Annotated in this window: 57 protein-coding genes and 1 pseudogene (2 of these 58 only partly in view); 30 read left to right on the top strand and 28 right to left on the bottom strand. The window is 58.0% G+C overall.

Annotated features, from left to right (window positions below):
* Positions 1 to 647 carry the 3' portion of an esterase/lipase family protein gene (locus ACVW0B_RS02295; RefSeq protein ID WP_011432154.1) on the top strand. Its footprint begins 58 nt before the window's first position, so 647 of the gene's 705 nt are visible here — the last part of the coding sequence; its start codon lies beyond the left edge, outside the window; the stop codon is at positions 645 to 647.
* A 9-nt stretch (positions 648 to 656) separates the two neighbouring features.
* Here ACVW0B_RS02295 and psb29 read toward each other — a convergent pair whose 3' ends face one another.
* Together psb29 and ACVW0B_RS02285 are read right to left on the bottom strand one after the other, a co-directional pair.
* Positions 657 to 1,376 carry a photosystem II biogenesis protein Psp29 gene (psb29, locus tag ACVW0B_RS02290; RefSeq protein ID WP_041436186.1) on the bottom strand — a complete coding sequence of 240 codons (720 nt, stop codon included), beginning with the start codon at positions 1,374 to 1,376 and terminating at the stop codon, positions 657 to 659.
* A gap of 120 nt (positions 1,377 to 1,496) precedes the next feature.
* A pseudogene (locus tag ACVW0B_RS02285) lies at positions 1,497 to 1,748 on the bottom strand (RNA-guided endonuclease InsQ/TnpB family protein); the annotation flags it as partial.
* 124 nt (positions 1,749 to 1,872) lie between these two features.
* On the opposite strand from ACVW0B_RS02285, the gene proB reads away from it, so the two are divergent.
* Positions 1,873 to 2,988 (top strand): glutamate 5-kinase, encoded by a 1,116-nt coding sequence (proB, locus tag ACVW0B_RS02280; protein ID WP_041436197.1) that lies wholly within the window; start codon positions 1,873 to 1,875, stop codon positions 2,986 to 2,988.
* Between the two features lie 86 nt (positions 2,989 to 3,074).
* Here proB and raf1 read toward each other — a convergent pair whose 3' ends face one another.
* The 4 genes from raf1 to infC form a co-directional block, all read right to left on the bottom strand.
* Complete coding sequence (gene raf1, locus ACVW0B_RS02275) at positions 3,075 to 4,178, bottom strand: RuBisCO accumulation factor 1 (protein WP_457490842.1); 1,104 nt, start codon at positions 4,176 to 4,178, stop codon at positions 3,075 to 3,077.
* Positions 4,179 to 4,342: 164 nt separating this feature from the next.
* Positions 4,343 to 6,289 (bottom strand): serine/threonine-protein kinase, encoded by a 1,947-nt coding sequence (locus ACVW0B_RS02270; protein ID WP_457490841.1) that lies wholly within the window; start codon positions 6,287 to 6,289, stop codon positions 4,343 to 4,345.
* 126 nt (positions 6,290 to 6,415) lie between these two features.
* Entirely contained in the window at positions 6,416 to 6,880 is a 465-nt protein-coding gene (bcp, locus tag ACVW0B_RS02265; RefSeq protein ID WP_011432174.1) for a thioredoxin-dependent thiol peroxidase, read from the bottom strand.
* Between the two features lie 15 nt (positions 6,881 to 6,895).
* On the bottom strand, positions 6,896 to 7,426 hold the full coding sequence (infC, locus tag ACVW0B_RS02260) for a translation initiation factor IF-3 (RefSeq protein ID WP_457490859.1): 531 nt from the start codon (positions 7,424 to 7,426) through the stop codon (positions 6,896 to 6,898).
* A gap of 323 nt (positions 7,427 to 7,749) precedes the next feature.
* Here infC and ACVW0B_RS02255 point away from each other — a divergent pair, with 323 nt between their 5' ends.
* From ACVW0B_RS02255 to ACVW0B_RS02240, 4 genes are all read left to right on the top strand, one after another.
* The gene (locus ACVW0B_RS02255) at positions 7,750 to 8,016 is read left to right on the top strand and encodes a hypothetical protein (protein ID WP_011430957.1); all 267 of its coding nucleotides are present in this window, start codon (positions 7,750 to 7,752) and stop codon (positions 8,014 to 8,016) included.
* A 9-nt stretch (positions 8,017 to 8,025) separates the two neighbouring features.
* Positions 8,026 to 9,438 carry an aspartate ammonia-lyase gene (locus tag ACVW0B_RS02250; protein ID WP_457490840.1) on the top strand — a complete coding sequence of 471 codons (1,413 nt, stop codon included), beginning with the start codon at positions 8,026 to 8,028 and terminating at the stop codon, positions 9,436 to 9,438.
* A gap of 40 nt (positions 9,439 to 9,478) precedes the next feature.
* A complete protein-coding gene (locus ACVW0B_RS02245) occupies positions 9,479 to 10,219 on the top strand; it encodes a Uma2 family endonuclease (protein WP_457394530.1) in 741 nt (246 codons plus the stop codon).
* Positions 10,220 to 10,298: 79 nt separating this feature from the next.
* Positions 10,299 to 11,687 carry an MFS transporter gene (locus ACVW0B_RS02240; protein ID WP_457490858.1) on the top strand — a complete coding sequence of 463 codons (1,389 nt, stop codon included), beginning with the start codon at positions 10,299 to 10,301 and terminating at the stop codon, positions 11,685 to 11,687.
* A gap of 653 nt (positions 11,688 to 12,340) precedes the next feature.
* Here ACVW0B_RS02240 and ACVW0B_RS02235 read toward each other — a convergent pair.
* The 4 genes from ACVW0B_RS02235 to trpE form a co-directional block, all read right to left on the bottom strand.
* Positions 12,341 to 12,802 (bottom strand): hypothetical protein, encoded by a 462-nt coding sequence (locus ACVW0B_RS02235; protein WP_457490839.1) that lies wholly within the window; start codon positions 12,800 to 12,802, stop codon positions 12,341 to 12,343.
* A 173-nt stretch (positions 12,803 to 12,975) separates the two neighbouring features.
* On the bottom strand, positions 12,976 to 14,079 hold the full coding sequence (gene chlG, locus ACVW0B_RS02230; protein WP_414374945.1) for a chlorophyll synthase ChlG: 1,104 nt from the start codon (positions 14,077 to 14,079) through the stop codon (positions 12,976 to 12,978).
* 605 nt (positions 14,080 to 14,684) lie between these two features.
* Complete coding sequence (locus ACVW0B_RS02225) at positions 14,685 to 15,515, bottom strand: phytanoyl-CoA dioxygenase family protein (protein WP_457490838.1); 831 nt, start codon at positions 15,513 to 15,515, stop codon at positions 14,685 to 14,687.
* A 3-nt stretch (positions 15,516 to 15,518) separates the two neighbouring features.
* Positions 15,519 to 17,039: an anthranilate synthase component I gene (gene trpE, locus ACVW0B_RS02220; RefSeq protein WP_457490837.1), complete on the bottom strand. Its 1,521-nt coding sequence runs from the start codon at positions 17,037 to 17,039 to the stop codon at positions 15,519 to 15,521.
* 140 nt (positions 17,040 to 17,179) lie between these two features.
* Between trpE and ACVW0B_RS02215 the strand changes: the two genes are divergently transcribed.
* Both ACVW0B_RS02215 and ACVW0B_RS02210 read left to right on the top strand, forming a co-directional pair.
* A complete protein-coding gene (locus ACVW0B_RS02215) occupies positions 17,180 to 17,728 on the top strand; it encodes an NUDIX hydrolase (RefSeq protein WP_011432186.1) in 549 nt (182 codons plus the stop codon).
* A 306-nt stretch (positions 17,729 to 18,034) separates the two neighbouring features.
* A complete protein-coding gene (locus tag ACVW0B_RS02210; RefSeq protein ID WP_414374941.1) occupies positions 18,035 to 18,652 on the top strand; it encodes a hypothetical protein in 618 nt (205 codons plus the stop codon).
* An 89-nt stretch (positions 18,653 to 18,741) separates the two neighbouring features.
* Here ACVW0B_RS02210 and ACVW0B_RS02205 read toward each other — a convergent pair whose 3' ends face one another.
* Entirely contained in the window at positions 18,742 to 19,653 is a 912-nt protein-coding gene (locus ACVW0B_RS02205) for a M23 family metallopeptidase (RefSeq protein ID WP_457490836.1), read from the bottom strand.
* Between the two features lie 205 nt (positions 19,654 to 19,858).
* Between ACVW0B_RS02205 and cruF the strand changes: the two genes are divergently transcribed.
* On the top strand, positions 19,859 to 20,929 hold the full coding sequence (cruF, locus tag ACVW0B_RS02200) for a gamma-carotene 1'-hydroxylase CruF (RefSeq protein WP_457490835.1): 1,071 nt from the start codon (positions 19,859 to 19,861) through the stop codon (positions 20,927 to 20,929).
* Between the two features lie 47 nt (positions 20,930 to 20,976).
* Positions 20,977 to 22,014, top strand: coding sequence for a threonine aldolase family protein (locus ACVW0B_RS02195; RefSeq protein WP_457490834.1), 1,038 nt, complete (start codon positions 20,977 to 20,979; stop codon positions 22,012 to 22,014).
* An 89-nt stretch (positions 22,015 to 22,103) separates the two neighbouring features.
* On the opposite strand, the gene lspA is transcribed toward ACVW0B_RS02195, so the two are convergent.
* The 3 genes from lspA to ACVW0B_RS02180 form a co-directional block, all read right to left on the bottom strand.
* On the bottom strand, positions 22,104 to 22,628 hold the full coding sequence (lspA, locus tag ACVW0B_RS02190; RefSeq protein ID WP_457490833.1) for a signal peptidase II: 525 nt from the start codon (positions 22,626 to 22,628) through the stop codon (positions 22,104 to 22,106).
* Positions 22,629 to 22,895: 267 nt separating this feature from the next.
* Positions 22,896 to 23,120 carry a hypothetical protein gene (locus ACVW0B_RS02185; protein ID WP_148202686.1) on the bottom strand — a complete coding sequence of 75 codons (225 nt, stop codon included), beginning with the start codon at positions 23,118 to 23,120 and terminating at the stop codon, positions 22,896 to 22,898.
* Positions 23,121 to 23,276: 156 nt separating this feature from the next.
* On the bottom strand, positions 23,277 to 24,029 hold the full coding sequence (locus ACVW0B_RS02180) for an ABC transporter permease (RefSeq protein WP_457490857.1): 753 nt from the start codon (positions 24,027 to 24,029) through the stop codon (positions 23,277 to 23,279).
* A gap of 217 nt (positions 24,030 to 24,246) precedes the next feature.
* Between ACVW0B_RS02180 and ruvA the strand changes: the two genes are divergently transcribed.
* The 3 genes from ruvA (at position 24,247) to ACVW0B_RS02165 (ending at position 26,768) form a co-directional block, all read left to right on the top strand.
* Entirely contained in the window at positions 24,247 to 24,861 is a 615-nt protein-coding gene (ruvA, locus tag ACVW0B_RS02175) for a Holliday junction branch migration protein RuvA (protein ID WP_414332040.1), read from the top strand.
* Positions 24,858 to 25,466 carry a nicotinate-nucleotide adenylyltransferase gene (nadD, locus tag ACVW0B_RS02170; protein WP_457490832.1) on the top strand — a complete coding sequence of 203 codons (609 nt, stop codon included), beginning with the start codon at positions 24,858 to 24,860 and terminating at the stop codon, positions 25,464 to 25,466. Before ruvA ends, nadD begins: the two co-directional genes overlap by 4 nt.
* Positions 25,467 to 25,613: 147 nt before the next feature.
* Positions 25,614 to 26,768 carry an RNA-guided endonuclease InsQ/TnpB family protein gene (locus ACVW0B_RS02165; protein WP_457490831.1) on the top strand — a complete coding sequence of 385 codons (1,155 nt, stop codon included), beginning with the start codon at positions 25,614 to 25,616 and terminating at the stop codon, positions 26,766 to 26,768.
* Positions 26,769 to 26,939: 171 nt separating this feature from the next.
* Here the strand turns inward: ACVW0B_RS02165 and psaC are convergent, their stop codons facing one another.
* The gene (gene psaC, locus ACVW0B_RS02160) at positions 26,940 to 27,188 is read right to left on the bottom strand and encodes a photosystem I iron-sulfur center protein PsaC (protein WP_011432199.1); all 249 of its coding nucleotides are present in this window, start codon (positions 27,186 to 27,188) and stop codon (positions 26,940 to 26,942) included.
* 200 nt (positions 27,189 to 27,388) lie between these two features.
* Here psaC and ACVW0B_RS02155 point away from each other — a divergent pair, with 200 nt between their 5' ends.
* Entirely contained in the window at positions 27,389 to 27,781 is a 393-nt protein-coding gene (locus ACVW0B_RS02155) for a hypothetical protein (protein WP_414407368.1), read from the top strand.
* Positions 27,782 to 27,807: 26 nt separating this feature from the next.
* Here ACVW0B_RS02155 and ACVW0B_RS02150 read toward each other — a convergent pair whose 3' ends face one another.
* The 6 genes from ACVW0B_RS02150 to ACVW0B_RS02125 all read right to left on the bottom strand — a co-directional run bounded on the left by ACVW0B_RS02150 (position 27,808) and on the right by ACVW0B_RS02125 (position 33,637).
* Positions 27,808 to 28,170 (bottom strand): DUF3493 domain-containing protein, encoded by a 363-nt coding sequence (locus ACVW0B_RS02150; RefSeq protein ID WP_011432201.1) that lies wholly within the window; start codon positions 28,168 to 28,170, stop codon positions 27,808 to 27,810.
* A gap of 3 nt (positions 28,171 to 28,173) precedes the next feature.
* Entirely contained in the window at positions 28,174 to 28,815 is a 642-nt protein-coding gene (locus ACVW0B_RS02145) for a hypothetical protein (RefSeq protein ID WP_011432202.1), read from the bottom strand.
* A 135-nt stretch (positions 28,816 to 28,950) separates the two neighbouring features.
* The gene (locus tag ACVW0B_RS02140) at positions 28,951 to 30,252 is read right to left on the bottom strand and encodes a gamma-glutamyl phosphate reductase (RefSeq protein ID WP_457490830.1); all 1,302 of its coding nucleotides are present in this window, start codon (positions 30,250 to 30,252) and stop codon (positions 28,951 to 28,953) included.
* Positions 30,253 to 30,389: 137 nt separating this feature from the next.
* Positions 30,390 to 30,842, bottom strand: a complete 453-nt coding sequence (locus ACVW0B_RS02135) for a hypothetical protein (RefSeq protein ID WP_414374957.1) — start codon at positions 30,840 to 30,842, stop codon at positions 30,390 to 30,392.
* Positions 30,843 to 30,899: 57 nt separating this feature from the next.
* A complete protein-coding gene (locus tag ACVW0B_RS02130) occupies positions 30,900 to 32,201 on the bottom strand; it encodes a hypothetical protein (RefSeq protein WP_457490829.1) in 1,302 nt (433 codons plus the stop codon).
* Complete coding sequence (locus tag ACVW0B_RS02125) at positions 32,198 to 33,637, bottom strand: NAD(P)/FAD-dependent oxidoreductase (protein WP_457490828.1); 1,440 nt, start codon at positions 33,635 to 33,637, stop codon at positions 32,198 to 32,200. Before ACVW0B_RS02125 ends, ACVW0B_RS02130 begins: the two co-directional genes overlap by 4 nt.
* Positions 33,638 to 33,778: 141 nt before the next feature.
* On the opposite strand from ACVW0B_RS02125, the gene gshA reads away from it, so the two are divergent.
* Positions 33,779 to 34,933 (top strand): glutamate--cysteine ligase, encoded by a 1,155-nt coding sequence (gene gshA, locus ACVW0B_RS02120; protein WP_414374961.1) that lies wholly within the window; start codon positions 33,779 to 33,781, stop codon positions 34,931 to 34,933.
* A gap of 473 nt (positions 34,934 to 35,406) precedes the next feature.
* Here gshA and ACVW0B_RS02115 read toward each other — a convergent pair whose 3' ends face one another.
* Together ACVW0B_RS02115 and ACVW0B_RS02110 are read right to left on the bottom strand one after the other, a co-directional pair.
* Complete coding sequence (locus ACVW0B_RS02115) at positions 35,407 to 36,153, bottom strand: TVP38/TMEM64 family protein (RefSeq protein ID WP_457490827.1); 747 nt, start codon at positions 36,151 to 36,153, stop codon at positions 35,407 to 35,409.
* A gap of 80 nt (positions 36,154 to 36,233) precedes the next feature.
* A complete protein-coding gene (locus ACVW0B_RS02110) occupies positions 36,234 to 36,584 on the bottom strand; it encodes a phenylpyruvate tautomerase MIF-related protein (RefSeq protein WP_414357213.1) in 351 nt (116 codons plus the stop codon).
* 183 nt (positions 36,585 to 36,767) lie between these two features.
* Between ACVW0B_RS02110 and ACVW0B_RS02105 the strand changes: the two genes are divergently transcribed.
* On the top strand, positions 36,768 to 37,151 hold the full coding sequence (locus ACVW0B_RS02105) for a RidA family protein (protein ID WP_011432209.1): 384 nt from the start codon (positions 36,768 to 36,770) through the stop codon (positions 37,149 to 37,151).
* Between the two features lie 17 nt (positions 37,152 to 37,168).
* Here ACVW0B_RS02105 and yidD read toward each other — a convergent pair whose 3' ends face one another.
* Entirely contained in the window at positions 37,169 to 37,438 is a 270-nt protein-coding gene (gene yidD, locus ACVW0B_RS02100; RefSeq protein ID WP_414344078.1) for a membrane protein insertion efficiency factor YidD, read from the bottom strand.
* A gap of 231 nt (positions 37,439 to 37,669) precedes the next feature.
* On the opposite strand from yidD, the gene ACVW0B_RS02095 reads away from it, so the two are divergent.
* The 13 genes from ACVW0B_RS02095 (at position 37,670) to ACVW0B_RS02035 (ending at position 51,406) form a co-directional block, all read left to right on the top strand.
* The gene (locus tag ACVW0B_RS02095; RefSeq protein ID WP_457490826.1) at positions 37,670 to 38,971 is read left to right on the top strand and encodes an MFS transporter; all 1,302 of its coding nucleotides are present in this window, start codon (positions 37,670 to 37,672) and stop codon (positions 38,969 to 38,971) included.
* 130 nt (positions 38,972 to 39,101) lie between these two features.
* A complete protein-coding gene (locus tag ACVW0B_RS02090; protein WP_457490542.1) occupies positions 39,102 to 39,968 on the top strand; it encodes a SpoIID/LytB domain-containing protein in 867 nt (288 codons plus the stop codon).
* A 373-nt stretch (positions 39,969 to 40,341) separates the two neighbouring features.
* Positions 40,342 to 40,590 carry a CRISPR-associated endonuclease Cas1 gene (locus tag ACVW0B_RS02085; RefSeq protein WP_457490825.1) on the top strand — a complete coding sequence of 83 codons (249 nt, stop codon included), beginning with the start codon at positions 40,342 to 40,344 and terminating at the stop codon, positions 40,588 to 40,590.
* 70 nt (positions 40,591 to 40,660) lie between these two features.
* Entirely contained in the window at positions 40,661 to 40,939 is a 279-nt protein-coding gene (cas2, locus tag ACVW0B_RS02080) for a CRISPR-associated endonuclease Cas2 (protein WP_414421458.1), read from the top strand.
* Between the two features lie 96 nt (positions 40,940 to 41,035).
* Positions 41,036 to 41,764: a hypothetical protein gene (locus ACVW0B_RS02075; protein WP_457490824.1), complete on the top strand. Its 729-nt coding sequence runs from the start codon at positions 41,036 to 41,038 to the stop codon at positions 41,762 to 41,764.
* Positions 41,697 to 44,180 carry a type III-B CRISPR-associated protein Cas10/Cmr2 gene (gene cas10 / locus ACVW0B_RS02070; RefSeq protein ID WP_457490823.1) on the top strand — a complete coding sequence of 828 codons (2,484 nt, stop codon included), beginning with the start codon at positions 41,697 to 41,699 and terminating at the stop codon, positions 44,178 to 44,180. The genes ACVW0B_RS02075 and cas10 overlap by 68 nt, the downstream gene beginning before the upstream one ends.
* Before the next feature lie 5 nt (positions 44,181 to 44,185).
* Positions 44,186 to 45,301, top strand: coding sequence for a type III-B CRISPR module-associated Cmr3 family protein (locus ACVW0B_RS02065; RefSeq protein ID WP_457490822.1), 1,116 nt, complete (start codon positions 44,186 to 44,188; stop codon positions 45,299 to 45,301).
* A complete protein-coding gene (locus ACVW0B_RS02060; protein ID WP_457490821.1) occupies positions 45,235 to 46,194 on the top strand; it encodes an RAMP superfamily CRISPR-associated protein in 960 nt (319 codons plus the stop codon). Before ACVW0B_RS02065 ends, ACVW0B_RS02060 begins: the two co-directional genes overlap by 67 nt.
* 405 nt (positions 46,195 to 46,599) lie before the next feature.
* The gene (locus ACVW0B_RS02055; RefSeq protein ID WP_457490820.1) at positions 46,600 to 47,085 is read left to right on the top strand and encodes a hypothetical protein; all 486 of its coding nucleotides are present in this window, start codon (positions 46,600 to 46,602) and stop codon (positions 47,083 to 47,085) included.
* Between the two features lie 43 nt (positions 47,086 to 47,128).
* Positions 47,129 to 48,100, top strand: coding sequence for a DUF3685 domain-containing protein (locus ACVW0B_RS02050; RefSeq protein ID WP_414421451.1), 972 nt, complete (start codon positions 47,129 to 47,131; stop codon positions 48,098 to 48,100).
* Positions 48,101 to 48,395: 295 nt separating this feature from the next.
* Positions 48,396 to 48,890, top strand: coding sequence for a ferrous iron transport protein A (locus ACVW0B_RS02045; RefSeq protein WP_457490819.1), 495 nt, complete (start codon positions 48,396 to 48,398; stop codon positions 48,888 to 48,890).
* On the top strand, positions 48,887 to 51,178 hold the full coding sequence (gene feoB, locus ACVW0B_RS02040) for a Fe(2+) transporter permease subunit FeoB (protein ID WP_457490818.1): 2,292 nt from the start codon (positions 48,887 to 48,889) through the stop codon (positions 51,176 to 51,178). The genes ACVW0B_RS02045 and feoB overlap by 4 nt, the downstream gene beginning before the upstream one ends.
* A gap of 3 nt (positions 51,179 to 51,181) precedes the next feature.
* Complete coding sequence (locus tag ACVW0B_RS02035) at positions 51,182 to 51,406, top strand: FeoC-like transcriptional regulator (RefSeq protein ID WP_099812439.1); 225 nt, start codon at positions 51,182 to 51,184, stop codon at positions 51,404 to 51,406.
* Between the two features lie 111 nt (positions 51,407 to 51,517).
* On the opposite strand, the gene ACVW0B_RS02030 is transcribed toward ACVW0B_RS02035, so the two are convergent.
* From ACVW0B_RS02030 to cobA, 3 genes are all read right to left on the bottom strand, one after another.
* Positions 51,518 to 52,207 carry a DUF1614 domain-containing protein gene (locus ACVW0B_RS02030; RefSeq protein ID WP_457482422.1) on the bottom strand — a complete coding sequence of 230 codons (690 nt, stop codon included), beginning with the start codon at positions 52,205 to 52,207 and terminating at the stop codon, positions 51,518 to 51,520.
* A gap of 91 nt (positions 52,208 to 52,298) precedes the next feature.
* Positions 52,299 to 53,123: a 1,4-dihydroxy-2-naphthoyl-CoA synthase gene (gene menB, locus ACVW0B_RS02025; protein ID WP_011432215.1), complete on the bottom strand. Its 825-nt coding sequence runs from the start codon at positions 53,121 to 53,123 to the stop codon at positions 52,299 to 52,301.
* Between the two features lie 117 nt (positions 53,124 to 53,240).
* Positions 53,241 to 54,743, bottom strand: coding sequence for a uroporphyrinogen-III C-methyltransferase (cobA, locus tag ACVW0B_RS02020; protein WP_457490817.1), 1,503 nt, complete (start codon positions 54,741 to 54,743; stop codon positions 53,241 to 53,243).
* Positions 54,744 to 54,918: 175 nt separating this feature from the next.
* Between cobA and ACVW0B_RS02015 the strand changes: the two genes are divergently transcribed.
* Entirely contained in the window at positions 54,919 to 55,929 is a 1,011-nt protein-coding gene (locus ACVW0B_RS02015) for an ABC transporter substrate-binding protein (protein ID WP_414344061.1), read from the top strand.
* On the opposite strand, the gene ACVW0B_RS02010 is transcribed toward ACVW0B_RS02015, so the two are convergent.
* Positions 55,926 to 56,152 carry the 3' end of a phycobilisome rod-core linker polypeptide gene (locus ACVW0B_RS02010; RefSeq protein ID WP_457490816.1) on the bottom strand. It continues 307 nt past the right edge of the window, so only the last 227 of its 534 coding nucleotides appear in the window; the start codon falls outside the window, past its right edge — the gene reads right to left on this strand; the stop codon is at positions 55,926 to 55,928. The two genes, ACVW0B_RS02015 and ACVW0B_RS02010, sit on opposite strands and share 4 nt — an antisense overlap.

Below are 56,152 nucleotides of genomic sequence, written 5' to 3'. Positions count from 1 at the left end.
TGCGCCAAGAGCTGGAAGCCCGCGGCTATGCGGCACGGGTGGTGCCGTTGCAGGTGCGCAGTTGGTTTCCCACGCTGGGGGGAAGGCCTGTCACTCCCATCCTGTGGGCCCTTCGAGAGACCATCCAAAAGACCTGCGCTGAGTTTGGGGTTGACCGAGTTAACCTGGTGGCCCACTCCGCCGGCGGCTGGATTGCCCGCATCTACCTGGGATCCGTGCCCTATGGGGGACAGGTGTGGCAGGGGCGGGAGCAGGTCGCTGCGCTGATTAGCTTGGGATCCCCCCACACCAGCCGGGAGCGCTGGACGAAGCGCAATTTGGACTTTGTCAACACCCACTATCCGGGGGCCTTTTGGCCCGAGGTCAAATATGTGTGCGTGGCGGGCAGGGTCATCCAGGGGCAGAGGTTGAGTCTGGGATCCCTGTGGCGACAGGAGCATTATCTGGCTTGGCTGGCCTACAACAGCTATTGGCTCACGGCTGGACAGGGGGAATTGTGGGGCGATGGCATTACCCCCATCGAGGCTGCCCACCTGCAGGGGGCTGTTAACCTCACTCTGCCCAACTGCTACCATTCCGGTCGGGGTGGACGGCGCTGGTATGGATCCCCCGAGGTGGTGGAAACTTGGGCTCAGTATCTGGCTTAGGGCCGGGGTTTAGCTGCCAGGCTTGCTTGGGTCGCCGAGGGAAGTCTCGGGCAAAGAGGCGGCCGATTGGCGGCGTTCCTGCTGACGCCGGGCGGCTTTTACCATCTCCTCGACCACAGCCCGCGCCTGCTTCATGCGATCCAAACTGCTGCGATAGAGCTCCAGATCTTTTCTCACCCGCTCTGTTGAAAAGGGCAGCTTGCTCACCACATTCTCCAAAAAGCGGCGGGTGCGTTCTTCTGGTTCTTCGTAAAGGGACTTGGCCACAACTTCATAGGCTGTGTAAAGGCCAACAGCTAAGACCCGGCTGTAGGCGTAGGGCGGCTGAGTCATGCGCTCCAAAATGGCTTTCAACCCACCCACATCTTCCGCCTCTGGCTTGAGACAGAGGAGATCAAGTCTTTGACGGGGATCCCCGCTTCCCATCAACTCCAGCAGATCGCGGGCATTCTTGCGCAACACCTCCGGCTTGAGGTGCAGAGCCTTACAGAGGGCGTTGAAAATGGCTTCTCGCTGCTCAGGGGGGTGATAGGCTTCCATCAGCCCGTCGTAGAGGGTGACCAGCCCCAAGGCAAAAAACGGATCGTAGACGAAGGTGCTGTTGACGGTGGTCAGGTGCAGCTCCACCAACAACTCCTCCACCACCCGGCGATAGACGGCGTTGATCGGGCGAGGGTAGGCGCTGAAAAAGGCCGCTTTGGTGGCGGAGAGGGTGCGAACAGGATTCACAGGCAGACAAAAATGAGCTTGAGGATGGCTTCTCTGTTTTTTTATTCTCACCTGTGCTGACCCTGAGGGCAAGCTGTGTTGACATCCTCCCCGGCCTGAAGGCCGGAGATTCCTACCACGCTACGCATGGATGGCTCCTTGCGCAGTCGTCTCGGCGGGTTCCTGCTTCCGACCGCCCGTGCAGTTCGATCCACAGGCCATCCGGGCTGACACGGGTGGTTCACCCACCCGCATCCCGACCGCAGCGTCGGCCGTGTCCTGCCCTTCGTCTCGCAACAGCTGTATCCCGCGAGCAAGGATGTTGATGGCACCGACCAGAAAGGCCTCCGGCCCGCTGCCGCGAAAGGCCTCCGGCCCGCTGCCGCGATCGGCGCTATCCTTCCCCGCCCTGAAGGACGGGGCTTGCCGCGCCTTTTGGTCAATACAGCTGCGTCTTGACTCCGCTATGGTGGCGCTATGGTGAATAGAGGGGTGGGAGGATGGGTTGAGAGCGGCGATGGCAACAACAGACGTGACGGTGGTGGTGAAGATCGGCACCTCCAGCCTGACAGATACTCAGACCGGCTTGTTGCGTCTTTCGGTGTTGGGGCCGCTGGTGGAGGTGCTGACCCACCTGCGCAGGCAGGGGTATGCGGTGATCTTGGTCTCCTCTGGGGCGGTGGGGGTGGGCTGTGCTCGCCTTGGCTGGCGGCAACGACCGACGGCTATTGCCGAGAAGCAGGCGGTGGCTGCGGTGGGACAGGGGCGGTTGATCCGCCTTTACGATGACCTCTTCTCGGCTCTGAACCAGCCAATTGCCCAAGTGCTGCTCACCCGCGGCGATCTGGTGGAGCGCAGCCGCTACGTGAACGCCAATCGCACTTTTGCCCAACTGCTGCAGATGGGGGTTATTCCCATCGTCAATGAAAACGACACGGTGGCAGTGGAGGAGCTGAAATTCGGCGATAACGACTCGCTTTCGGCGTTAGTGGCCAGCATGGTGCAGGCCAAGTGGCTTATCCTGCTCACCGATGTGGACAAGCTCTATTCGGCTGACCCCAACCGAGATCCCTCTGCCCAGCCCATTGAGCGGGTGTTGCCCGGGATCCCGCTACAGGTGAAGGCCGAAGCCCAGGGGAAAAGCGGCTGGGGCACCGGCGGCATGGCCACCAAACTGACCGCTGCTCAAATTGCTACAGCTGCAGGGGTAACGGTGGTGATCACCAATGGCAAACGGCCTGAGCAGATCCCGGCAATTCTGGCCGGCGAGGCCATCGGCACCCGCTTTGATCCGGCTCCTCAGCCCGCCAGCGCCCGCAAGCGATGGATTGCCTACGGCCTCATCCCCGAGGGATCTTTGACTTTGGATGAGGGGGCGGTACGAGCGGTGTGCGAGCAAGGGCGCTCGCTGTTGCCGGCAGGGATCACAGCCATTTCTGGGGAGTTTGAGGCGGGGGCTGCCGTGCGCCTGTGCGATCCCAGCGGCCAGGAGGTGGCGCGGGGCCTGGTGAACTACAGCGCCGAGGAGCTGCGGCAGATTAAGGGCAAAAAAACCGCCGAGATTCCCCGCATCCTGGGCTACGAAGGGGTTGATACTGCCGTCCACCGGGATAACTTGGCCTTGCTCAATTGAGGCCATGGGTGAGGCCATGGGGGCGAGTCCAGGCGCGGTGCTCTGCACCACTAGCACGAATGGCTACAACGGCGGGATCCCAACGCCTATTCTTCCAACTGCCAGGGATCCTGAGCCAGCACCTCATCGAAAACCCGCGGGGGACGCACGGCCATCAGCACCTGGCCCAACAGGGGAGAGGAGGGCGAGTCTTCTATCCACTCCACCGCCAGGGATCCGGCCCGATCCACCAGGAAAAATCCCGCCATCTGAGCTCCCTCCCAAACCCGAGCGGCGCGATCGACCACCAGCAAAACCGGATCCTGCTCTTCGCCGGTGGGCACCGGCAAGCCCAACAGGGATCCCAAAAGCCGGTTTTCCACCTGAAGGATCACCGGATCCCCGGCCTTTTGAATCACCGGCCAAGCAGGCAAGGCCATCCAAGTCTGCTCCGCCGGGCTGTTGACCCAGCCAAAGGGCCCTTGCGGCTCGCTGGGGGGGATCCCTTCCCAGGCGGCAGTTGCAAGAGGCAGGGATCCGGCCACCGGCAGCAGTCGCGGCAGATCTTCTTCCAAGCGAAACACGGACAGCTTGGGCAAAACGCTGCGTTGGGGGCGGGAGCTGGTGGCAATCGTGGACAAGAGCTGCTCCACCTGTCGGCGGGCTGTATCACTGTGGACATACTGAAACGCTCGACCGATAGCCCGAGTTCGCTCCTGCAGATCGCGGGTTTGCTGGGCCGTTCTCCAGGCTTGATAGGCTACCGCATCGCCGGGGTGATCCGTAAACCCTTCCGGAAGCTGTTGGAGCTGGGCATAATTTTTCACGGCGCGGGCGATCTCATGAGCATCAGCGGCATTCAAATGGCGACTGAAGATAAATTCCGCCACCCGAACCCGATCCTGTGGAGAGAGAATGCGCAACTCGTAGAGGATATCGCTGCCTTTATGGGCAAAATGCCCCAGAACTTCTGGGCTGGCTCCTGCTTTGGCCATCCCTTCGTAAACCTGGGCCGCAACAAGGATCTGGTTTTGGTGAATGGGCTCAAACCCGGTTGCCTCGAAGATGGCCTGCGGGGTCATTTTCTGTTGTTGCAAAGCTTGACAGGCCTTGGCCCAATCCAGCCACCGGCCCTCTTTGCGGCGCAGCCGCTCTACCAACAAGCTGGGATCCTCCTCCACAGCAGCAGGTTCCGGCAGATACTGACTCATGCTTGTTCTCCAACAGGCTGGACAGATCACCACTCCCCTGGTCCACAGCCCAGCAGATCTGGCCGGGCATCTGGCCAAACTTGATCTTCAAACTTGATCTTAGGGCTGATAGCGGTTCTGGCCGAGTCCGGTCGCGACAGCGGGACGGAGTCCTTGGCGAAACTCTAGATCGCTGGATTGCACAGCATCACCTGGGAAGGCTGTCCGCTCACCGGCAAGCGGTTCAGATCCAATTGCCAAAGCTGGAACTGGGGGGGCTTTTCTGCTTTGGGCACTTGCAGCCAAACCTTGCCTCTTTGGCCCACCTGCAACACCTGTGAGCCGTTAGGCACAGCTACTTGGGCCAAGGGATCCCCTTTTTCACTGTACAGCCAGAGGGAAGTGGATTGCTCGCCCTCTCGACACAGCAGCAGCACGCCCCAAGGGGCCTTGGCCATCTGGACAGGTTGCCCTTTCAAGAACCAGCGGCGCACCCGCAGCGGATTCACCTGCACCGAGTGGAGATAGGGGCAGCAACCTTGCTGGCCTTCCCTTCCCTCATCTGTTGCCGCAAAGAGCAACCGTTCTCCCAAGCTGATCACCCCCCCTTGGGGATCCAAGGGCAGGCGATAGCGAATGGGCTGGGATCCCGTCTGCAGAGACCAACCGGTCGCGACAGTGGGATGGTGTCCCTTGGGATAGGGCAAGAGGCTCATCTCCACCCACTGCTGCCCCACACCTGTCAACAAAACCAGATGCTCCGAGAAGGCCAGCAAGCGGGACAGGGATCCCTGCCAAGGCCAACGAAAATAGCAGCGGGAATCGGGGAAAGGCTGTGTTCCTGTCGACGTGGCCGGCTGCCATTGTACGGCCCCCAACTCTTGGGCGGTGGCCCAGACCAGCTCCTGTCGCTCTGCCAGCCAGGTGGCCTGCCAATCCTCCTCAAAGCTGAGCAAGGTGCGGATGCGGCTGGGGCTGAGGTGCAAAAGGCTGCTTCGGGAGAAGGCCAGGGCTTCCGGGAAGGTGTTCAAGGGCAGCACCGCCCGAATTGGCTCGTCCAGGGAAAAACGGGCCAAAGCAGGGGATCCCAGGGCAAGGTTCTGGAGCTCCAGCCATTCCAGCCTCTGGGGGGTCACCCGCAACAGCAGCGGGGATCTGGAGCCGCTGGGATCCTCGCAGATGCAGAACTTTTGCTCGGCCAGGAACTCCATCCCGCCAGTGTCAACAGAGCCCAGATCCGGCAGATCCCAAACCTGTACCCCAGGGGGCGGCCATCTGGGCAGGCGAGGGCCAACCCAACAACTGGCCGGCTCTTGCCACTCTTGGGCAACCACCGCCAAAGCCGACCGCATTTGGGCAGCAGTGCGGAACCGCCGCAAGGGCAACTTGCGTAGGGCTATCTCCAGCACCTCCCGCAGCGGGGCAGGGATCCCTTCTGGACAGACAAACGGCTGGTTGAGGTGGGCGTGCATCAACTGGCCGGGAGATCCGGAAAAAGGCCGTCGGCCCGTCAGCAGCTCCACCAGGATGATCCCCACCGCGTAGAGATCCGAGGCAGGGCTAAACTGACCGTAGAAGCGCTCGGGAGCCATGTAGGCAGGGGATCCGGTGGCGCTGATCTCATCGGGAAGAGGCTGGGAGTGGCGGGCAATGCCAAAGTCTGTCAGCTTCAGTTGCCAGCCCTGGGGCGTGGGCTTGAGCAGGATGTTCTCGGGCTTGACATCGCAGTGGATCACCCCCTGGCAATGGGCATGCTCCAACCCGGCCAAAATCTGATCCACAAAGCCCAAAACCTGCTTGACCGGCAGCCACAGCCCCTGTTCCACCTGGTCGATCAGCTCCCGCAGCGTGCCTCCCTCGCAGTACTCCAACACCAGGTAGCGACCTTCGCGGGCATGTTCGAGGGCGTAGCAGCGGGTAATGTTGGGGTGGTTGAGGGTGAGCAGATGGCGCAGCTCCCGCAGCAGATTTTGGGTGGGAAAGCGCTCCGCCGGCAGCTCCTTCAGGGCCACCAGGTCTCCTCCTTGACGGGGACGGGCACAGAATACACGCCCGTACTGCCCTTGGCCGGCCAAACCCAACATTTGGTAGCTGTCGTGAATCGACTTGAGGGTACGGCTGCGTCGGGACACGGCCCTAGCCCACGAGGAATCAATACCGGCACTTTACATCTTTTTTTGCTCTTTTCGTTCCCGTCTTGGCTCAGGTTCCAGAACAACGAGCCCAGCAGCAGGTCTGCCGAACTCCCACCGGAAAGCCTAAGAGCCGGTCAACTGCTTGAGCAGCTCCGCTGCGTGGGTTTCCACCTTGACCTTGGTGATAACGGCCTCGATCTTCCCCTCCGGATCAATAACAAAAGTGGTGCGGTGAATGCCGTTGTACTCTTTGCCCATGAACTTTTTCGGCCCATAGACCCCGTAAGCCCTGGCCACCTTGGCCCCCTCATCCACCAACAGGGGGAAGGGCAGTTGCAGCTTCTGGGCAAATTTTTGGTGGGAACGGGCATCGTCGGCGCTCACCCCCAAGATGGCGATGCCGTGGGCTTGATAGTCAGCGTAGGCATCCCGAAAGCCGCAGGCTTCTTGGGTGCAGCCGGGGGTGTTGTCCCGCGGGTAAAAATAGAGCACCACCCGCTGTCCCCGCAACTGGCTCAAGCTGATGGGATTGCCCTCGGCATCGGGCAGGGTGAACTCCGGAGCCGGATCCCCAACGGCAAGGGGCATGGGTGGGATCCCTCCTCAGACCGATTTTTTGGGAGAGAGAATCATCGTGATGTTTCGCCCTTCCTTTTGGGGGGGCTGCTGCATTTCCGCCACTTCTTGTAAGTCTTTGAACAAGCGGTGCAGCAATTCTTCCCCCAACTCGGCGTGCTGGGCCTCACGACCGCGGAACATCACCGTGGCTTTCACCTTGTCTCCATCCCCCAAGAACTGTTGGGCGCTGCGCAGGCGCACGTTGTAGTCGTGCTCGCCGATGTTGTAGCGAAACTTCACTTCCTTGATCTCGGCAGTGTGTTGCTTCTTGCGGGCCTCCCGTTCTTTCTTCTCCTTCTCAAACTTGAACTTGCCGTAGTCCATGATGCGGCAGACGGGCGGATCGGCCTTTTCGCTCACCAAGACCAAATCCAGATCTTTTTCTTCTGCCAGGCGCAGGGCTTCGCGCGGGCTCATGATCCCCAACTGAGTGCCGTCGGTATCGATAAGGCGGATTTTGGGGAAGCGGATGCGCTCGTTGATGGCCGGCAGCTCTGCGCGCTGCTTGCGGGGCAAGCGGTCAAGTGGACGTTCTACGGACAAGTTTTCCTCTCTGTGAACAACAACCTAGATGGTAGTACTCAGAGAATAGCAGCCTCTTTTGCGCCGTTGCTGGCCGACGGACTTGCACCCCCAAGTGGTCTATCGGCCAGGAGGGCAAGGCATGCTGCACCTATACTAGCCGGCATTTTTTGTTTTCTTCTAGGGGTTCGCCGACCCACTGGAAGGAAGAAGGATGCTGGATTGGGGCAGCAACCGCGGTAGGATAACCAAAGTGGCGCTCCTGCCGGTGAGAGGGCAGGGGGGGGCTTGTTTTCCGGTTAGCAGGGAGGGCAAAAGTGGTGCAGCTCGGTTTAACGGAACGGGAACTGAAAGAGTTGGCCCAAAAGTCGGTGCAACTGATCCTGAGCCCGCGAGAAGGAGATAGCGAGGCGCTGGCTCAGTACAAAGCCTCGGCCGAATTCCGGGCAGGAGTTCATCTGGCCTGCGCGGCCATGGTGCTCGTCTTGGCGGAAAACAACGAGCGGATTAGCCAGCAGTTGGCTGCTCTCCAGGAAAAGGGATCCCTACCTCTACAGGAACCTTCCCAAAAACCTGCCAGCTAGAGCTGTGCCATGGTTCCAGAGACAGACCCACTGCAAGTGCGCAGCGAGCGGGACGCGATGGGGGAGCGGCAACTGCCGCAGTCGGTGTACTACGGCATCCAAACCGCCCGCGCCCTGGAGAATTTTCCCATCAGCGGCCTCAAGCCCCTGCCAGAGTATGTGGAGGCCTGCGTGCTGATTAAAAAGGCGGCGGCGGAGGTCAACGGCGAGCTGGGGTGCATTCCGGCAGAGGTGGCCAAGGCGATTGTCCAAGCGGCGGATGAGATCCTCCAGGGATCCCTGCGGGATCAGTTTGTGGTGGATGTGTACCAGGCGGGGGCGGGCACCTCCCACCACATGAACGTCAACGAAGTGCTGGCCAACCGCGCTCTGGAGATCCTGGGGGAGCCCAAGGGCCGCTACGAGCGGGTCAGCCCCAACGACCATGTCAACTACGGCCAGTCCACCAACGATGTCATCCCCACCGCCATTCGTCTGGCTGCCCTGCTGCGGGTGCGACGGGATTTTCTGGGCACGCTGGACAATTTGGTAGCGGCGCTGGAGCAGAAGGCCCAAGAGTTTCGCGGCATCCTCAAGGCCGGTCGCACCCATTTGCAGGATGCGGTGCCAGTGCGGCTGGGGGATAGCTTCGGCGCCTACGCGGCCATCTTTGCCCAACACCGTCGCTGGATTGAGGAGGCCAGCCAGGCCCTGTGCAGCTTGGGGCTGGGGGGAAGCGCCGTCGGCACCGGCCTCAACACTCATCCCCAGTACCGGCAAAAGGTGGTGCAACGGCTGGCAGAGTATACCCAGTTGCCCCTCACCCCTGCTCCCCACCCCATGGCGGCGATGCAGAGCATGGCCCCCTTTGTGCATCTGTCGGGATCCCTGCGCAACCTGGCCCAAGATGGCATCAAGCTGGCCAACGACCTGCGGCTGATGGATTCTGGCCCCAAGACCGGCCTGAAGGAGATCCAACTGCCGCCGGTGCAGCCCGGCTCTTCCATCATGCCTGGCAAGTACAACCCGGTGATAGCCGAGATGTTGAACATGGTCTGTTTCCAGGTGATTGGGCTGGATACCGCCATCACCCTCGCAGCCCAAGCGGGGCAATTTGAGCTCAACGTGATGATGCCCCTGATTGCCTATGACCTCCTGCACAGCCTGCAGATTCTGAACAGCAGCCTGCGGGTCTTTGCCGAGCGCTGTATTCAAGGCATCACCCCCAAACCGGAGCGCTGCCGCGGCTACGCAGAAGGGACGCTGGCTTTGGTGACCGCCCTCAACCCCTACATCGGCTATTTGCAAGCTGCAGAAGTGGCCAAGGCTTCTTTGGAAACCGGCCAGTCCATTCGGCAGATTGTCTTAGAGCGCAACTTGATGACCCCGGAACAGGTGGCCAAGGTGCTGGATCTGGAGGCGATGAGCCAAATGCAGTCCTAACCCATTCGCTACAGTGGAGGCATACTGCTCCTGCCCGGCCATGACCATCGCCCCCTATCGCTGGCCCACCCAGCACGACTTGCCCGATACAGACGACACCCCCTTGGACAACGAGGATCAAGGCCGCCAATACCCCCTCCTCCGGGAACCGCTGCTGCTGCACTGGTCAGATCGGCAAGACTTTTTTGTGGCTTGCAATATGGGCCTTTACTACGCCCTACCCCGGCAGGTCATTGTTCCAGATTTGTTTCTGGTGCTGGGGGTTCCTCGTTGGCGGGATGGCACTGCCCGCAAAAGTTATGTGGTTTGGGATGAAGGGAATATCTTGCCTATTCTCATCTTGGAGATCATCTGCAACGACCAGGGGGAAGAAAAACCCGGACAAGCCAAATTCCAGCTCTACGAAAGGCGGCTGCGGATCCCCTACTACGTCACCTTCGAGCTAGAGACCGATGAGCTGAATGTTTATCAACTCCAGGGCGGACACTATGAGCTGCTCCCCGGCTCAGGCGCTGGAGAACATCCCCCCATTCTGTTGCCCGATTTGGACTTGAGTATCGGTCGGTGGTGGGGATCCTACGAGGGGCGAGAACGCTTTTGGGTGCGCTGGTATGATAGGACAGGGCAATTGTTGCCTACGGGAGCTGAACTAGAACGGCAGCGGGCTGAATTGGAACGGCAACGGGCAGAATTGGAACGGCAGCGGGCAGAATTGGAACGCTCCCGAGCCGAACGACTGGCCCAGCGGCTACGGGAACTGGGAGAAGACCCTGAATTTTGATCAGCTTTTCCAGGGATCCCCAAAAAAGAAATCTCCACCTACCCCCTACACTGGAATCCTGGCATTCCAGGGGGACATGATGACCAGACAGCGACTCAGTTTGTGGACGAAGCTGGCCTATGGGGTGGGGGATCTGGGCACAGGCATGACGGCCAACATCCTCATCTTTTTCCTGCTGCCCTTTCTCACCAATACCGTTGGCATGTCGGCAGGCCTAGCCGGCAGCATCTACGCCATCACTCGCTTTTGGGATGCCATTAACGATCCCATCATCGGCATTCTCAGCGACCGCACCCGCACCCGTTGGGGCCGTCGCCGCCCCTGGCTGCTGTTTGCAGCCCTCCCCTTTGGCCTCACGTTCCTGGCCCAGTGGTGGATCCCTTTTCCCGGTCGTATTGGCCCCCTTTTCGCCTACTACCTACTGGTGTCGCTGCTGTTCAATACCTTCTACTCGGCGGCCAATATCCCCTATGCCTCTCTGACCGCGGAGCTGACCCAGGATTACGACGAGCGCACCCAGCTCAACCAATTCCGCTTTGCCTTCTCTGTAGGGGGCAGTATGGTTGCGGTGGTCACCTTTCCCCTGCTGGTCAACTTGCTGCCGGATCGGGCTGCCGGCCACCTGCTGGCGGGAGCCTGTTTTGGAGTGATCTCGGCTGTGCCCTTGCTGATCTGCTTTTGGGGGGTGCGAGAACGGTATCCATCCCAACGGGATCCCATGCCCCTGGTTCAACAACTGCGGGTGGCCTTCAGCAACCGCCCCTACCTGTTTGTCAGCGGCATCTACCTGTGTTCTTGGCTAGCGTTTCAGTTCACAGCCACAATCATCCCTTATTTCATCGTCTTTTGGATGGGCCTGCCGGAGGTGTGGATTTCCTTGGTGGTACTGGCGGTACAGGGGATCGCAGTGCTGACGCTGTTCGGTTGGACCCAACTGAGCACCCATCTGGGCAAGCGCACCATGTACCTTATCGGGGCGGGGTTTTGGCTGATCTCGCAGGCGGGCCTGTTTTTCCTCCAGCCCGGCCAGCAAGGGATCATGATTGGGCTGGCTCTGTTGGCCGGCATTGGGGTTTCTGCTACGGCCTATCTCGGCCCTTGGTCCATGTTGCCGGATGTGATCGATCTGGATGAACTACAAACCGGGGAGCGGCGGGAGGGGATCTTCTACGCTTTTATGGTCTTCTTACAAAAGGTGGGCCTGGCGCTGGGACTGTTTTTCGTGGGGCAAGCTCTGGATTGGGCCGGCTTTGTGCCTTCGGTAGCCGGAGAGGCCCTGCCCATCCAGCCGGAATCGGCTTTGTTGGCCATTCGCGTTGCCATTGGCCCCTTACCGGGAGTGGCTTTGATCGGCGGGATCTTGCTGGTGTGGTTCTACCCAATCACCCGGCAGCGTCATCAGCAGATCCTGATGGAATTGGAAGAAAGACGGCAACAATACCACCCCAGCACCGAAAGATCTCCTTAGACCGCAAAATAGGCTACGGTTTCTAGCGGCAGAGCAACTGGCGCAATTGCGGGGGTTTTGATCTTCGGCCCAGGCTACTCCTCTCTCAGGGGCCTGCAGGATTACCTCATCAATGGCCTGAAAAAATGGCCTGAAAATCGATCACTCCTTCATCTCGCGCTGGGGGCCGAATGAAGAAAATGCCGAGACCATTGCCTGATCATCACCTTGGCCCGCAGCCTGGGAATGGATGTCACTGCCGAGGGGATCGAAACCCTACAGCGACTGCACCAATGAGGCTGTTGAACTGCGAGTATGGCCAGGGCTATTTCTTCGCCAAACCTGATACATTCACGCTGAACTCTCCTGAACATGGTTCAGGAAAGAAGCGATCGCATCCTGCCTATCTCTGAGCAGGAAGGCGGTATCCCGCAAAGCCCTGAGGAATACCCCCCGAGCGCTTTCCCCCTTCACTTCCCGGCAACCGTTGCGGTGGACTCAAGGATCAGGGGGAAACTTGGTCTACTATATCCCTCTCAATGACTTTTGCCAAACCGCCTAAAGCTCAGTAAATTCAGCAAAGTTCAGGGTTTTGGGGGTTAGAGGCATGCTCTCTAGGATGCAGAGCAAATGCTGCGGTTGCAACTGGACAAGAGGTGAAGGGATCCCTGCCCTCAGTCTAGGATGATGCGCAGGCCGCTACCCGAGGGAGTCACCGGTTCAGAGCTGGGCAAAATCCGCAGCCCACTGCCGGAGGGCCGGATCACTGTGTTGTCAGCATTTACGAAGAAGGTGTTGGATTGGCCGTCCCGCTCATACACCACCACGTCGTTGCGGTTGAACTGGGAGCGACAGATGATGGGGGAGTTGTCGGCAGCAGTAGCCGCACTGCAGCGGTAGCCAGGGGCAGAGACGATCTTGCCTTCTTCATCGATGGAAAAAGGAACTGCAGAGGGCAAGATTGGAGGGAAGACCGGCTGGTCGGGATTGAGGATCACCGAGCCACCTGTGCTGGGTTCTACCACGATCCCCCGCCCGTCGATGACGATCCGCTGCGCTTGGGCGGGAGAGACGGCCAGCGGCCCCAAGAGCAAAGCCAGGCTTAGGCCGAGTTGGAGGGGAAACAACAGCTTCATTGGATATCTCCTTTGGCCCAGGGCCATAACAGCTTCCAGGGATCCGCCAACGATCCTTGCAGGGGATGGATCCCTGGCTCAACTTAACTTGATCTTGGCCCAGATGTCGGGCCGAACCCAGGGCGGAAGCCGTCACCTCTGTTGCCAAGATGGGCACTTTGCCGTCGGCTCGACTACCACAGCCCCGAGCGGCCCAACGCCAGCCCGACCACCAACATGCCCAACACCAAAAAGGGCTGCGCGCTGGCTTGGTATTTCACATCGTTGTTCAAAGGATCCCGCAGCAGGTACATATCTTGGAAGGTTATTTGCGGGATGATCAGCAGCACCAAAAGGGCCGCGTAACGTTTTAGGCCCGCCCCCAGCAAAAACGAGGCCATGCCGAACTGAAATAGGTCGATCATCAGCACCGAGATCCAAGCGGCCCCCATCGCCCCAAACATCACCGGCAAAGAGGCCAAGCCAAACTGCCTGTCCCCTTCGATGCTTTTGAAATCGTTGACCACGGCAATCCCCAGCCCGGCCAAGCTGTAGATCAGCGTCAGGATGCAGACCGTCCAGTTCAGCTCGCCAAACAAGGCGTGACCCGTCCACCAGGGCAGGGCGATGTAGCTGGCGCCCAGGGCGTAGTTGCCCAGCCAGCCGTTGCGCTTGAGCTTCAGGGGGGGCGCCGAGTAGATGTAGGCAATGAGGGCTCCCGCCAAGGCAATGCAGGTGATCACCGGGAAGTCATGGCCGGTGTACCAGTCCAGGGCATAGGCCAAGCCCAACCCCAAGATCAGCAGCACCCAGATCTGGATAACCACCCGCTGCAGAGAAATAGCGCCGGAGGGAATGGGGCGGTAGGGCTCGTTGATGGCGTCGATCTCGCGGTCGTAGTATTCGTTCACCGTTTGGGTATAGCCCGTCATCAGGGGGCCCGCCAGAATCATGCCCACCAAAATTAGGGCCACATTCTCCCAAGTCCAGGTGAAGTGACCGGAAGATGCCGCCCCCGGAATCAGACCCCACACCAAAGGGATCCAGGTGACAGGCTTCATCAGTTGCAAGTGCAACTGCCAAATGGAGCGAGACTCCACCTCTGCTCCTTTCATGCCCAGCAGTTGACGGACACGCTGCGCATTCGACCCGCCGGTGCCAGGGGATCCCTTGCCGGGATCCGAGTCTGGGGCGGCTTCTTCTGAAGCAGCTCCTTCTGCTATGCTGGGCTCCGCAGCAAAGGCCATCTCAGCCGCCACTTCCGGCAAGGAGGGATCTTGAGGGATCTTTTCGCTCATGGTAGGATGCGCAATCAAACTGCAATAACGGGGATAACCACCCCCATTCAGACATCGTGACATACTCCCGCACTCATGCTGATGCATAGAGTACGAGCTTCTCAGTGACTCCTGTTAAGGACATTTCCTGAGCTTTAAGAACGGGATGCCCCACCGCTCTGTGTTTACCATAGCAAGGGTTTCCGCCTTTCATCCTGACCCTCATGCTGATACATAGAGGGCGTCGCTTCTCGGCGGTCTAGCTGACCGGATTCCTCAAACAAGAGGAGAGGTTGACGTTCTCCCCACGGCTAAAGCCAGAGGATCCATTCTCAGCCAGCAAAACAACTCCCACTGACTGAGCTACACCGAGCATGTGGCTTATACCGCAGCACCGTGGGGGACGCCAAAGCGCTTCGCGCCGCCAAGGCGAACGCACCAGCTACTGGGATGTGGAAACACCCCAGATACTTCTACTTCACCTTCAGCACTGCACCTTTCTATAAATTTTCTATAAATGGGTGGAGCGATACTCACATCCTATCAGGAGACGGTAGCTTATCCCTAGGCATAAATGCCGGGGCCTGAGCCGCCGAGTTTTCGGTCAGCTCGCAGTTCCGGGCCATCTACACAATCTGTGCCGTCACGAATAGGTTTTGGTGCTCCGCTGGGATCCGCTCTTTCTCTTGGGCCGGGATCACCAGGGGAGGTTGCCGAGTGTAGTTGACAGGATCCCGAAACCAAGCGCGGCTGTAGGTGTTGTAGAGAAGAGGACGGGGAGCGGGCGAGCGATTGGCCCGACCCAGGTGAATCAGGCGGTAGTCGAACAGGAGGCAGGATCCCTTGGCCAGGGGCGGATCGACAAAGGGCATCTGCTGGGCCAGCTCGGTATAGTGGGCATCGAAGACTACATGGCTGCCGGGCCAGAGACGGGTCATGCCGTTCTCTTCGTTGACATCCACCAGAGGAATGAGCAAATTCAGGGCATAGCAAGGAATGATCGCATCCAAGGTCTCGTCGCCAAACAGATGAGACAGATCCCGGTGAACTTGTTGATCGGCGGATCCCGGCAGAGAGACCACCGCCCCCAGCCCGCTCAAGATCAACTCCGGCCCCAAAATCCGCTTCAGGATGGGCAAGATCAGAGGATGGGCATAGAGGAGGGGATCGTTGAAGGGGCCCTCCAGGCGAACCGTTACCATCACCCGTCTATTGCCCACTAACAGGGCATCGGCGTGGTTTTCGTGGGTGCAGTAGCGGCTGTAGGTGGCCAGAAAGCTGCTGTGCAACTTGTCGATGAGCTCGGGGGGAAAGATCTCCGGCAACACCAGATAGCCCTCTGTGGAAAACAGTTCAAAAGCCTGCTCTACGGTCTCTGGATCCGGCTGCTGGAGCTCCTGTAAGGACTCCGTCCCGCTGACGCGAACCGCAGGGCTGAAGCGCAACTGGGCCAACATGGGCTATGTCTCCTGCAAACTGGCCACAGCCATTAACATGCCCCGCGCTTTGTTTAGACATTCTTGGTATTCCCGCTCCGGATCCGAGTCGGCCACAATACCTGCCCCGGCCTGCAAGCTCACCTGGCCCTGATGAACCAGCAGAGTGCGGATGGTGATGGCGGTGTTCAGTTGGCCGGAAAAGTCGTAGTAGCCATAGGCGCCGGCATAGGGCCCGCGGCGGCATCCTTCCAGCTCATGAATAATCTGCATGGCGCGGATTTTGGGGGCACCCGTAACGGTTCCGGCGGGGAAGGTGGCCCGCAGCAGATCCCAGGCGCTGTACTGGGGATCCAGCCGCCCCACTACGTTGCTGACGATGTGCATCACATGGCTGTAGCGCTCGATCTGCATCAGGTCATCCACCTGCACAGATCCCAGTTGGCAGACCCGTCCCAGGTCGTTGCGGGCCAGATCCACCAGCATCACATGTTCGGCCCGTTCTTTCGGATCTGCCAACAGCTCTTGCTCCAGCTGCCGGTCTTCCTGAGGGGTGGTGCCACGGGGGCGGGTGCCGGCAATGGGGCGCACGGTGGCGATGCGGTCTTCTCCCACCCGGCTGAGTTTGACCATCACCTCTGGGCTGGAGCCGATGAGGCAGAGATCCCCAAACTGCAAAAACGCCATATAAGGGGAAGGGTTAATCAGCCGCAACGAGCGGTAGAGGCGAAAGGGATCCCCCGCAAAGGAGACGGTAAACCGCTGCGAGAGCACCACCTGGAAGATATCTCCGGCGCGGATGTAGTCCTTAGCCTGTTCCACGGCTTGGCAGTAGGCTGGGCGGCTCAGGGTGCTGGGGGGGATTTGTTCGCGCCAGCGGGACGGAGTCCTTTCCGACAGGTGGGGCTTCCAGTTGAGGTGCAGATGGGCCAGGGAAAGAGGAGCGCTGAGCTGCTGCATCAGCTTTTCCACCCGCCGGCAGGCTTGGGCATAGGCTTCCTCAGGAGCGTGGTGACGGGTATCGGCGAAGGCCACCACCCAGATCTTGCGCTTCACCTGGTCAAAGAGCAGGATGCTGTCCACCTGCATCAAAACGGCATCAGGGGGATCCCCCGGCTGCAGGGGGTGGATGGGCACCTTGGGCTCAATCCAGCGAATCAGCTCGTAGCCCCAGTAGCCAAATAGGCCGCCGATGCTGCTGGGCAATTCCGGCAAATGCACCGGCTCATAAGGCTGCAAGCAGCGGGCCAAGATGGCAAAGGGATCCCCTTGGTGGTGCTCCTGTCGGCCATCGCGGTATCGCTGTAGGGCCTGATCCCCGCGTATTTCCAAAACCCACAGGGGATCGCAGCCCAAGAAGCTGTAGCGGGCCACCTGTTCCCCCCCCTCCACCGACTCCAGGAGAAAGTTGTAAGGCTGGCCAGCACAAACCCGATACCAGGCAGAAACCGGCGTTTCCAAATCCGCCACCCATTCCTGGTACACCGGGATAAAGTTGCCCTGCTTGGTGAGGGCAAGAAACTCCTTCAAGGGAGGGTAAATCATGGCCTGCAACCTTTGTGCTTTTCCTGACTCTACCCCAGACACGGGATCCCAAGGGCGTGTGGATCCCTCTGGATTGCCCGGTTGCAACAGCGCCGAAAACCATTAAGCTGAGAGCGGCTCTACTCTCGGGATCCCTTGCCATGCAAAACCCATCTCAGGTGATTCGTGAGCGCCTCCGCTATCAAGGCCACAAATACACCTTCGTCAGCCAGCGTTTGCGTTTTCCCAACGGCAAAGAGGGAGAGCGGGAGTACCTCATCCATCCTGGCGGGGTGGTGGCCGTGCCTGTAACTGCAGCAGGCAAGTTCGTCTGCATTCGTCAATATCGCTTTGCGGTCGCTTCCTATCTTTACGAATTCCCGGCAGGCACGGTCGAGCCAGGGGAGCATCCCGACGACACCATTCGCCGCGAGCTGGAAGAAGAAACGGGCCTGCGTGCCCATCGCTGGGATCCCCTTGGCCAATTTTATTTGTGCCCCGGCTATTCCAGCGAGATTATGTATGCCTATTTGGCGCGGGAGCTGGAAGTGCTGGATTCCCCTCCCGATAAGGATGAGGATGAAGATATTACCGTAGTGGAGTTTTCTGCTTCTGAGCTTACAGAAATGGCCCGTTTGGGAATGGATTTGGACAGCAAGTCCATTGCCTGCTTTTGGCGGGCCCAATTGTTTTTGGCTGCCGAAAAATAGAGCCCTCCGTCGGGGGGGGCTGCCCCTTGCTCCTGGGGGATCCCTTTCAAATTGGCGGGGCGTCGTTCCAAGCCGACTTTGTTGGCTACAGAGGAAGCTCCAGGCTTTTCACCCTAACTTGGTAGCCCATTGCCAGGCGAGATCAAGGTGAGATCGAGGTTGCGTTCGACATAAAAGGGATCCCTGTATCCCGGCTGTTTGGTTGACTGGGAGAACCTTGGAGTCCTTTAGAATTTTAGGGGCGAGGAGTGAGGAAATATGCGGAAGCTGTTGTGTTCCTGTGGTCGAATAGCCTGGGGAGCGGCCTTGGCTGCCACTCTACCGGTTGCTGCTGTTCCTGCCTATCCCCAGCCTGTGCTTCCGCTGCTGCCGGTTCCTTCTGAGGGCGGCGCTGCTCGAGGTGGGGTTGTGGCTTTATTCAATCAATCCATTTGGTGGGATTTTATTCGCGGCAATCGCGGTGAAAACCTGCGCCTGTTCCCGGCCAGCCTAACCTCTCCATCTCGCCAGGATGTGGTGGCCGTGTTTCAGATTCAGCGGCAGCCCACCGTGGAGCCGGTGGTGCGCGTTCTCAGCTTCGAGCATCAGGGGGGGTATAGCTTTCGTCTGCTCCACACAGCTGAGCCGATCCCAGGACGGTTGGTGGAGGCTCACCTGCGCACGGACATCACCTCCAGCCCACAGCCCAAGTTGGTGCTCCTCACCGAGCGAGGGGGCATCAGCCTGCTGCGCTCTGTCTTGGTCTTGGAACACCGGCCTGAGGGACTTGTGCCACTGCTGAGCGTGACGGATCTGAGCAATGCCAGCCTGCGGGTCAGCCCGCAAGGGATCCTGGTCATCTCAAGCCCGCCCGGTGCCAGCCGTGACTTGAGGGCTACCCTCTACCAATGGGAGGGGGATGGCTTTGTCCGTCGAGATCTATAAGTCCATCATCTGTTGTGACTGTTGTGAATCTGCCTGTCAATATCCATCTTTGTCAGCGAGGTCTCGCCCAGAGCGGATGTCCGTCTCGGCTATCGCTGCCCTTGCCAGCAAGCTCCCAAACTGGGGGCTTGTCCCACCTGCCAAAGGAACAGGCTTTCGGCCCCAAGGGGGTGAATGCTCCAGGGATCCAGGCCAGACCCAAACCACCCGTAGGGATCGACGGCAGCCGGTTGGCCCGAGTTGGTGTTGTCGAAGCGACGCACCTCGAAATGGAGATGGGGCCCGCTGGCACAGCCGCTGTCTCCCGATAGGCCGATGACTGCTCCTGCGGCCACCACTTGCCCCTCCTGCACCCCAACTTGGCTGAGGTGGGCGTAGAGGGTTTCCCAGCGGGGAAGGGTTCTTCTGTCTGCTCTCTCCCCATCGGAGAATTCTGGCTCGTGCAGAAGGCGCACCCGCAACCCCCTGACCAGCCGGCCCAAGCCGGGGCAAAAAAACTCCGGCTCCTCGCGGGCCAAGGTGACCCGTCCTGCGGCAGCAGCCAAAATCGGGGTTCCCACCGGCATCTCCCAGTCATAACCGGCATGGCCATCGCTTTTGGCACACGGGTGCAGCGGGTCGGGGATCCAAACTTGGCCTTGCCCACTCACAAACCGTCTGTTGCCATCCCTCTCCCCCAAAGGCAGATCATGGTCGAAGAGGTTGGTGACAGGAAATTCCCCAACAAAGGGCTTGTGCAAAAACGGCCACTGGGGCGGCGGCGGATCCCCATAAGCAGAACGATATTTTTCCAGCTCCAGCCGATAGTCTTCCAGATCCTGACGCTGGGCGGGATCTTCCGTGTGCTGCTGCAACAGATCCACCAGCTGCAGGGCCTGAAGCCAGTCCTGGCGCTCCACAGCACGAGCCAACTGGGCGTACACCCCCACCCGGGATCCCTGCGGCGAAGACGGGGAGGAGACCTGAGGAAAAACGGGCGAGATGTTTACGAATTGATACAATAGACAGCAAAATATCAGCAGTGTCACCGTTAGCGGTGGCGACATCCCTGCCCAGAGGGCCATCCCAAGTAGGCCGGCCTGCAAGCAAGCGGGCTTGTTCTTGGCTTTAGGCTCTCTCTTGGGGCCATCCGCTTTTTCCCTCAGCCGCCGTATGGGTTGCAAGGAGACAGAGCGGCTTCGCTTAACCACTCTTCGGGAGTTTCTCATGCGTTGGTTCTCGTCCTCTGGTGTTCTCGTCAGCCTGCCTTTCCAGTCTTCTGTTGGGCGAAGTGTTCTGCCCCTGTCTGGCTCGATTTGGCAGCGGCTGGAGGCCTTAGCTCTGGGTTTGCACATTCTGTCTTTGCTTTTTGGGTTGGCAGGGTTGCTCTGGGTTGTACCCCATCCTGAGTGGGTGGCCAGTTTGCCCCCCATTGGCATTCAAGCCTTCTCCTTGAGCATGGGCAATGGCGGCGTGGCCTACATGGTGTTCGGTGCGCTGGCGGCAGCTCTGATGGGATCCCGGCTGTTGGGGATGCGGCGCCTGTTGATGTTTTTGATCCCGGCGGTGGGCATTTCCTTGGGCAGTGAGCTGTTGGGTACCAGCACTGGGATCCCCTTTGGCAACTATGGCTACCTGAGTGGGCTGGGCTATAAGATTGCCGGGTTGGTGCCTTTTACCATCCCTCTGTCTTGGTTTTATGTGGGGTTGTCGTCCTATTTGTTGGCGCGTGTGGCTCTGCAAACCCAGCGCCACTGGTTGATCCACTTCGAGGCCATCATGTTGGGGGCCCTGCTGCTCACCGCCTGGGACTTCGTGCTGGATCCGGCCATGACCCGCGGCTCGATTCCCTTCTGGACGTGGTTTCAGCCGGGGCCCTTCTTCGGTATGCCGCTGCAAAACTTCGGTGGTTGGATGCTGACTGGGGCTGCCTTCATGACGGTGGCCAATCTGCTGTGGGGCGAGGATCAACCCATCCTTGACCGCCGCCAGTTGGTGGGGCCGCTGGTGCTCTATGTAGCTAATTTTGCTTTTGCCCTGCTGATGAGCCTGGGCTCCGGCATTGTTGCGCCGGCGGGGCTGGGCCTGTTGTTGGGGTTGGGGCCCGCTTTGGGGTTGTGGTGGAGTGCAAAGACCCCATCCCGCTATTGCGAAAGGACTTCGTCCCGCTATCGCGACCAGCCTGAGCCGCCTTCCCATCCCCAAAAGGACTCTGTCCCGCTATTGCAAACGGTTGAGGGAGAGGCAGGTCAAGCCTGGGATACTTTGGAGGATCCCGGTTGGGTTGGCGCGAAATAAACTGGCCCTAACCTTTCCTCGGCGAGATCCCTTGGGTTGTCCATGCCATGAACTTTTGCAGCGACAATGTTACAGGCGCTTGTCCTGAGGTGATGGAAGCCCTGTTGGCCCTCAGGGGATCCGCCATGCCCTATGGAGGGGACGAATGCACAGCGCAGGTGCAAAGGCTGTTTGCCGAGATCTTTGAGCATGAAGTGGCGGTGTTTCCGGTGGCAACAGGATCTGCTGCCAATGCCCTGGCCCTTTCGGTGCTCACCCCGCCCTACGGGGCGATTTATTGCCATCCCGAGGCCCACATCAATCTGGACGAATGTGGAGCGCCAGAGCTGTTTACAGGTGGGGCCAAGTTGGTGGGGATCCCCGGAGAGCAAGGCCGTATTGACTGGGGCAACTTAAAAGCAGCCCTGGAGCGGGCGGGGTTTGGGGTGGTTCATCACGTACAACCTGCCTGCCTCAGCCTGACCCAAGCCACCGAGGCTGGCACCCTCTACTCCTTGGAGCAGCTCAGATCCTTGGCGGATTTGGCCCATCACTTTGGCCTTAAGGTGCATATGGATGGGGCCCGCTTTGCCAATGCCTTGGTCGGTTTGGGTTGCACCCCTGCCGAGATGACCTGGAAAGCGGGGGTGGATGTGCTGTCCTTTGGGGCCACCAAAAATGGGGCCTGGGCTGCGGAAGCGGTGGTGTTTTTTCATCCAAATCAGGTGGGCGATTTTGAGTTTCGTCGCAAGCGCAGTGGCCATCTGCTCTCGAAGATGCGCTTTTTGTCTGCCCAATTGCAGGCTTATCTCCAGGATGGGGTGTGGCTGCGCAATGCCCGCCATGCCAACGCAATGGCCCAACGGTTGGCGCAGGGACTGGGATCCCTGCCGGGAGCCAAGTTGGTGTATCCTACCGAGGCCAATGAGGTTTTTATCGAGCTGCCGGAGCCGGTTCTCCAGGCCCTAGAGGGAGCGGGGTTTCGGTTTTACCGCTGGCTGGGGGAAGGTCACCACTTAATCCGCCTGGTGACGGCTTTTAACACTTTGCCCGCAGATGTCGAGCGCCTCTGCCAGGTGGCCCAGCAAGCCAGCCGTTTGCAATAGGCGGACGGAGTCCTTGCAGCTGACCGGGGATCCCCCTGGCCAAAGGCCTGAGCATCCCAAGGGATCCCTGAAGGCTGTTCATCGGCTCGTCAATCCTTAAAGTGGGTGCTGTCGCGACCGGGCTTTTTCTCCAGGCAGGGCGAGGCGGAAGTCGATCCCGTTTTCTTCGAGTTGTCCCGTAGCAAACCGATCAGCAGGCAGGCCACCCCGAGGTTGATGGCCACATCCGCCACGTTGAACACCGGAAAGCGGATCCAGACCCAATTGAAAAAATCCACCACATAGCCGTTGACGAAGCGGTCGATGCCGTTCCCCACCGCTCCTGCCCACACCAAGCCATAGCCCGCCTGTTCCCAACGGCTCAGGATCCCGCCGCGAATGGCCAGCAGCGCCAACGCCAGCGCCACCCCCAGCGAGATCCACTTCAAGAGCTCTGCCGAATCTTCAAACAGGCTCCAAGCAGCGCCGGTATTCTCCACGTAGGTGAGGTGAAACACCCCTGGCCACAGCTCAATCTCTGGCCCCGGCAGCAGCCGTTCCACTGCCCAGTGCTTGGTCGCCTGATCCAAGATTACCCCCAGGATCCCGGCCAGCCAAAAGCCTTTGTTTTTCATGTCGTCTTGGCCTCAATCACGTCCACCGGCAAGAGCGCCCCGATGAGCACTTTTCCCATCCTGACATGCTGCTCTTCTGCCGGCTCATTGCACAGAAGCTCAAGGGCGGAGCCTTGGATCCAAGGTTGGGCCTGCGGCGGGATCCAACTGTAGGTGAGCGGCCTCAGAAGCGACTGGCCGCCTCTGGCTTGAGAGGAGCAGCAAGAAAACCGTCCAGCTTAGGCAACTGGACGGGGAGGGCCTAGGTTTGACGGTGGACAAGATCGGCTACCGCCCCTGCTGCTCCAGGGATCGGCGCAATTCGCTGGCCATCTGCATGAACTCTTGCGGGTTGCCCGCCTTGCCGTAGGAAGAGCGATCCTGAACCTTTTTGCCGCTGCCTTGGCGGGTGCGGGTGTTGAGCAAAGCGCTGGCCATTTCCATGAACTTGGCAGGATTTCCCTCGCTGCTGCCCCGCACGAGAGGGGCGCGTCCGGCACGAGTGACAGCCATAGATACCTCAATTTTCACAAATGAAATGCTTGTTACATTTTCTCACAAGGGCTCTGCGATCAACCAGGGCCAGCGTTTCCTTGCTGTTACAGCGACTCCGGCCAATACTTAGGGATCCCTCCAAGTGCAAACCTTGCATGAGGCTGGAAAGAGCCATCAGCGAGTCGTGGTTTTCTCTTGGGTCAAGTGATGGATCAGCCAAATGGGGAGCACCGTCAGGCCGATCACCCCCAGAGCCACCACGCTGATCACCGGGCGCTGCCGAGGCTTGGTTAGCTGGCTGAACACCCAAATCGGCAAGGTTTGCTGCTGGCCGGCGGTGAAGGTGGTGACGATAATCTCATCGAAAGACAGCGCGAACGCGAGCAGGGATCCCGCCAATAGGGCCGAGGCCAGTTCGGGCAGAAGGATGTACCGAAAGGTTTGCAGAGGATTGGCCCCCAAGTCGGCAGAAGCCTCCAGTTGAGAGCGTCCCATGCGGCGAAACCGGGCCAGCACGTTGTTGTACACCACCACCAGACAAAAGGTGGCATGGCCGATAACAATTGTCCAAAAGCTGAAAGGGATATGCAGCAAATGGATCGCCGAGCGCAAGGCGATCCCGGAGACAATGCCCGGCAAGGCGATGGGCAGCAACACCAAAAACGAGATCGTCTCGCGGCCAAAAAATCGGCTGCGATAGACTGCTGCTGCCGCCAGGGATCCCAGCACCACCGCCACTCCGGTAGCCAGCACAGCCACCCGCAAAGACAAAAACAAGGCCCGCCAAATATCTGCCCGCCCCCAGGCCACGGCAAACCAATGCCAGGTCAGCCCCGGCAAAGGGAAGCGCAAAGTCGCCTCATCGGGGCTGAAGGCATAAAGGACGATCACCAGCAGAGGAAGATGGAGAAAGAGCAGCACCCCCAGCGAGAACAGGAGCCAAAGCTATTGGCCGATGGGAAAAGGGCGAATCGGCATGGATGATGGAGAATGCAGAGCCGGATGGGGAACAGTCTACAGGTAGAGAAATGGTCTGTGAAATAGCCTTGTAGGGAAGCAGCCTTTGGCAAGGACTTTAGATTGCTTGGCCGACTTTGGAGCTCCAGTCGAGCAGAGCATCCCAAACCCAGATTAAACTCGCAGTATGATCGCGTTTTTAAGCGGCCACCTTGTGGCCATCGAATGGGGAGAGCGCAGTAGCCTCACTGTTGAGGTGCAGGGGATCGGCTATCGCGTCAAGGCCCCAGGACGTTTTCTCAAGCAACTGCCCGCAGTGGGGGAGCCCGTCCGGGTGTTCACCCATTTGGTGGTGCGAGAGACTGAGCTGGTGTTGTACGGGTTTGGCTCGCCAGCCGAGCGGGACTTGTTTGTGGAACTCATCAAAGTCTCGGGGGTGGGGCCGGCTTTGGGCTTGGCCCTGCTGAATACCTTCAGCCTGCCGGAGCTGGTGCAGGCGGTGGTGACCGAAAACGTGCGCCTGCTCTCCCTCACGCCGGGGGTAGGCCATAAAACGGCCCAACGGCTGGCCCTGGAGCTGAAAACCAAGCTGGCCCACTGGCGACAGGGGGTGGGAGTTGCGGATCAACCCTTGGCCGGAGGGCCGCCCATGCCCATCCGAGAAGAGGTGGAAATGGCCTTGCTGGCCCTGGGCTACAGTGCTCAGGAAATTCAAGCTGCCCTGCAAGCTCTGCCCACCCACCGCCGCCCAACAGAAGATTGGCTGCGGGATGCCATCACCTACCTGAGCCAGCAGCCATGAAGCACCGCCGCATTGCCATTCTGGGCGGAACCTTCAACCCTGTGCACCATGGCCACTTGATCATGGCAGAACAAGCCCTTTGGCAGTTTGACCTGGATCAGGTGCTGTGGATGCCCGCCGGGGATCCCCCCCACAAGCCTCTGGCCCCTGGTGCCAGCAAAGCCGACCGCCTGGCCATGGTCAAGTTGGCCATTGCCGACCACGAGCGCTTTGCCTGCTCAGAGCTGGAGATCTGCCGTCCGGGGCGCTCCTACACCATCGAGACGCTGCGCACCCTCATCCAGGAGCAACCCAATACCCAGTGGTACTGGATCATCGGCGTGGATGCTCTGCGGGACCTGCCCCAGTGGTATCAAGCGGAAGAACTGGCCCGCCTCTGCCATTGGATTGTTGCCCCACGGGTGGATGCCGGCGATGCCGCCCAGGTGCTGCAGGCGGTGGCCGCAAAGCTGCCCATCCAAGCCCAAATCCTGGAAGCCCCTACCCTGACGCTCTCTTCCACCTACCTGCGACAGCAAATCCAAAAGGGAGGGTCTATCCGCTACCTGGTGCCCCCTGCTGTGGAGCACTATATCCGTCAGCACCGCCTCTATCTGCAGCCCTAAAGGAAAAAAGGGGGCGGATCCCCCCTCTAGAATCACCAAATTTTCGGGCTGGAGGCCCGCACCATAGCCGCAGGCTTGGTGTCGAGAGGAAAGCCCTCCTCCATATAGGTTTGCTGGTCAAAAGTCTGGATGAACTACAATAAGCCCATGAGCCAGACTATCTCTGTACGTTGCAAGCTGATAGTCCCACAAGAGTTGCGTCAAGAGATTGACCGCACTTTGCAGGGCTTTGCGAACGCTTGCAACCAGATTCTCGACACCGCCAAACAAAAGAACTGCTGGAACACCGCCAAGCTGCACCACTTGGTCTATCGGCCGGTAAGGGCAGCAACGGGGCTGAAAGCCAACCACGTCTGTCAGGCGCTCCGCCGTGTGATTAGCAACGCCAAAGCGGTGAAACAAGTCCACAAGTTTCGCCCCACCAGTCTGACTTTGGATGTACGTACTTTCGAGTACCGAGAGCCCGAACAGGTTGTTGGTGTAACACTGATGAGTGGACGGGTTCGGCTCAAGCTCAAGATCGGCGGCTATCAGATAGCGCTTCTGCGGGGCCAGAAGCCAACAAGCGCAACCCTGTCCAAGACCAAGCAGGGGGACTACTACATCAACATTGCTGTTGAGCTGGATACTCCCCCGACTGGCAAAACTCCAAAGGTGATCGGAGTTGACTTGGGCAGGCGGGATATCGCCACCGCTAGCAACGGGCGCTCTTGGAGTGGAGAACACATCCAGGCCGTCCGTGACCGGTTCAGCCGTGTACGCGCCAAGGTTCAATCCAAACGCACTCGCAGCTCTAGGAGGCTGTTGAGAAGGCTCTCTGGGAGAGAACGGCGCTACCAGACATGGCTGAACCATAACATCAGCAAAACCTTGGTCAGGGATGCCCAGGCTATTGGTGCGGCACTGGCTTTTGAGGACTTGACAGGCATCAGAGATTGCTTGAATCAGAAGCCTCGGAGCAAGACTGAGCGGCGCAGGACTAACAACTGGGCGTTCTACCAGCTCAGGATGTTTGTAGCCTACAAGGCTGCCATTGCTGGAGTGCCTGTGGTGCTGGTGCCGCCTGCCTACACCAGCCAGACCTGCCACAAATGCCTGCACATCCACCCTGAGCAGGGTAAGTCCTACCGCAGCGGCAAGTTGTTCAAGTGTGGGCATTGTGGATGGGAAGGGGATGCTGACCATAACGCTGCTCAAGTAATCTCTCTCCTTGGGGCGACTGTAAACTCGCCTGAAATTCCGAAACTTAGCTGTCCTCTGGGGCCGCTAGGGATTGGGATAAAGCCCGCACCCTGCGCATAGCGCGGGTGTCGGGTAGTTTACCAAACAGCTTAAGACCTGCCATACGCCACAGCCTCTCCCCGGAAGAGGGAAAGGCTGGAACTGGGTTGGGAAGTAAACTGCTTTTCTGGTACTCTGGAATACTTGTGCTCTGTGGGCAGTTGAGAGTGGGGTTGCGGCCAGGTGCCCCCATCAGTAGGCTAAGCCCATGCTGCGGGTGGTTTCGGGGCCAAGGTAGACTCGGATGCTCAGAAAATCGGTGGGACAAGCGGTTTCACAGCGTTTGCAGCCAACGCAGTCTTCGGTGCGGGGAGCGGCAGCGATCATGCCAGCCTTGTTGTTCCCCTTCCAGGGCACCATCTCCAACACGTCGGTGGGACAAGCCCGCACACACTGAGTGCAGCCGATGCAGGTGTCGTAGATCTTGACCGAGTGAGCCATTAGCGTTCTCCAGTCGAGCAGGTTGAAACGTTAAAAAGAGGTTTACCGAATCCGCAGGGCAGCAGCATCGCTGCGCAAGTGCCCTCAGTGTACAGTAGTCCTGGGAAGCCTCCAAAATCTCCGATCCAAATGTTCAAACAAATTTACATCCGGTGGGCCAATGGGAAGGTTGCTGGGGTTGGGCTAGGATCGGCCTGAAGATGACAGGACAAGGGATCCCGAACATGGGGCGCTCGGTGCAAGATTGGCGAAGGCAAACTCAGGGCAATCTGCGTCGTCTGGGGCCAATTTTGCTGGAGATCTTCGAGGAAAACGTCCCTCGCCTACGCCGCTGGGATCAGCAGCTCACCGATTGGGTGCGCAGCCGCCGCTGGGGGGTGGATCCGTCTCTGCCCAAGGTGGCTATCTATGTCCTGGGCGCAGTGGTGATCCTGGCGATCCCACTTCTCACGTTTGTGGCTTTGGGGGCCTTTCTGACCTTTCTGGGTGTCCAAATTGTCCAAAAGTGGTCACAAGGGGATCCCGCTCGCCAAACTCAGCGCCGCTATCTGCGCAGTGCTGACGCGGATGATGATGACTTTGATCTGGATTGAGAAAGGGGCTGCGGGGAATGGGCGGGCTAACTGTCCGCCGACCGTTGGGGCTCCTGGGAGTCTTGCTGCATGCCCAAGCGTTGTTTGACCTGTCTGATCACCTTCTGGTGAGAGCGGTTTTCCAGCCTGTTTAGGCCGATGGCGCCGGCCAGGATCCCCAACTGTAAGGCCAAGCTGGGCAAGGTGGTGTTCAAGTCCCGTCCCGCCAGGGCTCGAAAGAAAAACACAAACGCCCCGATGGTAGCCGAGAACCCCACCGCCAAGTAGATGAAGCGCCGCAAGCTGCGATAGGGAGCGGCTAGCTCCGTCAACAGCCTCACCTGCTCTGCTGAAGAGGGATCCCGGCGTTGCGACAGGGGCGATCTTGGCTTGGGATCGGAGTCTGCCATTGGCTACACCTCCTCAGGCAACAAGAGGGGCTCCCGACCGGAAACCCCCGCCAAGACGGCTTCGGCAGCGCGGCAGGCGGCCAGAATATCTCGCTCTTCCCCTCCCAAGTACACGCGGCCAAAGCTACCGAAAGGCATCACTTCTAGGATGTTGATCTGGGCAGATTTTTCTGCCTCGTTGGCAGCCAGGGGGGCATAGCCTGCCGGTTGCACCTCCAGGATGTAGAGGGTTTGGCCAGCCAGGAGCATTTGGCCACGGCGGGAACGGTTAATCAACTGGGTTTGGTGGGGATCGATGTTGCGGATGATCTGGCTGGAAATGATGCGGGGCTTGAGGCGCTCCTGTTCACTCACCCCTAAGGCAGCCAGAATCGCCCGTCCGGCGGTGCGGGTATCCCCTTGGTTGCTGGAGTGTACTTCCAGAAGGCCGTAGAGGCGTTCCACCACCTGCAGCCCCGGCCTCACCGAGGTGGCCTTCAGGGCAATATCCATAACGCGGTTGATCTCGATGCCGGGGGAAATCTCGACCCACAAAGAAGTGTCCCCAGGCAGGGGCAAAAAGCCGTAGGCTACTGTGCCCAGATAAGCAGCATACTGGGGTTGCAGCCGATCCAAAAACACGTAACTGCGAAGGTCGATCCCCAAAAAAGTCCTCCCTTTGGGCTCAGTTGGATGTTGAGCTGATGGCGATCTACATTCTCATTCTCCAGCCTCATCCCAGCTCTTGGATCTTGGGCAGACCGGCCAACCTTGGCGCATCAGTTGGGTTGCTGCCCGGCTCTACAGATCGCCCTGAGCCACCACCTTCACCGTTGTCAGGGCTTCCACGTCGATGGGCCCGCGCACGTGCAGCCGCTGGGTAGAAATGCCCAAAGACAGGTCGCGAAACGCTCCCAACGTGGGGATCCCAGCTCCCCGGCCTGCCGAGAGGGGGGAAGTGTTGATGTGGATCAGGGCGGCATCCACCTCTTGGAGAAAGCGTTGGGCCGCCGATTGGCTATCGGTGAGGATCGTCTCCGATTGACGGCAACCATTTTTGTTAATCCAGGCGATCGCCTCCGTCAGGTCGGCAATGGGCTGCAGGCGCAGATGAGGTCGTTCTGTCGAGTCAAAGCCTTGCCCAAGCGGCTGGAGCTGCGGGAACTGTTCCAGAATGGAGGCGGCTGCCTGGATATCGATCCCGTGACCCAGCAAGTCCTCAATCAAGGCGGTCAGATGGTTGGTGGCCCAATCGGTGTGGATCAGCAGCCAAAGGGTGAGGGGCTGATAGATAGGGATCCCTTCTGAGCCATACTGGGCGAGGGGATCCAACAAAACCGACTTGACCAAAGGCCAAGGGGCGGTGCGATCCAGATAGATGTGGCCGTAGCCCAAATGGGTAGCCAGAGTCGGCACTTTGCTGGCCTGCAACAGGAACTCCACCCAGCCGGGGCGACCGCAGGGAATCACCAGGTCTAGGTAGCGGGTTTGCTGTAACAACGGCAATAGTGGGGAATCTGCTTGGGGATCTGCGGTTCGGTCTTGGGCGGGCAAGGTTTGAATGGCCCCTTCCGGGATCCCGTGCTCATAAGCCGTCTCTGCCAACAGGTTGACCATAGCCTGGTGAGTTTTCTGGATGGGACCGCTGCTGGCCAAAATCACGCCATTTCCTGTTTTTAGGCACATGCCAATGCCATTTAAGGCAAACTCGGGGTAGATTTCGTAGACCAGAGCAATCAACCCCAACGGGACGCGGTAGCGGCCAATAAACAGGCCATTCTCCTGGCGGTGCCCTTTCTCCAGCTTGCCAATGGGATCCGGCTGCTGGGCCAGGAGAGTCAGCAACTGGGCGGATCGCTGTAGACGCTCGGGGGTGAGCTTCAGGCCGTTGAGGATCCACTCCGGTACGGTTTGCTCGCGGCAACTTTCCAGGTCGAGGGTATTGGCTTCCAGGAGCAGATCGGAGCGCTCCAACAAACACCGCGAGAGAGCCAGCAGGGCCTGGCGCTTGGTTTGGCTGCTCAACCGCTGCATCTGCGGTAGTAAGCGGCGTACCTGTCGCAGAGTGGTACCTAAGTCAAAGTCTGAACCGAAATCTGTCACTTGAACTTCTCCCGCCTAGCCCATTAGAGACAGACCCGCTGCGTTCTCCAGACCACTGCTAACAAGAAATGGTTGGATCCACAAGTGCTGGGGCTGCCAATTCTGGAGACCAGTCGCTGGAGAAAATCTCACTCACCTCAGGGCCGCCGCAGCAGCAGGATCGCCGTTACCATCAGCAGCGTCAACAACAAGCCGAGAATCATGAACCAACTGAGCAACTGGGTTTGGTTTGGGAAGAGCACTGCGCCGATGAACCCAACCGCCAAGACAATGCCCAAGCTGAGGGTGAGGCCCAAGAGCGCGGATCCCTGTAGGGTGTTTTCCCGCCGCAACACCCATTGGTAGCCGTTCCAGAACCACATTTTGCGATAGGGATAAGAAACGGCCAGTTGCTCGATGTACAGGCGGTCGGGGGTAATGGCAAAAATATGCTGGCAACGGCTACACCCAAAGGCTTCGGTTAGGGTGATCAGGCGCAACTGACCTTGATGGCAGCACGGGCAGGGGTAAATTTTGGTGGGCTCAAGGGTCTGAGCGACACGCGAGGCTGATTTTTGACGGGGAGACTTGCGGGGAGAAGAGAACGCCACAGCTCTCAGCCGGTGAGAAGTTGGGATCCCTCACATCCTATCTTCAGGAAAGCGGAGTCAAGCCACCCAGAGATGGTGGACGTAGCGCCAGGTGAGGATTTGGTTTAGGGCAAAAAAAATGAAAGCCAGCAGCCCATATCCCAGCTTCAAGGCGACACCAAGATAGGGCCGCATCCGCTGGGGGATGAAGCTGAAATCGGTGTGTTTGGCCCAATGCACCAACGCCAACACCTGCACGATGTGAACCGGCAGACAATAGCGGCTCATGCTTCGCTGGCCCAAGGGGCTCGTACCCGTCAGGGCAATGTAAAACATGGCCCAAGCAGCCAGATGAAATCCCAGCCGCTCCCGCCAACACTGGCTTCTACCTGCCATAACTCCTGCCCCATCCATTAAACCTGTAACAAGCAGGGATCCCAGGGTGGCAGACACAAACAGTTGGCTAAGAGCGTCAGCCCACAGCCCAGGGTCTTTCATCGGTGCAGAAAGAGAGAGTAAGCTTTGCCAGCGTTCGGCGGAAAGGACATATGTGCGAGCTTGGAAAATAGCTTGATAATTGGCTTTCACGCCGGTAAAGTAACGCTGCATTTCCAGGTAGAGATCCCAGCGGCCAAAGCGAAGCTGACAGTAGAGAAAAAAGCCCAGGCCACCCAACAGAGCCAAGCTCGCTGCCATACTCGTCCAAAACCAACGGCGGGCTTGGGTTCTCTCCCCCGCTTTCAGGAGATTCAAAAAAGGGAGCAGCGCCACCGGCAAGCCGACAATCCGAGTAGCACTCATCACCAAGCCGTGGATCCCAGCCAGGAGCATCAGCAGGGGACGGCCCCCGTGAATTGACCAGTAGAGAAAACCCAGTAGGCTGGCCATAAACAAAGATTCGCTGTAGCCCACGACCAGGTAAAAGCTGGTGGGATAAAAGAAGATGAGCAAACTGGCCAAAATTTGCCAGAGGGGGGGAATTTGCCACCTGCGGTAAAGCAGGAAAAGGTAAACCCACATCAGCCAGCAAAAGAGCTGGGCGGTGAGGTAGAGCCCCAGTTCAGGGTCAACTCCCACAAGGTGACTGATTGCGGCCACTGCCAGGGGATAGCCGGGGAAAAAAGCTACGTTGCTCTGCTCATAGGCAATCTTGTCGAAACCCACAAACTGGTACCCCCGCCGCACAATGCTGAGATACCAATAGCTATCCCGCTGACTCAGGGCTGTGAAGGCAGAAGCATAGTCGCTCTCCTCACTCCAGAGGGAGATCATAAAGATCTGCAGCACTGTCAAGGCCAAACTGGGCAACAAGATTTGCCCTAAGAAAGGGGCAAGGTACTGCCGACCTCGCTGCAACAGATGACTGAGAGGAAAGCTCATCGCTGAATCGTTAAGGGTGAAGATGGCACTTTGATTTCTTCTTGGTAATCGTCGTCGGAGTTCACCTGCCAGAGATTGTGACTACCGGGTCGGAGAATGTTCTCAGCCGCCAGCAAGCCCATCAGTAAACTGTGATCTTGGTTGTTGTATTTAAATGAGCCGTAGCGGCCCACCACTTGTAGATTTTCAAACTGGCTGAGATACTCCTGCAAAATGGCTAAATCTTCTTTATAGCTACCGGTATAGATGGGATAAGTGCGGGGCAGGCGCACCACAAAGCCACTGTAGATCTTTTGATCGTGAAGCAGGCCAATTTGACGCAGCTCCTTCTCGGCCAAAGCCAGCAATTCCTCCTCAGGAGCTTGCCACAAGGGATCCCCAAAGTTGCACCAATACTCACAGCACAAGGGGGTTTGCTCTTGGTTGGGCAACATGGCCGGAGACCAATTGGCGAAGTTGGTCACCCGTCCCACCCCCACCGTTGGATCGTTGATATACAGCCAGTTATCGGGGAAGAGCTGGGATCCCTGCACAATCAAGTAAACCAAGACAGTATTGCGAAATCTGAGATTGCGGGCTGCCTGCAGCACTTGGGGGGGAGGCAATTTCCGCAGGCTCTGCACCAACACCGTCAGAGGGATCGAGGAAATGACGTGGGAGGGGGAGACCCAAGTTTCACTTCCATCCTGAAGATTGCGCAGTTGCAGCTCGACAACTTGGGATCCCCGATGTCTGAGGGTGACTACTTCTGTGTTGAGCAGGACTTTTTGTCCCTCGGCAAGCAAATACTCCTGCATTTTTTCATAGAGCTGCCCGGATCCCAGACGAGGAAACTGAAACTGGTCGATCAGAGACTTGGCCAAGCTTCGATTCCACCCCAAGGCCTTTTGGATGGCTTGCCCAAGGCTGAGACCTTTGATGCGCTGGGCAGCCCAATCAGCACTGATCTCGGTACAAGGGATCCCCCAAAGCTTTTCCGTATATCCTTCAAAGAACATTTGAAAGAGTCGGGTGCCGAACTTGCCTTTGACCCAGTCGGCAAAGTTCTGGGGAGCTGGTCGCGGAATTAATTGTGCCCAGAGATAGGAAAGGACAATGTGCAGGCTTTCCCACCAACCCACTTTGCGCAGGACTTCCCAGGCCTGAATGGGGTACTGAAAATACTGCTTGCGGTAATAGATGCGGGTGAGCCGTCGGACGGTTACTTGCTCGGATTCCAAAACCTGATTCCACAACTCTCGCACCGGCAGGATTTTAGTGAAAAAACGGTGCGGGCCATAGTCCAAGATAAACCCCTGATACTGAATACTTTTGGCCAAACCCCCGACCTTCTCCTCTCGTTCTACCACCACTACGGAAAAACCCAGTTGGTTCAAGCGATAGGCAGCCGCCATGCCTGCCGGCCCCGCTCCCAGGATGTAGATGGGATCGCGCACTCTATTCCCTCTCGCAACTACCCCGTGGAGACATTCTAAAGCAGGTCGGGAAAGTCCCCTGCCACCGGACAATTCCCTACAAAGCCCTGGGAAAATGGGCACAGAGGTTAGACTGGTGAGGCTGCGGCTGGAGGCTGGCCTGTGTTGTTGACCAAGGGCTTTGAGGTGGAAATGTACACCGGCACCGCCGCCGGGGAAGTGGTGGGCTTGTCGGATCGCATTTGCCAGGCTTTGCCGGGGTTTGTGCGGGAGCCGGATCGGCGCAACGTGGAGTACATCACCCCTCCCCTTCGCCGCTACGAAGACCTGCTCTGTGCCTTGTTGCGGCCTCGCCTACAGTTGCGGCAATTTTTGCGCCGTCTTGGCCCTTACACCCTTCTGCCAGGGAGCACGCTAGCTTTGGGCGGCAGCGACCACTTCGAGCGGTCGGATCCCGGCAACCCCTACCACGACTACATCGAGCGCACCTATGGCACGCGGGTGGTCACCGCCAGCATTCACATCAATGTTGGCCTGCCAGGTACCGAGGCCATCTTCCGGGCCTGTCGCCTGCTGCGAGCGGAAGCATCTCTCTACCTGGCCCTGAGCGCTTCCTCTCCTTTTCTGGACGGACGGGTGACGGGATCCCACTCCAGCCGTTGGCAGGTGTTCCCCAAAACGCCGGCTCAGGTGCCCTTCTTCCGGGATCACGCCCACTACATTGCCTGGATCCAGGAGCAGCTAGCCTTGGGCACCATGCAGAATGTGCGCCACCTGTGGGCCTCGGTGCGACCCAACGGCCCGGAGCGGCCCTACCACCTCAACCGCGTGGAGCTGCGCATTTGCGATCTGGTGGGGGATCCGGTGATGGTTCTGGCGATTACCGCCTTGGTGGAAGCCCGTCTCTGGCAGTTGCTGGCCCAGCCGGAAGCGCTGGATCCCTTGCGGGGGCCCTTTACCCCAACAGAGCTGGAGAGCCTTTGCGAAGCCAACGAGCAGGCTGCTGCTCGAGAATCGCTGCAATCTCATTTGGTCGATTGGCGGACAGGCCGGGAACGGGCGGCCCAAGAGTGGATCGAAGAGCTGCTGACCGAAGCTTGGCGTATTGGCCAACCTCAAGGCTTGGGCTGTTTTCTAGCTCCCTTGCAAACCCTGCTCCACCAGGGCAATGAGGCCCAACGCTGGCTGAAGCAAGTCAACCAGGGATCCACACCTGCCCAGGTGTACCAACAGGCCATCCAGGAGCTGGCCGAACAAGACCGAGAGAGCATGACTCTAGTCAATAATAAGCTCAACTATACTGAAAATAATGTATAATATGTTCAGTACGGATTACTACCAGTTGATCTTTCTGTTTACTTTCGAGTCTGCCAACATGGTAGCCAAAGCAAAGCAGAAAATTGGTAGTAAGACGACACGGAAACTGCGCTTTGGGTATTCTACTCAAAGCTTTGCGGGATACCGCCATTCTGTTTGGAAACAAACAGAATGCTATCGCTGCATAGTTGAACAGTGATGTTCAGCAGTGTTCAGCGTAAATGTATCAGGCAGGAAACCCTCTGTCAAGCTGTCGGCTAAGCCTCTGCCCAACGGTGAGCGTTCTCAACCCGGTGCTTTCTACACACTAGCTCGCCGAGCCAACTTATAGTCATTTCAAACTGGATTGAGACACTCCTACTGCTGCCCAAACGCTCCGCGCCGCTTCCGCGACCACCTCCAGTCCTTCTCCCAGAGAGAGAGGAGTTGGGAAGCAATGCAACAGATTTCATTCTTGTTTAAAATGCAATTCCCTAGGCAGGCTCCACCGCTTCTTGTAGGGCTTTGCGGGCAATGCGAGTGACGTAGACGGTAGCGGCTATGGTGGCGATGAGCCCCACGAGGCGAACGACCCATTGGGCGGTTTGAGCCTGAGGATCCAACTCCGCGCCTTCCATGTCGGCCAGGGATCCCGCCAACGAGCCGATGTACACATACATAAAAGTGCCCGGCACGATTCCAGCGGTGCCCAGCAAGTTATCCAGAAAAGAAATTTGGGTCAGCCCCAGGGCGTAGTTGAGCACATTGAAGGGAAACGCAGGCGACAGCCGAATCAGGCCGACTATTTTCCATCCCTCACGTCCCAACGCTCGATCGATGGCCGCAAACTTGGCATTTCCCTCAATCCATTTCGCCACCTGTTCCCGCGCCAAGTAGCGCCCGATTAAAAAAGCCAAGTTGGCTCCAATGGTTGCCCCGATTAGCACGTACACAGTTCCGGCCAGCAACCCGAACACGGCCCCTGCCCCCAAGGTCAGCACCGAGGCTGGTAGAAGCAGCACCGTCGCTACAATGTAAATGGCAATGAAGAGGATTGGCCCCAGCAACCCCAAGCTTTCAATCCAAGCCAGAGCTTCGACGAGCCAGTCTTGAATAACTCCAAAAAATCCCAATCGATGGGCTGCCCAAAAGATAAAAATGGCCAAGCCCAAGCCGGTAGCAAGCTTAAGCAAAATCCGCTGCTTTTGGGGATTTGTGTTGAGTTGAGGTAGCTCTTCCATTGGCTAAACTCCTACAAAGTTCTTGTGAGGCGAGCTAGGGCAAGCCAGAGTAGACAGCTCTTGGAGTGGGGGAGGTATCTTTACCCGAAAGTCGTGCCGTTCCATCCCCAAAGATAGCCTTTGGCATCGCTGAACTCAATGTAAATCCTCTTCTTGGGGATCCCCAATCGGGCCTCGATGGTGCCACAAAAAAACTCGCTCATGGCCCGGGTTTGTTGGGCGGAAAATTGCCCGATACTCTTGATTTCCACGTAGCAACAGGGATCCCCACTGCCGGCAAAGGTCATCGGGATCCCACCTTCAAAGGCAGTCATCACGTAGGCTTCCGACTTGCCCAACTGTTCAGACAGAGCAGCAGACAGCACCTTGAGCAGTTCCCCTACCGCGGCGGCTTCTGGTTGCACAGACGTTTGCAGCTTGATCAAAGGCATGGATCCCTCTCCCTATCAACAAATTCATCTTGAAATTCATCTTGGCATTCTCAGCCCCGCTCTTCGGCAATCCACCTGTGGTAGCGTAGCGACAGAGTTGGGCAAACCTCTATGGAGCAGACGAAGCCGGCCCAGCCAGAGATCGGCCACCAGCAGGGCCAAATCGGGCCAGGCCCTTGTGCTGTGCAAACTGAGGCTGCCCCCGCTCCTGTCGGCCCTTACAGCCAGGGCGTTACTGCTCTGGGGCCGTTTCTGTTCACCGCCGGACAGGTGGGCCTGGATCCCAAAACCGGCAAACTGGTGGGGGAGGACATTGTTTCTCAAACTCGGCAGGCGTTGCTGAACGTGCAGGCAGTGCTGGAAGCGGGGGGCACCACTCTTGCCAATGTGGTGAAGACAACGGTTTTCCTGGCCGATATGGAGGACTTTGCGGCCATGAACGAGGTTTATCGAGAGTTTTTTGCCACCGATCCGGCTCCGGCCCGCTCTTGCGTGCAGGTGGCTCGCCTGCCCCTCAATGCCCGAGTAGAAATCGAGGTTGTGGCCTGCTACCCACAATCGACCTAAATGTCTCCTGAGTCCGGCTAGCGGAATGGTTTCTGGGTCGGCGCGGATCCCGGCAAATCGGGAACTGGATCGTAGCCCCCTGGGTGCCAGGGATGACAGCGACAGAGGCGACGGAGCCCCAGCCAACCCCCACGTAGGGCACCGTAGCGCCGCACCGCTTCCAAGGTGTACTGGGAGCAGGTGGGGTAGTAGCGACAAGCAGGCGGCAGCCAAGGAGAAATACCCACCTGGTAACCCCGGATCAGGGCAATCAAGCTGCGAGTGAGGGGATCCGATCGTTCAGGCATGGGTCGGAGTCCAAAAAGCGCATCTCTAGGTAACTTGAGGTTAGCTGTTATCCCAGACTGGAGGCGCCTGCAAAGGCGAGCAGGGCCGGTTCCCAGCCCCAGACCATACGGTTACAATCAGAAAGGTTAGCACCTAAATATTTCGGGCTGAGGGATCCGGCGAAGGTGGGCTTATCCTAGGGCGCGGTTCTGGGAGAACGCTTTGAGTTCCATTTTGCATAAGGAGTTGGCGTGAGGGTATTCGGGCAGCTGCAGCCGGCACAGCGGCGCAACTTGGGCATTTTGTTTGTGGCTGGGCTGCTCTTTTGGGCCAGTTTATCCTCGCTGCTGCCCACGTTGCCTCTCTACGTCAGAGATGCCGGTGGCACCAGCCAGCAAGTGGGCTGGGTAATGGGGGCCTTTTCGATTGGGTTGCTGGCCTTTCGCCCTGCGTTGGGTCGCCTGGCGGATGGCCACAGCCGGCAGATCGTGCTGCTTATCGGCATGGGGGTGGTGGGGATGGCCCCCATAGGATACTGGCTCTCCGATTGGATCCCATGGGTAGCGCTGGTGCGAGCCTTTCATGGGGTTAGCATCGCCGCTTTTGCCACGGCCTATGTGACTTTGGTGGTGGATTTTGCCCCAGAAGAAAAACGGGGTGAGATCCTGGGCTACATGAGTTTGGTCAATCCGATCGGCGCAGCCATTGGCCCTGCTTTGGGCGGCTTTTTGCAGGAGTTTGCCGGCTATGGCCCTTCGTTTCTCTTCTCTGCTCTGCTGGGGTTGGTGGGCTTTCTTTGTACCCAACTGGTTCGAGAACAGCGGCGTGAGCATTGGGGATCCCTGCCGATGGATGGGGCCTTCTGGAGCTTTCTGGGCAGCCCGAAGGTGCGCTCCCTCGCTTGGGTGATGTTTTTGGTGGGGTTGGCCTTCGGCACCCAGACCACCTTTGTGGCCTTGTTAATCCAAGAAGCCGGAGCTCCCCTGAATCCAGGTCTTTTTTATACGGCAGTGGCCTTTGCCAGCTTTGGAGTGCGCCTGCTCACCGGTCGCGCTTCCGATCGCTATGGGCGGGGGCCATTTATCTCCCTCAGCTTGGCCACCTATGCCTTGGCAATGGGGATCCTGATTGTTGCCAACAGCACCGGCGCTTTTCTGGCTGCTGGGATCGTGGTGGGTTGCGGTTTTGGTACTTTGATCCCTCTCATCTCTGCCCTCGTGGCCGATCGCTCGGAGCCGGCGGAGCGGGGTCGCCTGTTTAGCTTGGTGATGTGCGGGTTTGATTTGGGCATTGGCCTGGCGGGGCCCCTTTTGGGCACCTTAGCAGCGGGATCCGGCTATCGAGCCATGTTTGGCTATGCGGCTCTTCTTTCCTTGGCTTCCTTGGGTTCTTTTCTCTTCTTCTCCAATGGGCGACCGGGGGACTCGCTGCGCTTTGCCTTGGGCCTGGGGCCGGACAGCCTTTCGGGTTGTCTGGAGGACAGCCGCAACCCGACCTCCTGGAGCCACCGGGTCAGCCCGCTCCGCTGGAGACGGGATCCCGTTCATAGATAGTCTCATATCTCTATCAGATCTCCCCTGCTCCACACCTGATCCACACCTGAATTGAGACTCAAGCCCTCTGCAGTTTCTACAGACAAACCGGCCCATTTCTGGAAACTCGCCCTATCCTAAGTTGGAGTTGGTGTACAAAAAGCAACTCTGGGCACGGGCTATGGAAGCGCGGCATTGGCTGGCCCTGATGGGATCCCTGGTGGTCAGTGCCTTCTGGGGATGGGTGGAGTCTGTCTGGGGGGTGACAGTGCGAGTGCAATTGGCCGATACCACTGCCCCTCTGGTGGTAGGCGTTTCTCTCCCTGCCCAACTGATCAACGGTCGGGGAGAGGTGCTGGCAGATCTGCCCCCTATGCAAGGGTTTTTGGCTCAGCCCAGCCCTCAAGGGGTGCGTCTGCATGGGGTGGTTGACCCGGTGCTGTTCATCGAACCTCAGGAGGGTGGCCTGGTGGCAGTGAATGGCCGCTGGTACTCGGGCAAGGTGCTCTTGACTGGCTACAACATGGTGATGGCCATCAACTACGTGGATCTAGAAGACTATGTGGCCAGTGTGGTGGATGCAGAAATGGGATCCCGGTTCTTCCCAGAAGCCCTGAAGGCGCAAGCGGTGGCAGCCCGCAGCTACGTTCTTTACCATCGCAATTCCCGCGGTTGGTTTGATGTGTTTAGCGATACTCGCTCCCAGGTGTACCGAGGGCTTTCCCAGCGGTCGGCAGCCGCCCTGGAAGCAACACAAGCCACCCGTGGTGTGGTCATGGTGTATGGGGGTCAGTTTGTCAATGCCATGTACAGCGCCAGCAGCGGCGGCCAAACCGTCGGGGTGAGTGGGATCCCTTATTTGATGAGCTTACCGGATGTCAGCCCCTATCCCAAGTTTGGGCATGGCATTGGCATGAGCCAGTGGGGCGCCCAAGAATTGGCCCGCCGAGGCTGGACTTACCGCCAAATTTTGGCCTACTACTACCGAGGGGTCAGCTTTGCTCGTTTGCCAGAGTGAGACCTTCAGTGCCCTGATTTGCTCTGTCTCGTCTGCGTCAACCGAACCGCGGCTTTTGGGCCTGAAAGACCTCTTGGGCTTTGGGATCCCCTCGCTGAGGGCGGCGTTGGACTCCACTTCGGTCATGGTGCTAGAGCCGAGATAGTAGCCCCAACGATACACCAGATCCCCAAGGATGCCGTAGTGTCTCAGGGTTTGCAGATCTTTCATCAGGAGCGCACCGTCACGAACGGATCCCACACCAGAAACCCTGCTCTGCTTTTTCGCCATTCGCATCTTCCCTTACAGCATTTTTGGGCCTGACTTTTAACTTGAAGAAGACCCCGTTTTGTTCCCACCTCAGCTTCAATTTTAGGCTTCTGGGAGTGGCCTCATGGGTAGAACACTCTATGTGTCCCAACAGGATTGCTACCTCAGCCTCGACCAGGAACGCCTGGTTGTCAAACGGGCTGGAGCTGTTCTTCAACAGGCTCAATTGCCCCACTTGGATCAGATTTTGATCTTTGGCCATGCCCAAGTCACAACCCAACTGATCCAGAGTTGCCTAGAGCCCAACATCCCCATCGCCTATCTTTCCCACATGGGGTACTGTGCTGGGCCGTCATCAACCGGCAGGTGCTGACCTACAAGCAGTTTGTAAATGATCAGATCCCTGTTTACTTGCCGTTCCTCATCCGCTGAGGGGATCCCACATGCAGCTCTACGTCATCACCTACGACATCCCCGACAACAAACGACGCAAGAAAGTCTCTGACTTGCTTGAAGGCTATGGCCGGCGGGTTCAGTACAGCGTCTTTGAATGCCGACTGGAGCAGCATCAGTACCAAGACTTGAAACGCCGACTTCAACCTCGTCTCCGTTTGCCGGAAGACCACGTTCGTTTCTATCCCCTCACCGACCACACCCTGGCCAAGGTGGAAAGTTGGGGTGGGCCAGGGGTGCTCTCCCCGCCGGGATCCCTTGTTGTTTAGCAATATGAACTATTTTGCCGTTCGCGTTACCGGTGGCAGCAGGATATAGGTACCCATTTATGCTGTTGTTCAAGTGTTCAGGAGGAAGTGGAACTAATGGAAAAATCGGTGGAAACAACAGCCTATTTTCGTCGAAAACTGTTTGCCCTGCTACACGATCCCCAGCTCAAGTCTTTGTATCAGTACAAAAACGGCAAAGGCCCTTGGCAGCAGGTGGCGGAGTTGTATCATCACGGGGCGGAGTTGGAGGAGTGGTGGCAGTCTCATCAGGGGGTGATTTCGGATCATATTGCTGCTGCCTCAGATCGATTGACCATCAGAAACGTCTATAAAGATGCGGAGCAACTGGGCGGGCTTACCCAAGTGGAAGTGCGTCACCCTCTGTCTGGAGAAAAGCAGGATATCCAGATTTGGAATCAGCTAACCGAAGCACAACTGGAAGAGATTCAAAATCGGATCATCCCCTATGAGCAGGTGCGCCATGCAGATCCGGAAAAAGCCTTCTGGTGGTTCTGGCGGTTTTATCCCCAGTTGGTGGTTCAAGAAACTGGGATCAACACTCCCGCCGCTCTTTTGTTGCCTGCCGACACTCGCATCCCAGACTGTCCCATCCACGATCACAACAGTATTGTCTCGGCGCTGGCCGGGGCCTTGTTCCCGCGTGAGTGGCAACCCTCGGATCCGATCTCTCGCGCTGATCTTTATGTTGTTCACCTTCTCTCCAGTGCAAGAGTTTATCAAATCTTCCAGGAAATTATTGGACTTTTGGTCTGGATCCTATCTGCTGCACTACCTGAGTGCCCGCCTCTGCTGGTTCATTGCTGAGCGCTACGGGCCGGATGCCGTGATTACCCCTTCTCTGTGGGGTCAAGAGATCATCGATGCCTGGATCCTGAAGAAGTTCCCGGAGTTTGAGTGCTATTTCCGAGAGATTGACCGGCTTGATAACTGCCATGGAGATGCCCAGGGATCCACTCCCATAACTCGATTCAACGATCACGTGTCCACCAGTCTAAGCACTGCCGGATTTCCCAACGTGATCACGGCTCTGGTGCCCAGAGAAGAGGCCAAAGCCTTTGCAGAAAAAATCACGCAGGAGATGCGCAAAATCTGGAAAGAGGTTGGAACTAAAGTCCGAGATCATATTCGTGAGAGATGTGTACAAACTCTCAATGATAGAGGATCGGAAATATGGGAAAAAATTGCCCCAACCATGGGAACTACCGAAGGATCCCACATCAACTACGAAAGAGAGTTTGAGAAATGGAAGCACCAATCCAATTGGGAATGGAATAAGCTTTGGGAGGCTCAGCTAGATCATACTTGGGAAAGCTATTGGACTCTGGTTCCGCTGGGGGATCCCGACAAGCCTTTGCAAGCCAAAACTAAAGATCCCGACTACAAGTCCTGGAAAGAATCCCAGCAAACTCTAGCTCAAAGCCGATTTGAATTGCCGACCAACCCTGAAGAAAAAGCCTACGGAAATTTGAATGTGGGCACCTGGTGGGGCAGCTTGCAGGCGCGTCTGGGCCAGTCGATTCAGGCCATCAAAAATACCCGTACCTGGCAGGTCCCAGTGGCCCCTGGGGAGCGGTCTACCCTCTCAGGCATGTACAGTGCAGTTCACCCCAATCTGCTCTATCGGGATCGATTCTGTGAAGGGGCAGGGCTACCGGCGGGATCCCTGCGCATGTTCTGGAAACTGATGGCCGAAGTTTATCCGGGGCTTTTCAATGGCTCGGAGATGTTGAACGCGGTGGAACTGACCAAACGCATGGCCTGGAAGTATGGGGGCATTGCCAACTCTCTGGGAGTAGCCGAAGAAGAGGACGATCTGGAAAACCTGATCCGGTTTCCCAACCTCAGCTCCATTGCAGCAGCCCGCTTTGCCCATGATGCTCCCGAAAAGGTGAAACAGTATTGGCACGTGTTGGAGAAGCAGATCCGACAAGTTCTGCCGGAATATCGAGATCGATTTGGATCCCTGACTCGCCGCCCTTTTCAGGTGCCGAAGACGGATGAGCAAATGATTCCTGATCCCCAACCCCTCTCCCAGCGGACGAGGGGAGAAGCACCCTACAACGGAGTGATGTTTTCCAGCAGATGGCTGGTGGACGATCTGGGGCTCCAGGATCCTGAAGATATTGCCCTATTGCGAGAAGCCGTGGATCAAGCCCATCGACAGGTGGGTCTAACCGGGGGCAGTCCCTCCGACTGGTGGGTGATTGTACTGGCGGATGGAGACAACATGGGCAAGTATGTCAGCGGCTCCAGGCTGCACCCCTACGAAACCTACCTGGCCGAAGGAGTTGCCGATCAATTGAAGAAAAATGGCTTGGAGTGGCAGCAGCTTTTGAAGAATGTCAAAAAGCGCATGGGGCCGGCCACCCACGTGGGCCTCAACCGAGCCTTGTTGGATTTCTCCAATCGGCTGGTTCCTTACTTAACGGAAAAACGCTTCTGCGGTCGGGTGGTCTACAGTGGCGGGGATGATGTCATGGCTTTGCTGCCCCTAGAAGATTTGCCCGAATATCTCCTCTCCCTGCGTGCAGCTTGGTGTGGGAAAGCGGATCCCAAAGACGAGTTCAGATTTGAAGGAGGATTTTGGCATCCCCAGCCGGGTAAAGATCTCTCCGGCCTGCCCAATCGTCCCCTTTTCACCATGGGCGAAGGAGCCACCATGAGCATCGGCGTGGTGATCGCCAACAAAGGGATCCCTCTGCCCACCGTCCTGGAAAATCTCTGGGAAGCTGAGAAGCATCGAGCCAAGAAGATCCCTGGCAAGGATGGTCTTTGCTTCCGGGTCATTTACCAATCCGGGAATACCTTGGAGGCCCTGATGAAAGGGGAACTGCTGGAGCAATGGTGGGACTGGTTAAAGCAAGGGCCGGAACTGGATCTGGGGCCAGTGCTATATCGTTTGGCCGAAGAACTGCCGCTGCGCTGTGTGATCTCTGCAAATAACAAGCTGTTTAAGCTGGCCACCACCACGATTTTGGCGCGACTAGACCGAGCTGAGAAGCTGGAACCTGTTCGGGAGCTTTTGGTGAACTGGATCAATGCCTGGGAAAGCTGGGCATTCGAGTTTCAAGGCAAGTCAGAGGCTCTGGGCGCCACTCCGGTAGATTTGGGTAATCTCTTGAGATTCTCAGCCTTTTGGATAGACAAGAAAAAACAACGAGATGATTGGATCAAAAAACCTCAGGAAATTGTTGAAGATTTATTTCCACAAGGCAGGTAATTCTCATGTCTGAAACCCAACTGCACTGGTATGCCCTAGAGCCTGTCGATGTGCTGCTCTTCCGCGAGAGCAAACCTTTTTCTCCCGGCGAGGGATCCTGGGCGAAAGGATTATTTCCCCCTATGCCCACCACGATCTTTCAAGCGCTACGCTCCGCCCTGCCCTACACCTCAGACAAGGCTCGAAATCTCAAGTTCCTGGGGCCATTTCTCCCGGATGAGCGAGATACGCTCTGGCTACCGACTCCCAAAGATCTGTTGGCTACGGGTCAATCGGATCCCCATGCCGATCCAGACACGACCCCAGAAGACAACTTCGAAGAGAAAGTCCGGGGAGACCAATACTCTCGCCTACAGCCGGCTGAGGGGGATCCTTGGAAACCTATCGGCTGGGATGATCAAAAACTCCCGCCCCTGGTGCCCCCCTCTCTCAAAAAAGGGGAGTACATCAAAGGCCGTCCCCACCCCTGGATGCGGGCCTCGGCACTGAGTGCTTATCTCCAAGGATCCCTACCCCATGCCGACGACTTTCATGAGGATCCCTGGGATACCCAGGTGTTACCTCACATCGACATCAAACCCGATACCCGCCAGGTGAAAGATGAAGCTGGCTACTTCACCGAGGTGGCAACCCGACTGCGGTGGGGATGGCGATTGGCGGCAGCCATCAGTGCTCGGATCCCGACCACCACCGTTCGCCTGGGGGGAGAGGGACATCGCGCCTTGGTCACGCCTCTGGAAGATTGGGATCCTGGCATCGATTGGGAGCGATTTCGGCAGGGGACGGGTCGGGTGGCTTATCTCCTCACTCCGGGCCTAGCGCAGCCTGAAGCGGATCCCCGCATCTATCAGGCCTATCCCTCCCAGTGGCAGCCTTATCTGGCGGGATGCGCCACGGATCGGGCCTTGCTATGGGGTGGAATTTCTGCGGTTCGGCGACAGGGCAGTGAGCGATTAGACTTTGCGCTGCTACCTCAACGGGCTTTCATCCCCGCCGGCACAGTGTATCACTTCAAGGAGGATCCACCACTGCCAAGGCAGCTTATAGGCAATCCATGCGCCCAGTCCCAGACCTTTGCATCATTAAATTACGGAACACTTTTGTGGGGAATTGTAAAATGATTCAACCTGACTTTCGCGTTGGCTATCTTTACAGCCTTGCCCCCATCCATTGCGGTGGAGAAGGCGACTTAGGCAATATCCTGGAAATTGCCCGTGAATCTCACACCAACTTTCCCTACATCCCAGGATCCTCTTTACGAGGAAGCCTGCGGAACGAGGTGACACTCCAAGATCCAGAAATCGCTGATACCCTCTTTGGACGGGAACTCCAAAAAGACGGCCAGATGGGGGTTCACCAAGTCTGGTTTGGAGATGCCCGTTTACTGTGGGTGCCGATGCGCACCATGTCTCTAGAGGGATCCGATTCCGTTTTCTGTTGGGTGAGCTGTCATTCCCTACTGCGAGATCACGCCTTGCTGTGCCGTCAGCCTCTTCCAGTTCTCCCCAGAACCCCTGTAGGAACAAAACCTGGTGTTTATGTTGTGGCAGACGCAGAAGTGCATGTTGAGAAACTCCCTGAAGGGCAAACCTTCTCACTGGTTGGGGAGTGGCCTACTGTTTTACAGGGGGATACCCAAAAAACCTGGAAACACAATCGGATCATTCTTCCCAACAGCGATTTCCAGATCTTGATGGAGCACTCCCTTTGGACGCAGATCCGTAACAAGATTCAGGAAGATCCTGAAGGAGCTAACCAAGTAGGCTCGGCAGAAGTGTTTTGGACAGATGTGTGCATCCCTCGTGACACGATTCTTTATTTTACTTGGGGATATAGCCCCCTGCCCTATCAGCAAGATCTCACCCAAGAACATGAGATTTTGATCAACATTCTTCAAGGTTTGTTCCAAGTAGGAGGACAAGCCAACGTTGGACGAGGCTGGGTTCAAGGATGGGTCTCCAATGCTTCTCCGCCCGCTCTACAAGCCAAATCTGAAAACACCGCAGGAGTTTAAGGATGTCGAAAAACAAGTACGCCAAGAGCTCTCCTAAGCCCGTTCCTCCAAATCCCAAATTGGAGAGCAAAGCTAACCAACCCGCCAATAGACAGATCCCCTGTTCCTACGTCGTCTGAGCAACAACCAACAGGCGTGCGCCCGGAGCATATCAGCCTGCTAGCCTATAAACACATCCAACAGTACATAAAATCTCAGGGGAAACAGTCTCTTTCTCAGGAAGATCTCAACGCAGTGCTCCGACTTTCCCAGCACCTGAGAGTTTTTGGCTTACTCTCGGCCATAGGATATGTTAACCAGTCCAATGCTCAAGAGGGTAAAGTAAGACAGAGAACAGTTCCTGTCTGGACTTCTTTATTGGGACAACTGGTTAATGAAAATAATTCCTTAGATTCCAGAGAATTAATGCAGCGGATCCAAACTTTGGCCAGCGACCAACCGGGGGATTTGCAAAATCTCTTGAGCGAACGGTTGCAACAGACCCAACCCCTGGTGAATTTGCTGGTGGTGGATTTGGAACCGGTGGACATTCCCCTGTGCCAATCCCTGCGCCGCCGTTACCCCCACCTGCCCATCCTCGCCCTGGGCCCCCCGGTGAGCCGGGATCAGCTTTTACAATTTCAACAACTGGGGCTAGCGGCGTATGTGGAACGGTACACCCCGGCGGCGACCCTCTGGCAATGGATGCAGGCCATCTTGGGGGCTATTCCCCCTGGTTGCAACCGGCCATCCTCACCCCCCGCTGGCGTTCCGAGTTGTATACCCAGGGTTTGGCGCAAATTGAGACGGCCCTGGCGCAATGCCAGCAATGGGCCCAACGTCCCCGTCCCTGGCTGGCAACCCAGATCACCCGGGGGCGCATCCGGGAATTGCACGCCGCCCGCCGGTTGATCACCTGGCTGTGGCGACCGGGAGCCGTGTTGGCCCCCCCGCCGTGGCGACTCCCCCCCCTGCCCTCCCCAGTGGGGAACGATTGAGCCAGGTGCGGCAAAAATTCAACCAACCCCTGACCAACACCAGCAATCTATTATTGGAAACCGACCTGCTCCGGTTTGAAAAACAACGGGAACTGTGGAATACCATTCTCAATCGGTGGGAAGCCCTGCTGGCGGAATTGCTCGAAGCCCGCATCACCCCCGAGGCACTGACCCCCCGTTGCCCCGAGTTGGTGGAACGGCTGTGGCAGGAAGCCCTGACGGATTTTGTCGGACGTTATTACACCATTGACGGGCAGGATGTGATTGACATCCTCCTAGCACAACGGGACACGGTGCGCGCCCTGATTTTAGACAAAATTCCCCTGGTCAAGGACCTTTTTAGCTTTCATCTCTTTCAAACGCCCCTGGGCATTGATGGGGTCTTGTATGCGGCCAACAGCCAAATCGCCAGCGACCACGCCGCCATCCTCCTGGAAAATCTGGTGATCCAGGTCGCCAACGGGGTGGTGCAACCCCTGCTCAACTGCTTTCCCCACCATGAATCGGTGAAGCAACGGTTTTATCGCCGCAACCTGCTCTCTACCCGGGAAACCGAACGGCTCCGCAACCAACTTTCCCAACGCTACCGCTGGCAACGCTACTGGGACGAACCCCGGGCGATTTTTGAGAGTTGTTATCAACTTTTGCGTATCCAAGACCAGGCGATTGTCCTGTACCCGGTGTATGCGGGGCGCACGGCGGAACTGGCCCAACTCCGGGGCATTCCCTGGCTGGTCACCCTCTGGTTGGAGTTTCAAGATGCGGTGGCACCCATACTGCGGGCGGTGGCAAATTACATTGGCCGTACCAGTGCCTACCTGCTCACCCGGATCATTGGGCGGGGCTTGGGCTTGATTGGGCGGGGGATTTTGCAGGGTATTGGCAGTACATTGCAAAACAATCGCTCCCAAGAATCCTCCCAGTTATAATCCATCCCATCCGTAATATTTGATAGCAATTTGGCGTCCTGAGCATTAAAACTTGCTTAAGGCAGGGGCGCCGTCGGGTTGCCTTTGTGTTTCAATTTAATTGAATTGAGAATAATATTTATTATGTTCAGGTCTAAAGTTATTACAAACGCCACTAATAATCAAGGAGGTTCTGGTGCCACATTCAGGGAGTCAGCCGGGAAATAACGGTCAAAAACTGGGTTTTACCTATGTCAACGAGGCGGCAGTGAGCCGGGCTAAGCCGGGAATTGCTAGTGAAGGTAATTTGCAAATAATGCCCCTATCTCAAATGCGGGCAGGGGAACGGGTGCGGGTGGTGCGGGTGGATTGTGATGATGCCAATCCCCGGTTGGTGGGCATGGGCATTACCCAGGGGGCGGTGCTGACGGTGCTGAGCCATCTGGATTCCGGGTCGGTGCTGGTGGAATGTCAAGGTCAGCGGTGGGGGTTGGGGGCGGGTATGGCGGAACGGATTGGTGTCGAGCGATGGGAGGCGGCAATGCCCAGGATGACCTTGGGGGAGGCGACTATTGGCAGTCGGGTGCGGGTGGTGGGCTATGCGCCGGGAGCGGGGGATTACAAGCGGAAATTGCTGGGGATGGGCTTAACGCCGGGGACGATCCTGCAGGTGAAACGCCATGCGCCCTTGGGAGACCCGACGGAAATTGAGGTGCGGGGGTTTGCCCTGAGTCTGCGCAAAGGGGAAGCGGCGGTGCTGCAGGTAGTGCCGGTGGAGGGAGAAGCAAATTTAGGGAGCGATGGGCAATGAGCAAGCGGACGATTGCCTTACTGGGAAATCCCAACTGTGGGAAAACGACCCTATTCAATGCCTTGACGGGGGCGCGCCAACGGGTGGGGAATTGGCCCGGGGTGACGGTGGAACGCAAGGAGGGCACCTACCGGGATCAGGGGCAAACGGTGACGGTGGTGGATTTGCCGGGGATTTATTCCCTGGATGTGGCAGCGGGGGGCACGGGGCTGGATGAACAGGTGGCACGGGATTACCTGCTCAGCGGTGAAGCCAACCTGGTGGTGAATATCCTGGATGCCAGCAATCTGGAGCGGAATCTTTACCTGACGACCCAGCTTTTGGAAATGGGGGTGCCGCTGGTAATTGCCCTGAACATGATGGATCAAGCGGAAGGGCGGGGGATACGGATTGACGTGGCTGGTTTGCAACAGCGGTTGGGCTGTCCGGTCGTGCCTTTGTGTGCCCATCGGGGGCGGGGGGTGGCAGAACTTAAGGCAGTCATCCGGCAGGCATTGACCCAGCCGCAGGGGGCGGGGGTGCGCCCTGTTTATCCCCCGGTGATCGAGCAAGCCTTTACCGAACTTTCCCATACAGCAGGTCTGGGTTCCCCTTGGGCGGTGCTGTACGGGTTGCAAGCGGTGGATGGGGCGAACGTTGCACCGGTGTTAGAAACCCATCGGCAGGAGATTTTTCAAACCTTGGGGGAAGACATTGACCTCTTGGTTGCCGATGTCCGTTACACCTGGATTCGGGAGGTGATGGGGGCGACGGTCACTTTCGCTGGGCAGGTTAGCCAAACGCTTTCGGATCGGATTGACCGCTGGGTGTTGCACCGGTGGCTGGGGATTCCCATCTTCCTCGGGGTGATGTACCTCATGTTCTTCGTGGCGATGAATGTGGGGGGAGCCTTTGTGGATTTTTTTGATATAGGGGTGGGCACGATTGCGGTGAAGGGCACGGCGCATCTGTTGACCCAACTCCATGCACCCGGCTGGTTGATTGGGCTGTTGGCGGACGGGGTGGGGGGTGGCATTCAAACGACGGCGACCTTCATTCCCCAAATTGGCTTATTGTTTGTCTTTTTATCGGTGTTGGAGGATTCCGGGTATTTGGCGCGGGCGGCGTTTGTGATGGACCGGCTGATGCGGTGGATTGGCTTGCCGGGGAAGTCCTTTGTGCCGATGCTGGTGGGGTTTGGGTGCAATATCCCCGCCATTATGGCGACCCGTACCCTGGAAAATCGGCGGGATCGGTTGATGACGATTCTGATGAACCCGTTTATGTCCTGCGGGGCGCGGCTGTCCGTGTATGCCCTGTTTGGGGCGGCGTTTTTTCCGAAAAATGCCCAAAATGTGGTGTTTCTGCTTTACCTGATTGGCATTGGGGCGGCGGTGTTTACGGGTTTGGTTATGAAAAGCACCCTGCTACAGGGGATAGCGGCTCCCTTCATTATGGAATTGCCGCCCTACCATTTGCCCACGCTCAAGGGGGTAGCCATCCACGCCTGGGGACGGTTGCAAGCGTTTATTACCAAAGCGGGGCGGATGATTATCGTGATGGTGGTGATTTTGGGCTTTTTAAATTCGGTGGGAACGGATGGTTCCTTTGGGAAACAGGACAGTACCGATTCCCTGCTCAGTGCGGTTGGGCGGCAGATTACGCCGGTATTTGCACCGATGGGCGTGCAACCGGAGAATTGGCCGGCAACGGTGGGGATATTTACCGGGACGTTTGCCAAGGAGGTGATGGTGGGAACCATGAATTCCCTCTATGGGCAGTTGGCGCAGGCGGAAGCGGCAGATAGTGGGGAACCACCGGCGGCATTTGACCTGTGGGGTGGTCTCCAGGAAGCAGTTGCCAGCATTCCCCAAAATTTTGCCGCCCTAGGGGAGCAGTTGCTGGACCCGCTGGGGATGGGGGTAGTCCGCAGGAGTGGGGATGAGGAGGCAGTGGCGGAGGAGTTGGGGGTGCAGACGACTACCTTTGGGCAGATGGCTTCCCGCTTTGGCAGTACTACGGCGGCGATTGCGTTTCTGCTGTTTGTCCTGCTGTATTTCCCCTGTGTGTCGGCAACGGCGGCGGTTTATCGGGAAACCAATCTGGGCTGGACGGTGTTTATCGCTTGTTGGACAACCGGGCTAGCCTATTGGGTTGCCACCTTTTATTACCAGTTCATGACTTTTAATGAACACCCCGCACGTTCCCTGTTGTGGGTATTGGGACTCATGCTGGTACAGTTGGGGGTTTTGTGGGGATTGCGTGCCGTCAGTAGCCCCCGTTTGCGGCGGGTACCCTCCGGGAGGTAAGGGATGCTCTTGCAAGACCTACAACGTTATCTGCAAACGCACCGGCAAGTTTCGTTGACCAAATTATGTCAACACTGGCAAATGGATGCGGATGCCCTGCGTCCGATCCTGGATGTATTAATTCGCAAAGGGCGGGTGCGCCCCGTACACCAGCGGAAGTGTGGGGGCTGTCACTCCTGCGCCTCAACGGATTTAGAACTGTACGAGTGGGTAGAAAAACCATCTTAATGGGGGATCAATTTTAGGGATAAGTCGTGTTGTTCAGAACGTTTTTCAGAATAAATTACGAGCCAACCGAATGTACCAATTAAGTGAATTGTTGGAATTTCTGAGTAATTTCTAAGTCAGCAAAACGGCGAATAAACCGCACAGCGCAATACCATCAAAAACCCCAGCCCCACCAATACTAAGAATGCCTGGAGTCATCCGCTCAATTTGGGGCAGGTGTAACAGGTCAGCCCCAATTAGTGTTCCCAATACACCGCCAGCAAAGGCAATCGGTGCTGCCACAACATCAGACCCCGCCGTTAATAGCACAGAAGTCATCGCCGCCGTTAGGGGAGCAATCAAGGCATTCATTTGAATCCCAATCCCCGGCACCACCTGGGCAGAATAATAACTAACTATTGTCACCACAGCCGTGACAAGCACAATCAAAATTGGCGAAACACAGGTAAACTGATAAATGGCCAATAGGGTTGGAATCAGACCACCCCCGACATTCAACGCCACAATCGTTTTCTGTTCAATTCGCCTTAAGGGAATACCCCAAAAGAAGCGCATCGTCCACAATCGATCCAAATCAGGTACCATAGCTACTTTGGAAACTCTCTCATAAAGGGGGATATTAATCGTACTCCCAATAATTACTAGGGTCAGCAGCACAAGAGATAGGTTAGGAGAAAATCCGAGCTTTGCAACAGCAACTTGAACCGCATCTAGGGTAACCACCAACCAGAGAAACGGGAAGGCTAAGAGCAGGAGTAAAAAGAGTAGATAGGCAGTCGCTTCCCTTCGGGGAAGTGGAATTAATGGAAACTCTGGTCGTACAGCCGCTGAATCGCACAGCACAGGCGGGTCGCTTCCCTTCGGGGAAGTGGAATTAATGAAAACAAACAAACTATGGCAGCCAGGGAAACTGGCGAAAGTTAGGTGGGCGCTTTTCCAAAAAGGCGCGTTTGCCCTCAGCAGCTTCTTCGGTCATGTAGAACAGCAACGTCGCATCTCCGGCCAGCTCCTGCAGCCCCACCTGCCCATCGCAGTCGGCGTTGAAGGCGGCTTTGAGGCAGCGGATGGCTAAGGGGCTGTGCTGGAGAATTTCTTGCGCCCAGCGGATCCCTTCAGCTTCCAGCTCTTCCACCGGCACCACGGCATTGACCAGACCCATCTCTAGGGCTTGGGCTGCGGTGTATTGGCGGCAGAGGAACCAAATCTCGCGGGCTTTTTTTTGCCCCACCACTCGCGCCAGGTAGGCGGCCCCAAAGCCCCCATCGAAGCTGCCCACCCTAGGGCCGGTTTGCCCAAAGATGGCATTATCGGCGGCAATGGTCAGGTCGCAGATGAGATGCAAAACATGGCCACCCCCAATGGCGTAGCCTGCCACTAGGGCAATCACCACCTTGGGCAAAGAGCGGATGATGCGCTGCAGATCCAGCACATTGAGACGAGGGATCCCGGCCTCATCCAGGTAACCGGCCTCGCCCCGTACGCTTTGATCCCCGCCGGCGCAGAAGGCATACTTCCCATCGGTATGGGGCCCGGCGCCTGTTAAGAGCACTACTCCAATCCTGGGATCCTCTCGCACATCGGCAAACGCATCAATCAGCTCGGCAATGGTCTTGGGGCGGAAGGCGTTGCGCTTGTGGGGACGGTTGATGGTGATCTTGGCAATGCCATCCGTTTTTTCGTAAAGAATGTCTTCGTAGAGCTTGGCCGTCTGCCACATGGTGTCTGGGTGTATCTATTGGGATGCCGGGCCAGGAGAGTTCCGTTTGGCTGATGGGGGCTCACTATGAGGAGCACCTGGGTACTCTGCACCGCTACCGCGAACGGCCTGAAAAGGCTAGGTAGAACGGTTGGTCGCTTGGATGAGGGCTTCCACCAATCCTTCCAAAGTATACTCCTGGGCTGCGATGTCCACTCGACCAAATGCAGCCTTGCAGGTTGCGGCCGTCTTGGGGCCAATGGCGGCAATCTGCACGGGTGGATCCCAGATCTCAGGGCCTAGCCCTGCCTGCTGGATCAAGTGGGCAAAATGCTGTACTGTCTTGGAGCTGGCAAAGGTGAGGATGTCCACCTGGTGGGCTTTAAGAGCTTCCAGGACCTGGGGATCCGCTGCTGCTGGACAGGCGGACTGATAGGCGGCCACCTCCACCACCTCTGCTCCTCGCTGCCGCAACCCCTGTACCAGCTCCTCCCGCCCTCCTGACTCAACGCGGGGAAAGAGGATGCGCTGCCCCTGCACTGGCTGCGGCCAAATGGGTAGCAGGGCTTCGGCCACAAACTCGGAGGGCATCAGATCCGGGCGAATGCCGTACTGGGCCAGCACGGAAGCGGTTTTGGATCCCACCACCGCCACTTGCAGGGAGTGGAGTGCTCGGCTATCTCGCCCCTGCCGCTGCAGCCGCTCAAAGAAAGCCTGCACTCCATTGGCAGAGGTCAGCAGCAGCCAGTCGAATTGTTCCAGGTTGGCAATGGCTGTATCCAAGGGATCCCAACAGGTGGGCGGCTGGATCACCAGAGTCGGCATTTCCAGCACCCGCGCCCCCTGGGCCTGCAGCAACTCACAAAAAGCTGGTGATTGCCCCTCGGAACGGGTGACGAGAACCGTCTTGCCTGCCAGGGGAGCCGGCGGAGGCAAAGGAGGGATCCCCGGCAAAAAGTCCTGCCGCAGCCGCACCACCTCCCCAACCACCAGTAGGCCCGGCAACTTTGCCTCACTCTCCCCCTGCTGCAGCTCGGCCAAGGTGCCCACCCACACCTGCTGCTCTGCTTGCCCCGCTCCCCAGATCACAGCCACCGGTCGGTCTGCCGGGATCCCAGACTCCACCAGCCGTGCGCCAATGTGCTGTCGCTGCCGGGATCCCATCAAAATCACCAAAGTATCCAACTGGGCCAGGGCGCTCCAGGGCAAGGCCTCTAGATCGTGGGCAGTCAGCACGGCAAAAACGCGGCTTAAGTGCTTATCGGTCAGGGGGATCCCTGCCCAGAGGGGGCCAGCCAGGGCCGACGACAACCCCGGCCAAATCTCAAAGGGACAGCCCGCCTCCCTAAGGGCTTGGATCTCCTCGCGAGCGCGGCCAAAGATCAAGGGATCCCCTGACTTGAGGTGAACCACCTGTTTGCCTTCTCGGCAGCGCTGGATGAGCCAGTGGATGCCCTCCTGGAGGCTTCCTGGCCCAGAGCGTCGCCACACCTGCGCCTGCGGCGGCAACTCTGCCAACAAGCGCTCATCCACCAGCTCGTCGATCCAGATAGCCTCAGCCTGCCGTAGGATCTCCAGTGCTCCCTGCGTCAGGCCCGCCCGCCCGCCCAGCCCTGCCCCCACTAGATACACCTTGCCCATGCCCTACCCCTTGGAATGTCGATCTTGCCCCTTGTAAGAAGGGGATCCCGCTTGCTTTGCAAATATAAATCGAAGACGCCTCCCAACAGCTCCTCTTCCAAGGGGTGGCCAGCCTGAGGAAAAACTGGTCTACTTGCGAGATACTGAAAGCGTGGCCGCCTGAGGATCCCTGCCTATGTCCGGTGTAACTCCAGAGCCTTGGCCGCGGCGGCGTTTTTTGGCCAGTGGAGCTGCTCTGCTAGCAGTAGGAGCGGGCTCCCGCCCCTCTTCGGCCAGATCCCGGCCCTTGCGACTGGTCACCAACTGGTACGCCCAGGCCGAACACGGCGGCTTTTACCAAGCCCTGGCCACTGGCATCTACGCCGACTACGGTCTGCAGGTGGAAATCCGCATGGGAGGAACGGCGGTTAACGTGCTGCAACTGCTAGCCGGGGGAGCGGCAGATTTTGTGCTCGGCGGCAGCCCCGACGCTCTGGCGGCTCTGCAAGCTGGGATCCCTGTTCTTACCGTGGCCGCCTTTTTCCAGAAGGATCCCCAGTGTCTCTTGGCCCATCCAGGGGTGGGCATCGAGCGCCTGGAAGACCTGCGGGGCAAGCCCATCTGGGTGTCACCGGGGGCCAACCTCACCTACTGGCCTTTTTTGCGGGCCAAATTTGGCTTTACCGACGAGCAGAAGCGCCCCTACAACCTCAGCCTCACGCCCTTCTTGCTGGACAAGTCTTCTGCCCAGCAGGGCTATGTGACCTCCGAGCCCTTCCGCGTGCGCCAGGAGGGGGGCTTTGATCCCGTCGTTTTTCTGCTGGCCGACTACGGCTATTCCCCCTACGCCACCACCCTGGAGACCACCCGCCCCTTTGCCGAACAGCACCCGGAGCAGGTGCGAAAATTTGTAGCTGCCTCCATCCAGGGCTGGCAGAGCTACCTAGAGGATCCCCGCCCCGGCAACCGCCTCATCCGCCAAGACAACCCCAACATGAGCGAGGCCCTCCTGGCCTACGCCCACCAAGCCCTAAAAGACTACGGCCTTCTCACCAGTGGAGATGCCGCCACGCTGGGGATCGGCGCCATGACCCACCAGCGCTGGCAAACCTACTTTCAGGAGATGGTGGCCCTGGGGATCGGCGCAGCGGGTCTGGAGGTTCGCCAAGCCTATACCCTCGACTTCCTCCCCGGCCCCACTGCCTAAGGGATCCCCACTTCCATCGCCGCCAAACTGTGCAAAAGCGGGGATCCCTGCATCCCCAGCTCATGGCGCCGGTGCATTTGGTTTGTCAGCAAGTAGGCCAAAGGTGGGTGGCCGCTCAGCCGTTGGCGGGGGTGGGGCAGATGGTCGTTGCCGAACTGGTGGCGGTACTCCTCCGAGTCGATAAAGGCATTGACCATGGCCTGCAAGCCCTGGTGCACCAAAA

This window comes from Thermostichus sp. MS-CIW-23 (assembly GCF_054059455.1).
Note: the sequence above shows the minus strand (reverse complement) of the source record. Positions and strands in the feature narration are given on the sequence as shown.

Coding starts and splice junctions, on each gene's coding strand:
- ACVW0B_RS02155 (WP_414407368.1), top strand. CDS start 27,389: ATGACAGGACAAGGGATCCCGAACATGGGGCGCTCGGTGCAAGATTGG.
- ACVW0B_RS02115 (WP_457490827.1), bottom strand. CDS start 36,153: ATGGAAGAGCTACCTCAACTCAACACAAATCCCCAAAAGCAGCGGATT.
- ACVW0B_RS02015 (WP_414344061.1), top strand. CDS start 54,919: ATGTCCGGTGTAACTCCAGAGCCTTGGCCGCGGCGGCGTTTTTTGGCC.
- yidD (WP_414344078.1), bottom strand. CDS start 37,438: ATGCCTGAACGATCGGATCCCCTCACTCGCAGCTTGATTGCCCTGATC.
- ACVW0B_RS02085 (WP_457490825.1), top strand. CDS start 40,342: ATGGGTAGAACACTCTATGTGTCCCAACAGGATTGCTACCTCAGCCTC.
- cas2 (WP_414421458.1), top strand. CDS start 40,661: ATGCAGCTCTACGTCATCACCTACGACATCCCCGACAACAAACGACGC.
- ACVW0B_RS02060 (WP_457490821.1), top strand. CDS start 45,235: ATGCGCCCAGTCCCAGACCTTTGCATCATTAAATTACGGAACACTTTT.
- ACVW0B_RS02240 (WP_457490858.1), top strand. CDS start 10,299: ATGACCAGACAGCGACTCAGTTTGTGGACGAAGCTGGCCTATGGGGTG.
- ACVW0B_RS02035 (WP_099812439.1), top strand. CDS start 51,182: ATGCTCTTGCAAGACCTACAACGTTATCTGCAAACGCACCGGCAAGTT.
- ACVW0B_RS02235 (WP_457490839.1), bottom strand. CDS start 12,802: ATGAAGCTGTTGTTTCCCCTCCAACTCGGCCTAAGCCTGGCTTTGCTC.
- ACVW0B_RS02250 (WP_457490840.1), top strand. CDS start 8,026: ATGGTTCCAGAGACAGACCCACTGCAAGTGCGCAGCGAGCGGGACGCG.
- feoB (WP_457490818.1), top strand. CDS start 48,887: ATGAGCAAGCGGACGATTGCCTTACTGGGAAATCCCAACTGTGGGAAA.
- nadD (WP_457490832.1), top strand. CDS start 24,858: ATGAAGCACCGCCGCATTGCCATTCTGGGCGGAACCTTCAACCCTGTG.
- ACVW0B_RS02195 (WP_457490834.1), top strand. CDS start 20,977: ATGAACTTTTGCAGCGACAATGTTACAGGCGCTTGTCCTGAGGTGATG.
- ACVW0B_RS02215 (WP_011432186.1), top strand. CDS start 17,180: ATGCAAAACCCATCTCAGGTGATTCGTGAGCGCCTCCGCTATCAAGGC.
- ACVW0B_RS02165 (WP_457490831.1), top strand. CDS start 25,614: ATGAGCCAGACTATCTCTGTACGTTGCAAGCTGATAGTCCCACAAGAG.
- psaC (WP_011432199.1), bottom strand. CDS start 27,188: ATGGCTCACTCGGTCAAGATCTACGACACCTGCATCGGCTGCACTCAG.
- menB (WP_011432215.1), bottom strand. CDS start 53,123: ATGTGGCAGACGGCCAAGCTCTACGAAGACATTCTTTACGAAAAAACG.
- trpE (WP_457490837.1), bottom strand. CDS start 17,039: ATGATTTACCCTCCCTTGAAGGAGTTTCTTGCCCTCACCAAGCAGGGC.
- ACVW0B_RS02055 (WP_457490820.1), top strand. CDS start 46,600: ATGCAGCGGATCCAAACTTTGGCCAGCGACCAACCGGGGGATTTGCAA.
- ACVW0B_RS02245 (WP_457394530.1), top strand. CDS start 9,479: ATGACCATCGCCCCCTATCGCTGGCCCACCCAGCACGACTTGCCCGAT.
- ACVW0B_RS02045 (WP_457490819.1), top strand. CDS start 48,396: ATGCCCCTATCTCAAATGCGGGCAGGGGAACGGGTGCGGGTGGTGCGG.
- lspA (WP_457490833.1), bottom strand. CDS start 22,628: ATGAAAAACAAAGGCTTTTGGCTGGCCGGGATCCTGGGGGTAATCTTG.
- raf1 (WP_457490842.1), bottom strand. CDS start 4,178: ATGAGTCAGTATCTGCCGGAACCTGCTGCTGTGGAGGAGGATCCCAGC.
- ACVW0B_RS02130 (WP_457490829.1), bottom strand. CDS start 32,201: ATGAGCTTTCCTCTCAGTCATCTGTTGCAGCGAGGTCGGCAGTACCTT.
- chlG (WP_414374945.1), bottom strand. CDS start 14,079: ATGAGCGAAAAGATCCCTCAAGATCCCTCCTTGCCGGAAGTGGCGGCT.
- bcp (WP_011432174.1), bottom strand. CDS start 6,880: ATGCCCCTTGCCGTTGGGGATCCGGCTCCGGAGTTCACCCTGCCCGAT.
- ACVW0B_RS02150 (WP_011432201.1), bottom strand. CDS start 28,170: ATGGCAGACTCCGATCCCAAGCCAAGATCGCCCCTGTCGCAACGCCGG.
- ACVW0B_RS02185 (WP_148202686.1), bottom strand. CDS start 23,120: ATGGCTGTCACTCGTGCCGGACGCGCCCCTCTCGTGCGGGGCAGCAGC.
- ACVW0B_RS02225 (WP_457490838.1), bottom strand. CDS start 15,515: ATGTTGGCCCAGTTGCGCTTCAGCCCTGCGGTTCGCGTCAGCGGGACG.
- ACVW0B_RS02110 (WP_414357213.1), bottom strand. CDS start 36,584: ATGCCTTTGATCAAGCTGCAAACGTCTGTGCAACCAGAAGCCGCCGCG.
- ruvA (WP_414332040.1), top strand. CDS start 24,247: ATGATCGCGTTTTTAAGCGGCCACCTTGTGGCCATCGAATGGGGAGAG.
- ACVW0B_RS02065 (WP_457490822.1), top strand. CDS start 44,186: ATGTCTGAAACCCAACTGCACTGGTATGCCCTAGAGCCTGTCGATGTG.
- ACVW0B_RS02075 (WP_457490824.1), top strand. CDS start 41,036: ATGGAAAAATCGGTGGAAACAACAGCCTATTTTCGTCGAAAACTGTTT.
- proB (WP_041436197.1), top strand. CDS start 1,873: ATGGCAACAACAGACGTGACGGTGGTGGTGAAGATCGGCACCTCCAGC.
- cobA (WP_457490817.1), bottom strand. CDS start 54,743: ATGGGCAAGGTGTATCTAGTGGGGGCAGGGCTGGGCGGGCGGGCGGGC.
- cruF (WP_457490835.1), top strand. CDS start 19,859: ATGCGTTGGTTCTCGTCCTCTGGTGTTCTCGTCAGCCTGCCTTTCCAG.